This window comes from Gordonia sp. NPDC003376, assembly GCF_053589235.1.
Map to the genome: position 1 here is coordinate 1,442 of NZ_JBSFRM010000025.1, position 54,026 is coordinate 55,467.

Below are 54,026 nucleotides of genomic sequence, written 5' to 3' on the forward strand. Positions count from 1 at the left end.
GAGGACCCGTGTCGAAATCTCTGGAGCCGGCGGTGGGTGGTGACCGCCTCGGTGGTGGGCGCGTTGTGGAGCATGGCCGGCGGAGGTTTCGACACGTCTCGTCGCTGCGCTCCTCGTCGGTTCAACCAGCAATGGCCACACGATGATTGAGCCGGGACCGAGCATCGCGAGGACCCGTGTCGAAATCTCTGGAGCCGGCGGTGGGTGGTGACCGCCTCGGTGGTGGGCGCGTTGTGGAGCATGGCCGGCGGAGGTTTCGACACGACTTGTCGCTGCGCTCCTCGTCGGCTCAACCAGCAATGGAGAGTGGATGATTGATCTGGTATCGGGGCGCTTGGTCGCTCAACCATAAACGCGCAGTCTATGATTGAGCCGAAGTTATGATTGAGCCAGGGTGCCGTGGCTGAATCTGCCGTTCACTCGTGCTCGGCCAGCAGCTCCCGGACTCGTGGGATCACCTGGGTGCCGTAGAGCTCGATGCTGCGCATCATGGCCCGATGACCCAGGGTGCCGTGGGAGTACTTCATGTCGAAACGTGTCAGACCCAGCGCTCGGGCGGTGTGGGCGATCTTGCCTGCCACCGTCTCCGGCGACCCGACGTACAGGGAGCCGCCGGGACCGGTGGAACGGTCGAACTCGATCCGAGTCGGGGCCGGCCAGCCACGCTCTGCACCGATTCGGGCGACGTAGCCGCGATAGTGCGGCCACAGTTCCTCCCGCGCCTGCTCATCGGTCTCGGCGACGTGGCCGGGAGAGTGCACCCCGACCGGCAGATCCTCCGGCTTGCCGAGCTGGTTGAGGGCTCGCCGGTACAGGTCGACGTACGGGGCGAAGCGCAGTGGGTCCCCGCCGATGATCGCCAGCATCAGCGGCAGACCGTGGCGGGCGGCGCGTACCACCGATTCGGGGCTGCCGCCGACCGCGATCCACGTCGGCAACGGGGGAGTGGCGAGCTGCGGATAGACCACCTGCGCGGTCAGCGGGGGACGGGTGACGCCCTCCCAGGTGACCGGCCGACCGGTGCGCAGGTGTGCGAACAGCGAGAGTTTGTCGGAGAACAGCTCCTCGTACTCCTCAAGGTCGAACCCGAACAGCGGGAACGACTCGGTGAACGATCCACGACCCAGGATGACCTCGGCGCGGCCGGTCGACAGTGCATCCACCGTCGAGAACCGCTCGAACACGCGGATCGGGTCGTCCGAGCTCAGGACCGTGACCGCCGACCCCAACCGGATTCGGCTGGTGCGGGCGGCGATCGCACCGAGTACCACCTCGGGTGCCGACACCGAGTAGTCGTCGCGGTGATGCTCACCGACACCGATGAAGTCGACGCCCACCTCGTCGGCGAGGATCGCCTGGGCGAGCAGGTTGCGAATCGACTCCGCGGCGGTGCCGGGGGCACCGTCGTCGTCGACCGACACATCGCCGAAGGTGTCCAGGCCCAATTCGATTCCCACAGATAATCCTCCTGCATGGGTGATGTCCCCACGCCCCAGGTGTGCAATGCTTTGATCACGGTTTGTTCGCACCCCGCGTCATATCATCTAAAGGAGACCTCCCGTGTGGGACTCGTTCTGGAACTTCCTGTGGTCGATGGTCATCATCTTCGCCTTCGTGGCCTACCTGATCGTGCTGTGGTACATCATCGCCGATCTTTTCCGAGACCATAAGGCGTCCGGCTGGTCCAAGGCCGTGTGGGTGGTCTTCCTGATCATCTTCCCGTACCTGACGGCACTGGTGTATCTGCTCGTCAAGGGCAAGGGTATGTCCGAGCGCGCCCAGGCAGCGGCCGTCGAGTACAAGAAGGAATCCGACCAATACATCAAGACCGTTGCGGGAACTTCTCCGGCGCAGCAGATCTCGGAGGCAAAACAGCTCCTCGACTCGGGTGCGATCACTCCCGAGGAATTCGAGGCGCTCAAGGCCAAGGCCCTGGCACACTGATGCACCGATAGGTCGTTAGTCGCCCGAAAGATCGCGGACGCAACGGCTGTCGCATCTCGGCCAACGCACACCCGGCGGATCGAATCCGCCGGGTGTGTGCCTTTCTCTACCCGGCGGTAGGGGAGACAATTCTGGTGTCTGATCCGCAGACATCGCATGTCCACCTGCATGAGGGGTCCGTCGAACCGAGGAGGACGACATGCAGACCACCGAACACCAGAGCTTCGGCAAGCCCACCGAGGTGCGGGACTTCCCGCACGGAAAGGCCGAGATCCTCTCCGTCGGCGACAGTGACATCGGCCGATTGATCCTCCAGCCGGGGTGGCGCTGGTCCAACGACGTCAAACCCTTCGCCGGCACCGAGTCCTGCCAGGCGCCGCATTTCCAATACCACATCTCCGGATTGCTGCACATCAAGATGGACGACGGTACCGAATTCGACGCAGGCCCCGGCGACGTCACCAGCCTCCCGCAAGGCCACGATGCGTGGGTGGTCGGCGATGAGCCGGTGGTGATCGTCGACTGGTACGGCGCCACCGACTATGCACGTGCACCAGATGTGGAGCACATGGGCACCGCGTGACGGCCCCACTGCGGACTACGGTCCGGTGACCCGCCAGAGCGGATTGACCGGACCGTGCCCCGCGCCGAGCGGATAGGCGGCCTGCAGTCCGCAGGTGACCCATCGCTTGGCGAAGGCGATCGCATCCGGCACCGGATAGCCGTGCGCCAGGGCGCCCACCGTGGCCGAGGCCAGGGTGTCGCCGGCGCCGTGGTCGTGCCCGGTGTCGATGCGCTCGTGAGTGAACTCGCCGAACTCGGAGCCGTCGAACAGCAGATCCGGACTCTGTGCACTCGACCGCAGATGGCCGCCCTTCACCAGCACCCACTTCGGGCCCAGCTCGAACAGGGCGCGCGCGGCCTCGCGCTGCGACCCGGGATCGGTGACCTCGACATCGGTCAGCAACCGGACCTCGTCGAGATTCGGGGTCACCACGGTCGCGAGCGGGAACAGGCGCTGACGCAGCGTGTCGAGTGCCTCGAGGGCGAGTAGGCGATCGCCGTGCATCGATGCACACACCGGGTCGACGACCAGCGGGATCGGCCCGTCACCGCCGATGCCGAGTTCGGTGCACACCTGGGCGACCGCGGCGATGATCGGCGCCGACGCGAGCATGCCGGTCTTCACCGCGCTCACCCCGATGTCGGAGACCACCGACCGGACCTGCGCGGCCACCACCTCCGGCGGGATCTCGTGGAATCCGGTGACGCCCAGCGAGTTCTGGATGGTGGCCGCGGTGAGGGCGACGGTTCCGTGTAGACCGAGCAGCGCAAAGGTCCGCAGGTCGGCCTGGATGCCCGCGCCGCCACCGGAATCCGAGCCGGCGATGGTCATCACCCGGACCGGCGTCTGTCCGGGGGCGGCGGTGGGCAGGAGCCACGGATCGGTCACCGGGTACTCACGTCGAGGGGCAGCAGGGTGGCGTCGGACTCGGCCTGTGCGCGGATGTCGTGGGAGATCCGCATGGAGCAGAACTTGGGTCCGCACATCGAGCAGAAGTGCGCGGTCTTGGCCGGCTCGGCAGGCAGTGTCTCGTCGTGGAATTCGCGGGCGGTGTCCGGGTCGAGTGCCAGGTTGAACTGGTCGTGCCACCGGAACTCGAAGCGAGCCTTGGACAGTGCGTCGTCCCGTTCCTGAGCGCGCGGATGGCCCTTGGCGAGGTCGGCGGAGTGCGCGGCGATCTTGTAGGTGATCACGCCGACCTTCACGTCGTCGCGGTTGGGCAGTCCCAGGTGCTCCTTGGGCGTGACGTAGCAGAGCATCGCGGTGCCCGCCTGCGCGATCATCGCCGCACCGATCGCCGACGTGATGTGGTCGTACGCGGGCGCGATGTCGGTGGCCAGCGGGCCGAGGGTGTAGAACGGTGCCTCCTCGCACAGTTCCTCCTCGAGTCGTACGTTCTCGGCGATCTTGTGCATCGGCACGTGCCCCGGTCCCTCGATCATCACCTGCACGCCATGTGATTTCGCGATGGTGGTGAGCTCGCCGAGGGTGCGCAGCTCGGCGAACTGGGCGGCATCGTTGGCGTCGGCGATCGATCCCGGACGCAGTCCGTCGCCCAGTGAGAAGGTGATGTCGTAGCGCGCGAAGATCTCACAGAGCTCGGTGAAGTTGGTGTACAGGAACGATTCCTGCTGGTGGGCCAGGCACCAGGCGGCCATGATCGATCCGCCGCGCGAGACGATTCCGGTGACCCGCCTCGCGGTCAGCGGGACATGGCGCCACAGCACCCCGGCGTGCACCGTCATGTAGTCCACGCCCTGCTCGGCCTGCTCGATCACGGTGTCGCGGTAGAGCTCCCAGGTCAGCGCGGTGGGATCCCCCTTGACCTTCTCGAGTGCCTGGTAGATCGGCACCGTCCCCACCGGGACCGGCGAGTTCCGCAGGATCCACTCACGTGTCTGATGGATCTCGGCACCGGTGGACAGGTCCATGATGGTGTCGGCGCCCCAACGGGTGGCCCACACCATCTTCTCCACCTCCTCGGCGATCGAGCTGGTCACCGCCGAGTTGCCGATATTGGCATTCACCTTGACCGCGAACCGTTTTCCGATGATCATCGGTTCCGATTCGGGGTGGCGGTGGTTGACCGGGATCACCGCACGACCGGTGGCCACCTCGGTGCGGACCAGCTCCACGTCGACTCCCTCGCGAGCCGCGACGAACCGCATCTCATCTGTCACCAGACCTGCTCGCGCCCATGCCAATTGGGTGGAGGCGCCATCGACCGGGGTCGGCCGCCGCCAGCTGTCGCGGACGCGGGGCAGGCCCCGCTCGAGGTCGATGGTCGCGGCGTCGTCGGTGTATGGGCCCGACGTGTCGTAGACGTCGAGGTGCTCACCGTTGGTGAGCTCGATCCGACGCTGCGGAATGCTCAGACCATCGGCGTCGAGGTGGTGCTTGTGACTGCCCGAGATCGGTCCGGTCGTGACCGCATTGCATGCGACGGTCGTGGTGTCGGTGGATACACGTGTCCCCATGATTGCTCTCCCTACGCCGGCATTATCCGGACAGGTTCGGGCGGTCGACGGCCGTCCTGCCGTCATCTCAGCCCTCGGATCGTGAGAGCCCCCGCGTCGGTGAAGTTGTTGTGTGGTGCGGCCGACAGCCTACCCCCACCTCGCCCGGCCGTCACCGTGGGACCCGTGACGGGCGACACGCCCAGGCATTTCCGGCAACCTCTTGCACTCCCTACGGAAGCGTAAGGTAGCCTGTGACGCGGATCACAGAAGGTGATCTCCGTCCGGGGTGGGGCGCCGGACGGGATGACGTCGGGTGCCCACCGAACGGGCGTCGAAGGGGTGAGGACGGATGAATCGCAAGAACAGGCATCACCACCAGCCGCCACAGACGGCGCAGTCGATCCTGCAGCAGATCTCGCAGGTCGTCCACAACCGCGACCGTGAACGGTTCGAACTGTGGGTGGCCGGTGACCTGGTGGGAGTGCTCGGATACTCCGACGAGGAGATCGATGGGCAGCGCACGATCACGGTGCTGCACACGGTCCTCTACGACGAGTACACCGGACACGGCCTCGGCACGCGGCTGACGCGAGGGGCGCTCGCCTACTGCCGTGACCAGGGCGTCCGCGTCCGGCCGATCTGTTCGTTCACCAAGGACTTCCTCGACTCCCATCCCGGGATCGTGCCGTTGGCGCCGGTCTGAGCGGATCCGGGATTCGACGGTCTGGTTAGGCTACCCTTTCCTCGAGTGCATGTACCCGAGGAAAGGATCGGTATGGCCGACACCCGACAGAAGGCCCCGTCACGCGGATGGCAGGGCGCCGTCCTCAAACTCCTGCGAGCCGACGACTACGAGTTCACCGTCACGGGCAGCGAGAAGATCACCGACCACTACGTGCGTGTCACGTTCACCGGCGGTGGACTGCTCCGTGACCGGCCGGTGCATCCGACCATGTGGGTGCGCCTCTGGTTCGAGTCCGACGGCAAGGCCCACCAACGTGGATACACCCTCGCCGATCCCGACCCCGCGGCCGACACCTTCGCGATCGAATTCGCCCTCCACGACGGCGCCGCGGCCCGCTGGGCCCAGTCCGCGAAGCCCGGCGACATCCTCGGCGCGACGTTCATGGGGTCCAAGTTCGCCATTCCCGAACCCGCCCCGACCGGCTGGCTGATCGCCGGTGACCCGGCGGCGCTGCCGGCGATCAACTCGCTGCTCGACACGTTGCGGGCGTCGTCGCCGGACGTCCCGGCAACCATCTGGTTCGAGTACACCCACGACGACGACCGCGACCTCCCGCTCCGCACCCGCGACGTCGACACGGTGCACTGGATTCGACGCGACCGTGACGGCGCGGCGCTCGTCGACGAGGTACGATCCGCCGCCCATGTGGCCACCGGGCACTTCGGCTGGGTTGCCCTCGACACCGCGAGCACCCGGGCTGTTGCCGAACTGTTCCGCACCGACTTCGGTCTCGGCAAGAAGGGCGTCAAGGCGCAGGCGTACTGGCGACCCGGCGACGAGAAGTCCTGACCCCGGGTGGCCGGCGCGGATCGTCGACGCTACCGGTGGACCGATGCGCCGGGGGTGGTCACACCGTCACACGGACCGGCGGCATGCCCGCGGAGCGCCAGCGGGCAATGACCTCCGCGCGGGCCGTCTCCGGTGCCGCCAACAGCACCGCGAACGGTGCAGGCGGGGACGCGACGTCGCGGTAGTGGTCGCGATAGAAGGTGATCGATTGGGCGAACCAGGCGAATTCCGACGCCGATGTCAGCAGGCGCTGCGCGCCGGTGATCACCGTCAGATAGCCCGTCGGCGTGGGCTTTCCGGCGTCACGGGCGAACTCGTCGAGATCGCGCATGCACTCGTCGAAGGCATCGGCGTTGTGGCCGAAGTAGGCGGGGAAGGTCCAGATCCGGGCGAACTCGGTGAACAGTGCCTTCCTCGTGCGCAATCGGGCGCCGTCGGTGACCCGCAGTTCGACGCCGTCGGGCAACGTGGCCGGGAGCGTGGCGGTCGCGTCGTCGGTGGACATCCGCCGGTCGGCGAGCCCCGGCAGCGGACCGTCGGCGAGGAATTCGGCCAGGGAAAGCGTTTGTGCGGTCACGAGTTCGGCCCCCGGATCCGGTTGAAGGTCTGATAGTGGTCGGAGGTGTACCAGGCCGACCCGTCGCTGCCGGTCACGATCCGCTCGGCGTCGCGGGATCGTCCGTCCTGCTTGGGATTGACGTCCCACTCCTGGTAGGTGATCCGCACGCCTGCGGCGGTGCTCCGGGGGAGCCGTCCCTCGCTGTTGCGGAAGACCACCCCGCCCTTGGTGCCGGGTGCGTCGGCCGCCTCGGGCCATTGTCCGGCATCGATCAGCGCCAGCGTGCGCAGCACATGGACGGGTGCGGAAGCCGCCGTGGTGGCGCGGGTGCTCGCCGCACGGGTGGACCGGGGCGTGCCCGGCGTGGCGGCCGCCGACGCCGATCTCGACATCGTGGCGGTGCTGCGCGCTTGGGTGGAGCTCTGGTGGGCCGGATTCTGTTGCCCCGAGACCTGATCGGTGTCGTTCCCGTCGATCACCCAGGTGATCACCACGACGACGGCCACGACGACCAGGCAGATCGCGGTGATCAGCGCCTGGCGTCGACGCCGGGCCACGGTGGGTTCGGCCGCGCTCATCGGGCCGGTCCTGCCGGGTGGAGGTGCCTGCTGCGGTGATGCAGTGTGAAACCCCTTGCTCGACAGAGATCTCCGGCCGCGGCGTCATCGGCCGCGAGGCGGGAGTAGGCGTGTGCTGCGCCGTGTGCGGCGGCCCAGGCCATGCGGTCGGCGAGGGCGGCGTCGTCGATCGCCGAGATCCCCGCCCACCGCGCGCCGTCGACCGCGGTGGACACCACGGCGTCCCTGGCGTCGTGCCGAACCGGCGTCGTGTCGTCACCGACCTCCCGGACGTCGGTGAGATCACAGGTCAGGACGTGGATCTCCGGTCCCACCGGGGTGCCGTCGACCTGTCTCGGCAGGAGGCGTTCGGGAATCGACAGCAGCACCGGCAATCCGCGTGCGGTGTAGAACATCTCGATCGCCGTCAGGGTGACGGTGTCGGCATACGCGGTTCGTTCCAGGGGTACCGCCGACGGGTCGGGGCCGTCGGCGCGCACCAGCCAACCGCCGATCCACTCGTGATCGGATCCTGCCCCGGCGGTGGCCATCACCCGCTCGAGGGTGCGGATCTCGCTGTTGCGCACCGGAACCGCCGACAACAGGCGGATCGAGGAGATCGCCGCCCACGGGATCGACTCGATCACGCCGTCGCGCTCGAGGCGGACCGGATCGCCGCGGTCGACGAGGAGCCCGGTGACGTCGGAGCGGGTCGGTGCGCCGGCGGATGCGGGATCGGGCGTCGGGCGCCAATCGGCCGGAGTCGTGGCACCGAGCAGATACCGCACCACCACCCGGTCGCCCCGGAAGGCGGGCACGCCCCGAAAGGGGTCGGGTGACATGCGTTCTCCGGTTCTCGTCGTGACGGTACTCAGTCGTCGTCTTCGTCGTCGTCGTGACCGAACGGGTCGGCCTGCGCACCCGGAAGCCACGTCAGGCCGGGGGTACCCCAGCCGTTGCGCTTGACCGCCTTCTTGGCCGCACGGGCGTTGCGGCCGACGAGGACGTCGACGTAGAGGAAGCCGTCGAGATGGCCGACCTCGTGCTGCAGCATCCGCGCGAAGAACCCGTGGCCCTCGATCACCACTGCGTCGCCGTTACGGTCGACGCCGGAGACGCGGGCCCAGTCGGCACGACCGGTGGGGAACTGCTCGCCGGGGACCGACAGGCAGCCCTCGTCGTTGTCGTCGGGGTCGGGCATGGTCTCGGGGATCTCGGAGGTCTCGAGCACCGGGTTGATCACCTCGCCGCGCCGCCGCGCGGCCATCCGCGACTCACCGTCCGGGCAGTCGTAGACGAACATGCGCGCGCCGACGCCGACCTGGTTGGCCGCGAGCCCGACGCCGTTGGCCGCGTCCATCGTCTCGTACATGTCGTCGAGCAGGGCTGCCGTCTCGGCGGACGGACGGCCCTGCGCGTCGAGCGGCACGGGTTCGGTGGGACGGTGCAGCACCGGCTCGCCGATGATGCAGATCGGGAGAATCGCCATGACCGACAGATTACTTCGGTGCCCGAATACCGGGATACAGCGTCTGCTTCCAGGTGAAGCCGTCCACCGGATCGGTGACGAGCCGTCCGGGGCACCGCCCGCGCAGCGTCGCGCGAACCGGCTCGATGATCTGCCGGGTGGCCGGCTCGATGGTGTGGTCGAAGCCGGTGTTGGCCAGCGGTACCGGCACATATGTCCGGCACTGCGCGGTGCCGTCGAGGCGTCCGTCGACCCATTCGCCGTCGCTCTGGACCACCGAGTACCGCGTCGGACCGGGCGCGTCGACCCCGGCGTTCAACCGCTTGATCAGCGGCGAATCGGTGCAGGTGTCGTAGCCCTTGCCGACCGGCTGCGAACACCCCGACGGCGATCCGTACTGCGGGACACCGATCGCGACGTACTCGTCGACGAGGTCGGCGCCGCCGAGGAACTTCAGGAAGTACCGCCCGCCGAGTCCGCCGGCGGAGTGGGCCACGAGCCCGACGAAGGAGGCGGACCCCGCCACCGGGCGGACCTTTCGTGCGATCAGTTCGGCGTCGGCGGCGACGTCGAATCCCTGCACGTCGAGACGCTCGACGCGGTAGCCGTCACGGCGCAGGGCGTCCTCGAGCGGACCGTAGGTGGCGTCGACCAGGGCCGGTTCCGGCAGTAGCTGCTGGCCCGGTAGGACGAACACCACCCGCTCCCCGGCGGGTGGGCCATCCGGTGCGGCACCGGCCGGTGTGATGGCGAACACCGACGCCGTCAGCGCGGCGATCAGGCCTGCGATCAGTGCCACACCGTGTACCGCCCGTACCCCGACATTCCTGCGGATGATGGATGATCGATTCACTGCTGCCTCCCCCTGATGGGCTATTCCGCCCCTCGAATAAGGGGAGGCTAACAAACGGTCATCGGCGACCGGGGAGAGGTGCGCCGTCCGGACGGCCCCGAACATGCGATACGCAGGGCGAGTCACACCGGGGTACGGGGCCCGATGCGTGGTTAGATATTGACGAACCACACCACTGTGATTCGGGCGGGCAGTGGCCGGCGGACAGATCCCTGTCGGCGCCTATCCGCCGCCATGTTCCGTGGTGTGCGGGCTGCAGAGGCGATCTTGAGGGAGCGTGATGGACAGCGCAGCAGCGCGAAGCCAGAAGCAGGGTGATCTGCCGGCACCGGAGACCGCCGCGAACGACACCACCGCGAACGACACGACCGCGACCGCCGATCCACACGAGGTGGGGCCGGACGGTCTGTCGCGGCGTGAGCACGACATCCTGTCCTTCGAGCGTCAGTGGTGGAAGTACGCCGGCGCCAAGGAAGAGGCGATCAAGGAACTGTTCGGGTTGTCGGCGACCCGGTACTACCAGCTCCTGAACGCACTCGTCGACCGTCCGGAGGCGCTCGCCGCCGACCCCATGTTGGTCAAACGACTCCGGCGCCTGCGCGCCTCGCGTCAGAAGGCGCGCGCCGCGCGCCGACTGGGGTTCGAGATCACCTAGTCCGTCCGGGACCACCGCTGTCGAGACCGACGGGGCGCTCCCGCCCGGGAGGTCCCACCGATGTGGGCTAAGGTCATCGATGATGAATGCTGATCGCGACACGAATCGACTGCCACTGCGGGCCGGCGCCATGCTGCTGTTCGCCGTGGCCATCGTGTTCATCGGACTCGGCTGGCATTCCGCGGCCACCTCGGGCAACGACCCCGAGGCCGCCCTGCAGGCCGCACAGGCCAGCGCCCCGGCCACCACCAGCAGCGCGCCGGCGTCGTCCACCGCCGCCGCAAGTGACGTCAAGATCTGCGTGGTCAACGCCGGTCAGATCGCCGGTCTGGCCGGTGAGGTGGCCGACCAGCTGAAGGAGAAGGGTTTCACCACCCAGAAACCGTCCAACTACACCCGTGGCGGATTCTCCGAGAACACGATCGTCTACTCCGAGGCAGACCAGAAGGACGAGGCGCAGAAGATCGCCGACGCCCTCAGCGGTGACGCCAGTGTCGAGAGTCGTGACAACCTCGGCAGTTCGTTCGCCCCGTGTCAGGGCGGGATCGCCGTGGTCGTGGTGAGCCGATGAACCCCCCCGCAGATTCCCGCGCCGGATTCCGGCCGGATGAACACCAACCCATCACCTCGAGGAGCGAGATGACCGTCAGTTCGAAATCAGGCCGTCAGACCGTGCGCGCGCTGGCGGTGCTCGCATCGGCCGGTGCCATCGGATTGGCCCTGGCCGGCTGCACCCCGGATGAGCCCACCACCACCGAGAAGGGCACCACCCCGGCGGTCATCACCGGTAACCCGGCACCCTCCGTGGGCATCGACGACGCCGACGGCATCCCCCCGACCGGCCAGGGTGAGGTCGCCGTCGCCGCCGTCAAGACCGTCGCGGGCAAGCAGATCGGCGAGGTCACCTTCACCACCGGCGGTGACAAGGTGTCCGTCGCCGTCAAGATCGACTCGGGTAGCGGTCTGACCGCCGGTCAGCACGGCATCCACGTCCACACCGGCACCTCCTGTACCGCCGCCGACGAGTTCGCCTCGGCGGGCGGTCACCTGCAGGTCGACGGCCACACCGGCCAGCCGGAGTCGGGTGACCTGGGGACGATCACCGTCAGCTCCGACGGCGCCGTCACCACCACGATCACCACCACCACCTTCACCGTCGCCCAGGCCGACGGCCACGCGCTGGTCATCCACGACACCGGCGCCGACGCCGAGCGTCGCGTCGCCTGCGGCGTCGTCGAGACCGAGCACAGCTGATCCCGGCGACAGGACTCCGGGCACGATGAGGACGGGCCGATGCCGGTGATCACCCCCATCGAGTTCCGTGGATCGGCGGAACCGACCCTCGGCGTGGAGTGGGAACTCGCCCTCACCGACCGCACCACCGGGGATCTCTCGAATTCGGCGGCTGATCTCTTCGCGGAGTTCGGCCGCCGACACCCCGCCCTCGCCGGGCATGTGCACAAAGAGATGCTGCGCAACACCGTCGAGCTGGTGACCGGGATCTGCCCGGACACCCCGACGGCGATCGCCGATCTCGGGCGCACGCTCGATGCGGTCCGGTCGGTGAGCGGTGATCTCGGCGTCGACCTGTTCGGTGCCGGCACCCATCCGTTCGCGGAGTACTCCACACAGCTGCTCACCGAGGGCCACCGATACGCCGAGCTGATCGAACGCACCCAGTGGTGGGGTCGTCAGATGCTCATCTGGGGTGTGCACGTCCACGTCGGGATCGACGACCGGGCCAAGGTCTTCCCGATCCTGACCTCGCTGCTCAACCACTATCCGCATCTGCTCGCGTTGTCGGCGTCGTCGCCGATGTGGACCGGCGACGACACCGGCTACGCCAGCAACCGGGCGATGATGTTCCAGCAACTGCCCACCGCGGGGCTGCCGTTCCACTTCGCCGCCTGGGCCGAGTTCGAGGCCTTCGTCGCCGACCAGAAGACCACCGGGATCATCGACCACATCAACGAGATCCGGTGGGACATCCGGCCGTCACCGCACCTGGGCACCATCGAGGTGCGGGTGTGCGACGGCATGTCCAATCTGGCCGAGCTGTCGGCGATCGTCGCCCTCATCCACTGCCTCGTCGTCGACCTCGACCGTCGGCTGTCGGCGGGGGAGGAACTCCCGCAGATGGCGCCCTGGCTGGTCCAGGAGAACAAGTGGCGGGCCGCCCGGTACGGTCTCGACGCCATCGTGATCCTCGACGCGGAGTGCAACGAGCGCCTGGTCACCGACGACCTCGTCGACCTGCTGCGTCGACTCGAACCGATCGCCGCCGACCTCAACTGCCTCGACGAGCTCGGCCGGGTCGCCGACATCATCGCGCGCGGCGGCAGCTATCAGCGGCAACGCGCCGTCTACCAGCGCACCCGCGACCCGCGTGCGGTGGTCGCATCCGTGGTCGGCGAGCTGAACGGGACGCACTGACCCGAACCCGAACACGCGGGGGCCCACCCAGCCGGGCGGGGTGTCAGTCGCGGTCGCCGCGTTCCATCTGATCGCGGCTCATCAGCCCGTCGCGGGCGCGCTGCTCCTGATAGACCAGGCGGCCCAGGCGGTGCGCCACCACCGGGGCGGTGATCAGCGCGAAGATCCCGGCCAATACGAGCATGCCGATGTCGATGTGGCTGCCGCCGATGCTGAGCATGGCGCCGATCAACATGAGCAGCAGACCGAGGGTCTGGGGTTTGGTGGCGGCGTGCATCCGACTCAGGGTGTCCGGGAAGCGCAGGATGCCGATCGACGCGGTGAGCGCCATCAGGGCCCCGATCAGCAGGAACACCGCGCTGAGAATCTGGGTGATGCTCATGTCTGATCGTCCCTGACCCGGAATCGGGCGACCGCCACCGATCCGACGAAGCTGACCAACGACAGCGCGACGATCCCCGGCACCACCGTCGTGTCACCGCTGTAGGCGGCCCATGCGGCCAGACCGCACATGCAGATCGCGATCAGCGCGTCGAGGGCGACGAGGCGGTCCAGGGTGGTGGGGCCGAGCAGGATCCGGGCGGTCACCAGGATCGCGGCGATCAGCAGCAATGCACCCACGAGGTACCAGACGACGGTCATCGCTCACCCCGATGGCGTGTGCTGCGGTCGCCGGACACCGCGGCGGCGCGGTCGGCGGGCCGGACGTGGTGGTAGTCGTCGTCGATGCCGTGATATGGGCTCGGATGCCATTCGCTGTCGCGCTCGAAGGCCTTGATGAACATGCGCTCGACGAAGGCCACCTGCCGGTAGAACTGGCGCACCTTCTTGTCCGAGCGGACATCGAAGACGTGCACGTACAGCATCCGCCGACGGTGGTCGATCTCGAGCACCATGGTGCCCGGCACCAGGTTGAGGTAGTCGACGGCGAGGGTGAGCACCATGTCGGACTTGATCGCCACCCGCACTCGCATCACCGCCCCCAGCGGGGGACGCCCGGGCCGGACGGCGACCCACGCGACCTGGGCGCTGGAGATGAAGAAGTCCACCACCAGACGACCGACCAGGACCAGCAACGACAGCGGGTGGATGCGGCCCTCGACGGGTACCCGGGGCAGCGGCAGCAGGATCAGGATGGCCACCGCGAGCACCACCCCGGCGATCACGTTGGCCCACGAGAGGGTGCCCCACAGCAACACCCAGACGAAGGTCAGCCAACCGATCGTCCACAACCGGACGGCGGCCTCACGACCGTCCGAGCCGAGCCAGCTCGGGATGCGGATGCGCTCGTGCACCCACACCCAGGCGCTGACCGTCGTCCACGCGAACGTGATCACGGTCAGGCGCCAGGCGTTGACGATGCCCGACTTCACCGGACCCTTGCCGACCGGACGGACCGGCTCCCGCCGCGGGGGTCGTGCGTCGCTCATCGGTCACCTCCCAGGACCGCGCCGACATAGTGGTCACGGTCGATGATCGTGGTGGCCGCCCGGTCGGTGAACCCGAAGATGGGTCCCGCCCAGATGGTCAGGACGATGCCGGCGGCCACCATCAACGCGGTCGGCAGCACCATGGTGGCGGGCATCCGACCGACGTCCTCGCGGTCGTCGAAGGCGATGTCGGCGCTCTCGTCGATCAGGGCCGACGGTGCGCTGTCGGAGAGGTCGCCCTCGGGGGCGTCGGCGCGCGGACGCCAGAAGCCCTTGGTCCAGATCCGGGCGACGACGTACAGGGTGAGCAGGCTGGTGACCACCGAGCCGGCGACCAGGATCCACGCCAGGACCGAGCCGTTGTCGGTGCCGGCCTGGATCAGCGCGACCTTGCCGAGGAAGCCGGAGAACGGGGGGATGCCGCCCAGGTTGAGGGCGGGGAGCAAGAACAGCGTGGCCAGTACGGGACTGGCGATCAGTCCACCGAGGCGGCGGAGCGACGCGGACCCGGCCTGCCGTTCGATCAGTCCCACCACCAGGAACAACGTCGTCTGCACGAGGATGTGGTGGGCGACGTAGTAGATCGCCGCACTCATCCCGATCTCCGACGACAGCGCGATGCCGAACACCATGTAGCCGATGTGGCTGACCAGGGTGAACGACAGCAGACGCTTGATGTCGGATTGGGCGATGGCACCGAAGATGCCGACCAGCATGGTCAGCAGACCGGCGATCAACAGGATGCGGTCCATCGACCCGCCAGGGAACAGCAGGGTGTGGGTGCGCATGATCGCGTACACACCGACCTTGGTGAGCAGGCCGGCGAACACCGCGGTGACCGGTGCGGGGGCGGTGGGGTAGGAGTCGGGCAGCCACGTCGACAGCGGGAACACCGCCGCCTTGATGCCGAAGGCCACCAGTAGCACCGCATAGAGCGCATTGCGGGTGCCGTCGGGCACGTGGTCCAGCCGCAACGCCATCTCGGCCAGATTGAGCGTGCCGGTGGTGGCATAGGCGAAGGCGATGCCGGCCAGGAAGATCAGCGACGACAGCATCGACACCATCACGTACGAGGCGCCGGCACGCACGCGGTCGGCGCTGGCGCCGAGGGTCAGGAGCACGAAACTCGCGGCGAGCAGCACCTCGAACGAGACGAACAGGTTGAACAGGTCGCCCGCGACGAAGGAGTTGCAGACGCCGGCACACAGGATCAGATAGGTCGGCAGGAAGATCGACACCGGCTGGTCTTCGCTGCCGTCACGGATACCCTGACCGATTGCGTAGATGACCACGCAGAGCAGCACGAACGACGACACCACCAGCATCAGCGCGGCGAGCGGGTCGACCACCAGGGTGATACCGAGCGGGCCGTTCGGGAAGCCCCGGTCGCCCCATCCGCCGACGGCGAGCGAGTAGGTGCCGTGCTCGTTGGTCAGGTACAGCATCAGACACGACGCGACGAAGGCGACGAGGATGGCGCCGACGGTGACGACCCGTTGCAGCAGCGGACTGCGGCTGCGAACCAGGGCCAGTGCCGAACCGAGCATCGGCGCGAGCGTCGGCAGCGTGATCAGTATCGGCAACCACGAGGTCTGTGGGGTCATGATCGCACCCCCTCGGGATCCTCGGAGCCGCCGTGGCCGCCGTGACGGCCTCCATCTGTATCGCTGTCCCCATCGGCGAGCTCGTCGATGACGTCGACGTCCTCGGGCATGAGGTCGGTTTCGATCAGGTCCTGGTGCAGCTTGCTGTACTCCTCCGGGGTCAGCGGGTTGCCCTCGTCGTCGAACAGGTCGCCCGCGGACGTGTCGGCGCCGGTCAGCGGGTCGTCGCTGCGGTCGCGGTCGGGGGCGGTCTGCAGCGAGCCGGTGAGGATCTTGACGTCCTCCACGTCGTCCTCGACATCGTCGTCGTCGCGGTTGAGCACGAACAGGCGGTAGACCAGCGACAACACGAAGGCCGCGACACCCATCGTGATCACGATCGCGGTGAGCACCATCCCCTGGGCGAGGGGGTCGGCGTCGCCGGCGCGGCCTGCCGAGTCGCGGCCCTTGATCGGTGGGTTGCCCATCCCGCCGGAGATCACCAGGATCAGCAGGTTGATGCCGTTGCCGGCGACCAGCAGACCCAGCAGCATCCGCACCAGACTGCGTTCCATCAGCAGATAGGCGCCGGCCGCGATCAGCACGGCGATCACCACGAGCAGTCCGAGATTGATGGTCATCCGCGCTCACCTGCCCGTCGTGCGGCCACGGCCTCGGCGACGGTGCTGCCGGCCTCCGGCGCGTCGGGGCCCTCGACATCCAGGCGCGCGCCGAGGCTGCGCAGCACGTCGAGTACCAGACCGATCACGATCAGGTAGATGCCCAGGTCGAAGAACAGTGCGGTGACCAGCTTGACGTGACCCAGCACCGGCACGGTGATCTCGAAGACCGCCGACGAGAGCGCGGGGGCACCGAGGAACATCGAGGTCACCGCGGTGGATGCGGAGATCAGCAGACCGGCGCCGAGGAAGGTGCCCGGTTCCACCGGCAACGCCTCGCCGAGTTCGTAGCGGCCACCGGCCAGATACCGCAGCACCAGTGCCAGTCCCATCGTCAGGCCACCGGCGAAGCCGCCGCCCGGCGAGTTGTGACCGGCGTAGAAGAAGTACACCGACAACACCACCATGGTCGGGAAGATCAGTCGGGTGGTGGCCTCGAGCACCATCGACCGGTGCCGCGGGTCGCGGAACTCGCTGCCCAGCAGCCAGGTGGTGCGGTCCGGTGGGATCGGGTCGTCGTCCTCGTTGTGGTTGGCACCGAACAGCCGGGTGGCGTCGGCGACCCGCGGGGCGGCACCGAAGCGTCGATTGCGGAACACCATGGACGCGACGCCGGTGGCGGCGACGATCAGCACCGACACCTCGCCCAGGGTGTCCCAGGCGCGGATGTCGACGAGGAGCACGTTGACGGCGTTGGCGCCGTGACCGAAGTCGTAGGCCGCCGACGGCAGATCGACGCTGACCGGCTGGCCGGTGCGGGCGGCCGCCGCGAACAGCCCCACCAGCACGATCGAGACACCGAAGGCGAGGCCGATCAGGGCACGCAGCGGTTTGAACGCGGTCGCATGTCGGGGTTCGGGTTCGGCGGGCAGCTTGCGGAGCACGAGCACGAAGATCACCAGCGTCAGCGTCTCCACCAGGAACTGGGTGAGCGCGAGGTCGGGGGCGCCGTACAGCGCGAACAGGGCGCCACAGCCGTAGCCGGTGATGCCCACGGTGAGGGTGGCGGCCAGACGGTTGCGCAGCACCACCGTGGCCAGCGCGGCGGCGACCATGATGCCGCCGATCACGGCCTGGATGGCCGACTCGAAACCGCTCGCCTCCAGCCGGTCGCGGGAGCCGAGGAACAGCATCGTCGTCGGCAGGATGATCGCCGTGCTCAGGATGATGCCCTGCGTCACCGGCAGCGATCCACGCTGGGTGTTGCGGGTCATCATCAGCGACAGGGTGTCGGCGCCACGCAGCGTGGCGTCGTAGATCCGGTCGGCGTTGATCAGCGGCTTGAACGAGAAGATCCGCTCGCGCAGGGCCCGGACCACCAGGAACAGCACGGTACCGCCGACGATGACGATGATGGAGAAGTAGACCGGAAGTCCCCACCCATGCCACAGCGCGAGGTGCTCGAGCTCGTGCCCGTAGGCGGGCAGGGTCTCGGCGTAGGGCTCGAACCAGTGCCCGATCCACCCGCTGACGAAGCCGGACACCACGCCCAGGGCGGCCAGCAGAATCGGCGAGAACAGGAACATCGGGGTGGGCGGATGCATCTTGGCGACCGCCCGGCTCGGCAGGGTCCGGAGTTTGCGCCCGAACGCACCCCACAGGAAGCGGCAGGTGTAGGCGAAGGTGATGATCGAACCGATCAGCAGCACGATGTCGACGGTGTCGCGTTGCCACGGCTGCAACGACCCGGTCGCCCACACCGCCCCGAATGCGGTCTCCTTGCCGACGAAGCCGAGGGTGAACGGCAGTCCGGCCATGCTCGCACCGGCGACGGCCGCGGTGACCGCCAGCACCGGCAGACGATGGCCGAGGCGGGCCAGTTTACGGATGTCGCGGGTGCCGGTCGCGTGGTCGATGATGCCGACCACCATGAACAGCGACGCCTTGAACAGGGCGTGTGCGACCAGCATGGTCAGGCCGGCCATCGCCACATTGGCGTCGCCCATGCCGACCAGCACCGTCATGAAGCCGAGCTGCGACACCGTGCCGAATGCGAGGATCAGCTTCAGGTCGAGCTCACGCAGCGATCGCCAGCCGCCGAGCACCATCGTGACCGTACCCAGCGCGATCACCATGATCTGCCAGCTCAGCAGGGGGGCGAAGGCGGGGGCCATGCGGGCGACGAGGTACACGCCGGCCTTCACCATCGCCGCGGCGTGCAGGTAGGCGCTGACCGGGGTCGGGGCGGCCATGGCGCCCGGCAGCCAGAAGTGGAAGGGGACGATCGCCGACTTGCTGAGTGCACCGATCAGCAGCAGGACCACCGCGATGTCGACGTAGACACCGGCCGACGGTGGATCCGCGATCAGGTCGCTGAGCAGGTAGCTGCCGGTGCGTTCGCCCAGCATGATGATGCCCACGAGCATCGCCAGGCCGCCCAGGGTGGTGACCAGCAGGGCCTGGGTGGCCGAGCGGCGGGCGGTGGCACGAATCCGGTAGAAGCCGACGAGCATGAACGACAGGACCGTCGTCAGCTCCCAGAAGATGTAGAGGACCAGCATGTTGTCGCTGGTCACGAGGCCGAACATGGCGGCGGCGAAGGCCACCATCTCGCCGCCGAACACCTGTACGCGAGGGCGGGCGTCGTCGAAGTAGTGCGCGCAGTAGCAGAGCACCAGCGTGCCGACGCCGAGGATGAGCACCGACAGGATGGCCGAGAGGCTGTCCATCCGCATGACGATGTCCATGTGCAGGGACGGGACCCACGTGATGGTCTGCGTCGTGGGCGAACGGTCGGAACCCGGCCAGTGCGACAGGACCCAGATCAGCCCGCCGAGCGGCGCCAACGCGAGAACATAGAACCCCCGGGTCCCGAGGACCTTGATCACTCCCGGTGCGATCAGTGCGCACACTGCGAGTGCAGTCAGCACAGCGATCAACGGGGAGCACTCCGTCTCTACTCGGGTGGGCGGGGTGACGCGGACCGCTCCGTCACCCCGGTCGTGTCATCTCGGAGAGGCGACACGGTGGGGTGTCGTTGGTGAGGTCCGGCGCACTTACCTTACCGTTGCTGCCATGACTCGGTTCGTCAGGCTGGGAGCACTGCTCACCGCACTCGTCGTGGCGGTCGTGCTGGCCGGCTGTTCCTCGGGCGAGGCCGAGCGCCGGGCGGGCCTGCCCGCGGACTTCCCCGCCGATCAGGTTCCGCTGGTCGACGGGCAGATCATCGCGTCGGCGGGCAGCGGTGATCAGTGGACGCTCACCGTGCAGGCGCCGGCGAACGCCGGCAACCCCTTGGACGGTGCTGTGCGGAAGCTCACCGACGACGGCTACCAGGAGAACGGTCGCGACACCGCGGGCGGGCAGTCCGTGGTCCGGCTGTCGGCGAACAAGGACCAACGCACCTACTGGGTGACCGTCGGGGTGTCGCCGGTCGCCGCCGGTGGTGGCACGTCGCTGTTCTATCAGGTCAGCACCGGCTGATCGGGCGTTCACAGACGACTCACAGTGATCGGGCAGTCGGGGCCCAGTGGGGGTGGGCACCGTGGGCGGTGTTGATTCCCTCACCCGAAAGCGAGAGTGACATGTCGCTGTCCGACACCACGACGCCCGATCCGTCGAACCCGCCCGCCGGGGCGGCCGACGCCGCGACCGCGCCCCTGTCGGGCGTGCCCGGCAGCACGCCCCTGCCGGGTGCGCCCGGTCCCGCCCCGATGGCCGTGGGTGCCGCCGAGGTCCCTCCGGCCGGTGCACCCCGGCCGGGCACGCCGGACAAGACCAGGAACGCGATCATCGCCGGCGGCATCGGCCTCGCCGTCGGGTTCGGTCTGCTCGGCTTCGGTGCCGGCTATGTGGTCGGCGATTCCGGGTCGTCGCAGACCACCCAGCAGTCCCCGTTCGGTGGGGGTGGCCAGATGCCCGGCGGGAACATGAACGGTGGCACCAACGGCGGTGGCATGGGCCAGATGCCGGGCAACGGTCAGGTGCCCGGCGGGAACATGAACGGCGGGAACATGAACGGCGGGGGCATGAGCGGCGGGGGCATGGGGCAGATGCCCGGGATGGGCAACGGTCAGATGCCCGGCCAGGGCCAGAACGGGCAGACCCCGTCCACCACCACCCCGTCACAGTCCGACGGTCAGACCCAGACCAGCTGAGTTCGCCGAACCGGGGCCGGGGAGGCGCCCGCCGGACGGCTACTTGTCGAGGCGCCGTTCGGCATAGGCCCGCAGGTTCTCCACCTGGGCCGCTTCCAGTGACGGCCGGACCCGGGTGCGGGCGTCGGCGATGTCGTCGGCGGTGACCGTCGCGGCGTCGATGTTGCGGCGCATCGCGGCGAGCGCCGACTCACGCAGCAGCGCCGAGCAGTCGGCGGCCGAGTAGCCGTCGAGATCGGCGGCCAGGTCGTCGAGGTCGATGTCGTCGGCCAGCGGCACCGACTTGCCCGCCGTCCGCAGGATGTCGCCGCGCGCTGCCGCGTCCGGCGGCGGCACGAACACCAGACGTTCGAGCCGTCCCGGACGCAGCAGCGCCGGATCGATCAGATCGGGCCGGTTGGTGGCGCCGAGCACCACCACGTCCTGCAGGGGTTCCACACCGTCGAGCTCGGTCAGCAATGCCGCGACCACGCGGTCGGTGACGCCGGAATCTGTGGACTGCCCGCGCCGCGGCGCGAGGGCGTCCACCTCGTCGAGGAAGATCAACGACGGCGCGGATTCCCTTGCGCGAGAGAACAGGTCGCGGACCGCCCGCTCGGAGGCACCCACCCACTTGTCCATCAGCTCGGCACCCTTGACGGTGTGCACCGACAGCCGGCCCGACGCCGCGAGCGCCCGCACCACGAAGGTCTTCCCGCAGCCGGGCGGGCCGAACAGCAGCACCCCGCGCGGCGGGTCGACCCCGAGCCGGGCGAAGGTGTCGGGATGCTGCAACGGCCACAGCACCGCCTCGGTGAGTGCCTGTTTGGTCTCCACCATGTCGCCGACATCGTCGAGGGTGATCGAACCCAGTGCCACTTCGGGGGATTCGGCTCGTGACACCGGCCGGATCACCTCGAGCGCGCCCTGCAGGTCGGCGTCGGACAGGGTCGGCGCCGGCCGGTCGGGGGTGTCGGTGCGCGTGTACCGGGCCGCGGCCCGCAGCGCCGCCTCTCGGGCCAGTGCCGCGAGATCGCCGGCGACGAAGCCCGGGGTGCGCGCGGCAACCGTCGCCAGGTCGAGGCTGCCGTCGGTCGGCACGCCCTGGAGGATCGCCGCGAGCAGTTTGGCGCGGACCGCGGCATCCGGCAGGCCGATCGTCAGCTCGCGATCGCACAGATCCGGATCACGAAGGCGCGCATCGATGTTCGCCGGCTCGGAGCTCGTCGCGACCAGCGCGATCGTCGGCCGCTGGGCGTCGTGTGCGGCCAGTGCGGTACGCAGTGCGTCCAGGATCAGGGTGGACACCGGTTCGGGCTCGTCGGGCAGCAAGGCGTCGATGTCGGTGATCAGCAGGACGCCGCCGCCGGCGAGGGTGCCGATGGCGTCGGTGACTGCGCGCAACCGCGAATTCGCCTCGGTGGCACCGACTGTCGGTCCGTCGACGACGGCGAGGGGGCGACCTGCGACCACCGACCGCACCACCGTCGTCTTGCCGACCCCGGCCGGTCCGGTCAGGATCACGCCGAGATGGGGTGTGGCGCCGAGGGTTCGGAGTACCTCGGGCTCGTCGAGGGTGATGGTCAGCCACTCGGTGAGCCGGGCGACCTGTGCGTCGACGCCCACCAGTTCGGCCACCGGGCGCGGCGGCTCCGAGGGCTGCCGGGCGGCGACCGGTGTGGACGTGGGCGCGGGTGCCGCGGCCGCTGCGCTCACCGTTGCCCCGCCGGACCCGGTGCCGCCTGCCGTCGCCCACAACACCGCGGTGTTCGGTTGCACGCTCACCGGTCCGCCGGGCTCGGTGGCCGACACCGTCAGCAGCTCGTTGGTCCAGGTGATGCCCACCGACCGCGCCAGCGTGCGGGTGGCCTCGGCGGCGGTGAGCTCGGGCCCCAGATCCCGGGGGAGCAGCGAGACCGCGTCGCCCACCGACAACACCTTGCCCAGCAGTGCGCGCCGCAGCGTGGTGGGATCGGCGCCGTGGGTGGCCAGCGCCGAGCCGGTGACGATCACCCGATTCGCGCCGTGCACCGGCACCGGACCGATCACGACGGACGCGTTCTCCCGCACACCGGCATTGGAGAAGGTGATGTCGTCGAGCAGGATCGTGCCGGTCGGGGCGTCGTCGGCCGCTGCGGCGGCCACCGCCGCGGTCACCCGTGCACCGGTGATGCTGACCGCATCCCACTCGCGCAATCCCAGCGCGGTGAGCACCTCACGGTGGACACGGACGATCCCGCGGCGGCCGTCGGCGGCGGACGGATTGAGGCGGGCGGTGAGCGTCAGCTGCGCGGTCACGTCGTCGGATCTCCCGAATGGTCGGTGGGCGCGCCCGACGCCGCCGGGTGGCGGCGGCCTGCGGGCCGGTGCAATCCCAGCCGGCCGTCGGACTTCTTCATCGCCTGCCGACGGCCCGGGATGATCCGGCGACCGGGCTGGCTGCGGGCGAGTGCACGACGCTCGGCGCGGCGTTCGCGGGGCGGGGCATCCCAGTGTTCGGGGCGCGAGGCCACCCAGCGGCGGTTGCGCCACGCGAACGGGATGTGCGCGGCGTACAGCCCGATCAGGATCATCATCAGCACGTACGGGTAGGTCAGCAGCAGGGCCGCCCCGATCGCGACCAGGATCAGCAGCACCGGCAGCGCCCGCGGCGACACCTTGGATGCCTTGAACGAGTACGTCGGTACGCGGCTGACCGCGAGGAAGGCCACCAGCAACAACCACGCCCCGATCGCGGTGTCCGACGTCCACCAGCCGTCGCCGAACTGCTGATGGAGGCCGATGGGAAGGAGTGCACAGATCGCGGCGGCCGGTGCGGGCACCCCGACGAAGAAGTCCCGGGTGTAGCCGGGGGCGTCGTCATCGTCGAGCAGGGTGTTGAACCGGGCCAGCCGCAGCACGATGGCACAGCAGTAGATCAGCCCGATGCCCCAGCCGATGTCGGAACCGCCGAGCAGCGCGAAGTACACGATGCCCGCCGGCACCACACCGAAGTTGATCGCATCGGCGAGGGAGTCGATCTCGGCGCCCATCTTGGTGGTCGCGCCCATCATCCGGGCCACCCGCCCGTCGATGCCGTCGAGCAGTGCGGCGGCCACGAGCAGGCCCATGGCCGCGTTCACGTTGCCGTTGACGGCGAAGCGGATCGCGGTCATCCCGGCGCAGATGGCGAGGATGGTGAGTGCCGACGGGACGAACATCCGCGACGCCGACGCCTGCCGCCGGAGCAGTGACGACTGCTGGTCTGCGGTGGTGCGGCGGCCGGTGCGCGAGGCCACCCGGGAGGTGGGGGTGCGCGCCGCCCCGGGTTTGCGGTCCGGACGAGGGTTCATCTCAGGCCTGCGGTTCGAGGCGCGCGAGCAGGGTCTCGGCGCCGACGGTCCGTTGCCCGATCCGGACCTGGCGGGTGGTGCCGGGGGGCAGATAGACGTCGACGCGAGAACCGAACCGGATCAGGCCGTACGTCTCGCCGAGGGACAGATGGTCGCCGACTGCGGGATCGCAGACGATCCGGCGGGCGAGCAGCCCGGCGATCTGGACGACGGCGACGTCCGCACCTCCGTGGTCGGGTCGGATCGTCATGGTGGTGCGCTCGTTGACCTCGCTCGCATCCGGCAGGTCGGCGGAGACGAACCGGCCCGGGGTGTGGGTCACCGAGGTGACCGTCCCGGCCACCGGTACGCGCTGCACGTGCACGTCGAACAGGGACAGGAAGACCGAGACCCGGGGGCGGGGGTCGGGGCCGAGGCCCGACTCGGCGGGCGGTACGGCCTCGTCGACCAGACAGATCTGGCCGTCGGCGGCCGCCACCACGGCGTCGGTCTCGGTGGGGGGTACCCGGTCGGGATGCCGGAAGAACGCCGCACAGGCGCCGGCCGTGAGTGCCGCGGGAACCGAGATCCACCGATGACGACGCCCGGCGACGGCCACCGCCGACGCCGCGGCGACGAACGGGAGACCGGCCGGATGGACCGGTGGGACGGTCTCGCGGACCAGCTCGACCAGGTGTGCGGGTGACAGACCGTCTGGTGCGTCCGGTCGCGGGCGCCTCGCCACGGCTCATCCTCTCGCTGGTGTGACCGCGCCGAGCCCGGCGTGGTCACACCAGCTTAGAGCGCCCGACGCGGCGCGCTCCACCGGTCCGCGCGTGCCGCGCGGAGCGGGCACGCGCTGCGGATCCCGACGGTCGGATCCGCCGCCGCCGGACTCGGGCGAACGCCGACGGACCGCAGGCGATCACGGCGGGAACCCAGGCGAACACGGCGAGATCTCAGGCGAACACGGCGAGATCTCAGGCGAACACGTCCGCGACGTAGCGGCCGTCGCGTTCGTGGCGGTCGAGCAGGTCCCGTGCCGCGTCGGCGTCGACACCTGCGGCGTCGGCGTGGATTCGTGCGATGGTCTCGCGCACCGCCGGTGCCATCCGCTCACCGTCGCCGCACACGAACACCCGGGCGCCTGCGTCGAGGAGTCGCCGCACGTCGTCGCGGTCGGCCCAGACCCGCTCCTGGACGAAGCGCACCTCGTTCTCCGGCCGTTCGGAGAACGCCGGCCGCACGTCGACGATCCGGGTGTCGGCCCAGGCGGTGAGTTCGTCGCGATAGAGGAAATCGATGTCCGGCGCGTCGCAACCGAAGAACAGCAGTACGTCGCGGGGGGTCACACCCGACTCGGCGGCGAGCGCCGCCCGGTCCTGCAGGAAACCGCGGAAGGGCGCGAGGCCGCTGCCCGCGCAGATCAGCACGGCCGGTTCGTCGAGCGGGGGCGGGGTGAACGCGGCCGGCGACGGCCGGACCGCGACGGGCACACGGTCACCGGGCCGCCGGCGTTCGAGGAAGGTCGACGCCACTCCCTCGTACTGTCCCGATCCGCTGCGTGCCGGACCGCGGACGACGGCGGCGGTGATCGTGAGCCGTTGCGGGTCGATGCGGGGTGAGCTCGAGATGGAGTACTGGCGGGGTGCCAGCGCGGGTAGGTGGTCGAGGACCGCCGCCGGGTCGGGGAAGCGCGCGGGGAACCGCTCGAGCAGGTCGAACAGGGTGGTGCCGGTGTCGACGATCTCGGTGGGATATCGTTCCGGATCGGCCAATCCGCGCAGTGTGCGGGCGGTGTCGGGGCAGGGGCTGGACCCGGCCAGCATCTCCAGGCCGGCCCGGGACACGGGGCGGGCGAGCTCCACCCAGTCGGTCAGCAGCTCCCGCATCGGGGTCCGAACGCCGAGCGGCAACGAGGTCACACCCGGATCGCCGTCGAGCCTGACGACGGTGTCGTCGGTCAGGCCGAGGAGCCGAAGCGCCCGATCGACCGCCGCCGTCGGGTTCTGCGGCATGACGACGAGGTAGTCACCGGGGGCGTAGGTCGCGCCGTCGGGCAGGGACAGCTCGACGTGGTGTTTGGGACGTGCGCCGGTCACCGATGCGTCGACCAGCGGCCGGCTGTCGATGATGGTCGCGACGCTCAAGTCGTGCCGCGTGATCAGGGGCTCGCGGGTCGTCCCGACGATCTCTGCGGTCAGGGTGCGACGGTCACCGTCGTCGGTGGGAGCGGTCAGGCCGAGCGCGTCGTGGGCGTCTGTCCAGAATCCGGTGTACCAGTCGCCGAAGTCCCCGAAGAAGTCGGTCCGGGCGTTGGCCTCGCCGCGTGGGCGGATTCGCTTCCCGCCCAGTCGTTCCAGGTGCTCGTCGATGGTGCGGGGGATGGCCTGGTAGGTGCGCGCCCAGTCGGTGTTGCCGCAGCCGAACACCGTATACCGCACACCGCGGGCGGCGTCGGAGGGTGCGTTCTCGAGCCACGACACGAACTCCTTCGCGCCCGCCGGTGGCTGTCCCTCATAGGAACAGGTGACGATCACGGTGAGCCCGGTACCGGGATCGTCGGTGGTGAGGTCGGCGACGGCGGAGTCGAGGGGCATCAGACTGCCGGTGAATCCGCGTGCGGTGGTGTCGTCGGCGATCCGTTCGGCGAATGCCTTGGTGGTACCGCCCTCGGAGCCGTAGAGCACGCGGATTCCGATGCCGGTGGCACCCGGGGTGACCGGCAGTCGCTTCGATTGCGGCCGTGTGGGTCCCGGTTCGGTGATGGTGGGGGTGGGCACGGGGAGGGCATCGCTGCGGGGACTGACCCGCATGAACAGGCCGCCGGGCTTGATGGTGAGTGTCTGGACGATCTCCAGTTCGTGGTCGGGATCCTCGAGGAGCAGGTCGAACTTCTGCAGCAGGCGCGCGAGAAACAGGATGGATTCCTGAATGGCGAAGCCACGTCCGATACAGGCGCGTTGCCCGTTGCCGAAAGGCTTCCAGGCATTCGACGGAATCTGCTGTGCGCGTTCGAATCCGAATCGGTCGGGGTCGAATGTCTCGGGATTCTCCCACACCTCGGGATCCCGGTGGAGTTTCATCAGGGGGATCAGGATCACCTCGCCCGCGCGGACCTCGTAGCCGGCCACGATGGTGTCGGCCTTGGGGGTGACGGCGAATCCGGTTGCGGTGGGCCACAACCGCAGCGACTCCTTGAGGATCGCATCGAGATAGGGCAGGCGTCCGACGTCGGCGAAGGTCGGGGCCCGGCCACCGAGTACGGCGTCTACCTCGTCGCGGGCCCTGGCGAGCACAAGAGGGTTGCGCAACAGGGCGTGCAGGGTGAAACTCAGCATCCCGCTGGTGGTCTCGTGGCCGGCGACGAGGAAGGTGATCAGTTGCCTGCGGACGTTGTCGGGGGACAGGCGGCGCCCGGTCAGCGGGTCGACAGCGGTGAGCATACGATCGAGGACATCCTGCTGTCCGTCTGCCGTCGGATGTTCGCGGCGGGCACGGATCAGGCCGTCGGCGAGTTCGTTGACATAGGCCATGTCGCGATCCCACTGTCGAGTCTTGTGCACCAGAACGGAATTCACAGGTCCAGGGCGTCGGAATCGGGCCTGCGCCTCGACGAGTAGCCGCATCAGGCTCTCGATGAACGGATGGACCGCATCGGTGTACATGCTGTTGAACCGGTACCCGAAGGAGCACAGCGCGATGGTGTCCAGGGTGAGGCGGGTCAGCGCGTCGGTCACGTCGATGCGGTGATCAGGGCCGAGGCGCTCCCACTTGAGTAACACTTGGTCGGCGATGTCGGTCATGCCGCCGAACATCGCCGCCAGGCCCGCAGGACCGAAGGTGGGCATCAGGATGCGGTGTGCGGTACCCCAGTTCGGTTCGTCGGTCTCGGCGGTGAACAGGCCGTCGCCGCCGATCCGCCGCAGCTCCTGGAGGGTGGAGAAGATCGACTTGTCGAAACGGGACTCGTCGCAGAGCTCGTCGACGACCTCCCGGCTGGTGGCGACGAGCATCTCGTAACCGAGGATGTTCATCCAGAACATGTCGCCGTACTCGTCGGCGAGGTCGCCGATCGAGGCGACCGGCGCATTCGCGTCGAGCTCGAGTACGTTGCCGATCAACGGCTTCGGCGTGGGCTGCCGGATCGGCCGACCGGGTCGATCGGTGCGGGGGCTGTCGGGGGAGGTGGTGGTCATGGCACACTCCTGTCGGTCTCGTCGTGCCTCATCCCCAACCATCATCGAGATCCACGTCACATAGCATCAGGTACGAAGTGGCCCAGATTTCGTGAGAACCAGGTGGATCCGTACATGACCGATGCGTGTGGGCGGCCGTGGCCGACGACGTCCGACGATGCGGTCGAGCTCATCAGGCGCTCGGCGCGTATCGCCATGGACGGTCTGTCCGCGCTGCTCGAGGCCGTCGACGCCGCGATGCTCTCGGCGGTGGACATGGAGCTCGTCGCCACCGACCCGGTGATGCGCGCCGCGGCCATCCGGAGCAACCGGAGCCTGGTGACCCAGTGGCTGGTCGAGACGATCGCCGATCCGCGCCGCCCCGTCGAACCGCATCTGGGAAACGAGAGCCTGGTGGTCGCAAGGGAACTCGTGCGGCGCGGGATGAATGCCACCGTGCTCGACTCGTACCGTTCCGCACAGAGCGCCGCCTGGCTGCACTGGATGGGGCAGGTGTTCACGCAGAGCTCGGACCCGGCACTCATCCGCGCCGCGCTCGAACTCTCCGCCCGCTCCATCGACGACTACCTCGAGGCCACCATCAGTTCCATCCAGGCGCGAATGGAGGTGGAACGGCAGTGGCTGACGCACGGCAGCCAGGCCGAACGCCGCGAGGTCGTCGCACTGGTCCTCGAGGGGGCGCCGATCGACCGGGCGCGTGCATCCCACCGGCTCGGCTACGGACTCGACCGCAGACACGTCGCCGCCGTGATCTGGAGCGAGGACGACGAGGTGGAGGCCGCGGCACTCGATCATGCCGCCACGAGCCTGGCCGCCGCGCTCGGCGGCGACCGTCCGCTGACCGTGATCGGGGGCTCGGCGACCCTGTGGGTCTGGGTGCCGGTCGGTCGGCCCGAGCCGGTACGACGCGCGCCGTCGGAGCTCATCCGATCTCCGGGTGTGCGGACGGCAATCGGGCGGAATCTGCCGGGGATGGACGGATTCCGACGCAGTCACCTCGATGCGCTCGCCGTGCAGCGGATGATGACGCGACTGCGGACGCCGCAGCCGGCGGCGACATTCGACGACGCGGAGCTGAGCAACCTGATGAGTCAGGATCTCGAGCGTGCCACGCAGTTCGTCCGGGTGACCCTCGGTGATCTCGCGACCGCGAACGAGGCGGTCCAGTCGTCGGTGCTCGCCTACATCGAGTCGAAGTGCAACGCCGTTCGCGCCGCCGAACGCCTCCACGTCCATCGGAACACGTTGGTGCGTAACCTCGCCCGTGCCGAGGAGCTCTTGCCGGTGCCGCTCGACGACAACGTCGTGCGGATCGCGGCCGCGCTCGACCTCATCCGGTGGCAGCGACGGATCGGGGCGGCCGACTGACGGGTGGTGGCACCCTGCTCGCGGGTGGGTACATGTGCACCAGCGCGTCCTGATCCGGGTGCAGGTTGTGGCTGCCGTCGGGACACCGTCCCCGTCCACACTCTGTCCATGATCAGATCAGGCCCTGGCCATCGAACTCGGCGCCCGCGGCGCTCATGTGGCCCGCGCTGACATCGACCGGCACGTCGTCACCATGTCCAGCCTCACCGGGTTCTCGCGCAGCCCGGGATGTCGCACCATTGCGCCACCGAGTTCGGGGTACGCGGATTCACCGAGGTCCTGCGCACCGAGATGCTGCTCGACCGCAGGCGGGTCGCGGTCGCACTCGAACGCCGACTGCGCGCGGACGGCTGAGCGATGACCGAGATCGATGTGCCGCCACGCACCCACGACGTCGACCGGTCCCGGGGTGCGGTCGCCGCCATCTCGCTCGGGGCGTTCTCGCTGGTGATCGGCGAATTCATGCCGGTGGGCATGCTGGGGCCGATGGCCGCCTCGCTCGGTGTGAGCGAGGGAACCGCAGGTGTTGCGCTGACCGCGACGGCAATGACCGCGGCCGTGGTCGGTCCGGTGTCGATGACGCTGTTCGGTTCCCTGGACCGGCGGACCGTGCTGCTCGTGTTGAGCGCGCTGACCCTGGCCTCGAACATCGTCACCGTCTGCGCCACCGGGGGACCTTCCGCCGCCTCGGGGCACTTCCACGCCGCGGCCGCACGCGCGGTGTCCTGGTGCTCATCCTGCTCACTGTGACCGCGCACGTCACCGCGTACACCTACATCACCCCGATGCTCACCGACGTCGTCGGATTCGGGTCGACCACCGTCGCCGCCGCGCTGCTGGCCTATGGCGTGATGGGGATCATCGGCAATGTGGCAGGTGGCGAGGTATCGGCCCGGCGGGCACAGCTCACCATGACCGTTCTGGTGGTCACGGTGTGTGCATCCGTGCTCGTGATTCCCGAGGCCAGAGCCGTATCGCCGGCGGTCATCGCGGTCCTGGTGGTCTGGGCCCTCGTCTGGGGTGCTGTGCCGGTGGGTGTGCAGATGCTCCTGGTTCCCGCCGCCGAGTACGACGGCCATCCGGTCGAGGCCGCGCAGACCGCGAGTTCGAGCCTGTTCCAGCTGTCGATCGGGCTCGGTGCGCTGTTCGGTGGTATCGCCACCAACGTCTCCGGTGCGCGCGGCGCGTTCCTGGTCTCCGCCGTGCTCGCCGTCCTGGCGGTGACGGTCGTCGTGGGACTGGGCCGGCTCAACCGGCGCATGCCGGTCTGGACCTGACGGCGCGGCGAGCGCGACTTCGGCTCAGAGCACGATCACCTCGACGGACTCACCCGCGGCCACCGCGCCTACCTCCACCGGGACGTCGATCAGTGCGTTGGCCTCGGCGAGGAACCGCAGGTGATGGCTACCGGGCGGGCCGATCGGCACCACCTGGGCGCCATCGGTGGTCTCGGTGATCACCCCGCGCAGGAACTGTCGTTTGTTCGCCGGGGAGCGCAGGTCGGCGGTGAGTCGTGCGGTGACACGCCGTCGGCCGGCGGGCAACGCCATCGCGGCCCGCAGCGCGGGGCGGATGAACACCTCGAACGACACCAGAGAGCTGACCGGATTGCCTGGCAACGTGATGATCGGGACCGGCCGGCCATCTGGCGCGGCCACCACTCCGGCGCCCTGCGGCATGCCCGGTTGCATCGCGACCTTGACGAACTCGACGGCGTGGTCGGAGTCGGTCGGGGTGCCGAGAGCCTCCTTGACCACCTCGAATGCGCCGGCACTGACCCCGCCGGAGGTGATGATCAGATCGGCGTCGCCCGCGATGGCGTCGAGCTCTGCCAGGAACTGAGGCACGTCGTCGGGCACGAAATGCTCGTGGCGTGCGTGGGCCCCGGCCTCGCGAGCGGCCGCGGCCAGCATCGCCCCGTTGGACTCATAGATCTGACCGTGCTGCAGCGGGGTGCCGGCCTCGACGAGTTCGGAACCGGTGGACAGCACCACCACCCGTAGCCGGCGGGCGACGCCGACCTCGGCGATCCCGAGTGCGGCGAGCAGACCGATCTGTGGGGCACCGAGCGTGGCACCCGCGGCGAGCGCCACCGCGCCCGCGGTGATGTCGGAGCCGGCCCGGCGGATGTGTTTGCCCTCGGTGGCGGGCGAGCGGAACGCGACCGTCCCCGACGACACGGTGTCGGCGCGGGGCGCGAACGAGGCGTCGGTGTCCTCCACCGGGACCACCGCGTCGGCGCCGTCGGGCAGCGGGGCACCGGTCATGATCCGGTGTGCGGTACCCGGGGCGAGGGCCACGGTGTCGGTCCGGCCGGCCGGGATGTCGGCGGCCACCGGCAGGCGCACCGGGGCATCGGGGGTGGCACCGGTGAGGTCGGCGGCATGCACCGCGAACCCGTCCATCGCCGAATTGTCGAAGCCCGGCAACGAGATCGGCGCGACGACGTCGTCGAGTAGTCCCGACCCGTGGGCGTCGACCACCGGAAGGCGGACGGGGTCGGGCGCGGCGAACAATGCCGCGATGGTCTGCTGATGCTCGGCCACGGAACGCATGACGCCCAGCATGCCATTGCGGTTGGGACTAGATTCGCCCTATGAGCCTGGGACTGCTGCTGGACATCGATGGGGTGATGGTCACCTCGTGGACGGCACTGCCGGGTGCGGTCGAGGCGGTGACGACCCTCGCCGAGCGGGGATATCCACGGATGTTCCTCACCAACACCACATCCCGGTCACGTGGCGAGATCGCCTCCGCACTCGTCGAGTGCGGCTTCGACGTCGCCCCCGACGAGATCCTCACCGCCGCCAAACTCACCGCCGAATACCTCGCCCGCTACCACGCGGGCAAACGGGCGTGGGTGCTCAACGAGGGGCCGATCGCCGAGGACATGACCGGGGTACCGCTCACCGACGACCCGTCGCAGGCGCAGGTGGTGGTGCTCGGCGGCGCCGGTCCGGTGTTCACCCACAAGGCGCTGTCGACGGTGCTGGAGCTGATGCTGGCCGGGGTGCCGGTGATCGCCATGCACCGGTCGATGACGTGGTCGACGGCGCGGGGATTGTCGATCGACACCGGCGTCTACCTCGAGGGTCTGGAAAAGGCCACGGGACGCAAGATCCGCGCCATCGGCAAACCGTCGCCGCTGGGGTTCCGGGCCGCCGTGGACCTGATGAACGTCGACCCGACGCAGGTCGTGATGGTCGGTGACGACATGTACAACGACGTGCTCGGTGCGCAGGCGGCGGCGCTGACCGGGGTGCTGGTGCGGACCGGTAAGTTCCGGGAGGAGGCGCTGGCCGCCTTGCAGCGCGACGAGTTCGGGCCGGTACCCGACCACGTCATCGACTCGATCGCGGATCTGCCCGCACTGCTGGAGAAGATCGACGGGTGATGCGCTGCGGCGTGGTGGTCATCGCCGGGCGCTGCGCCAGGCGAGGATCTCCAACGCGGCCGCCACGTGAACGATGTTGTCGCGCAACGGCCGCGGGAGAAGACCGTCGACCTGCGCGAGTCGCCGCACGACGGTGTTGCGGTGGGTGTACAAGCGCGTCGCGGTCTCCGCGGCGTTACACCCCGACGCGATGTAGGTGAGTGTCAGCTCGCGCAGGTCGCGGTCGGCGGAGGCCAGTGCACCGACGGTGTCGTGGATGAACTCGTCGACGTTCGACGGGTCGTCGGTGACCAGTTGCACCAGTTCGACATCGGCGAAGGTGGCCAGTTGTCGGCCCGACGGGCTGCCGTCGAGGAAGCGCTGCACGGTCGCCGCGTCGAGGTGACTGCGCCGAAAGCCCACCATCCCGTCACGGGTACGACCCACCGCGATCCGGACCTCGGGCTGTGCGGTGACCGCGGCCGTCAGGTCCGAGGTCGGCCCCGACCAGGCCACCGGTAGCCAGACCCACAGGGCGCCGGCACCGGCCACGACGGTGAGCCGTCGGCCCGCCCCGCAGGCACGCATGATGGCCTCGGCCGCCGCCTCGAGGTCGGCGGCACCCGTGGCGGCCGGCGACCACAGGATCACCGCCGTGTGCGGGCCGGTGAAGCGATAACCCAGTTGACGCTCGCTGCGTCCCTGGTCCACGGGCGCACCCTCCAACAGCAGCATCACCGTCGCCCGACGTTCCGCGTGGCTGCCGCGGGTCAGCTCGGCACGCTCGGCGTCCATCCGTTCCCCGACGGCCCGGATGGAATCGTCGATGAAGCACGAGATCGACAGACCGACCAGGTCGACCAGCTCGCGGAGTTCGTCGGGGTCGGAGGTCAGGTCGAAGCAGATCCCGAGGAACCGGCGCCAGGCGACCGCCTGCGAGGTCCGATAGGACTCCAAGGCGTCCTTGTCGAGACCGCGCCGGACCAGGTCACGCGCGGTGGACAGCATGTCGTGGTCGAGCTCGGGCCGGACCCGGACGCCGGGATGCTCGACGTTGGCCGTCAGCCAGCGGGTCATGTTGGTCCGGGTGGTCCGGCGTGCGCCGTCGGCGAGGATCGGGTCGTTGGCGATGGGCCGCATGGACTCGGTGCTCAGCGCGGCCGAGTAGAGATCCTCGAGCAGCCCCGAGCCCGGATCCAGCGCGCGGAGTGCGGCCTCCCGGATCAGCTCCTGTCCGCGAACGGACGGCGACGGCCACGTCGGCGGGTCGGTGTGCGCCATCGGTCCATGATCGTGGTGGTGTCCCGGTCCGGCAAGTACCTCACGACGGCGGTCGGTTGATCAGCCGCCACAGGGCATGCTTGATCTTCCACACCAGCCCGTGCACGGCATGGGTCGGACCACCGATGCCCTGCATCGTGATGACGGAGATGCACGGTTCGTCAAAAGGGTTGCGCCAGGCGTGCATTGCCGCATTGTTGACCCAGGTGTCGCCGGGGGAGAGCAGCTTCTTCTCGCCACCGTCGACCTCGAGATACACCTGACCGGACAGGACGTAGCCGTACTCGATGGTGTTGGTGCGGTGCATCCCGAGCCGGCTGAGGTCGAAGGCCTGGCCGAACTCGGGGACCTGACCGATGAAGTTCATGAAGTTCGTCTCGACCTCCTTCGGGTCGAGTGCGTCGAGCACGGCGTCGGGCATCGTCACATTGACGAAGAACACCGTGTCGCCCGGCCGTGGGATGAACGGCATCTCGCGGGTGACATCAACTGCGGCAAAGGGAATGTCCCTTGAACCCGTTGTACCCCAGATGATGTCGAGGGCGGGAAGCCGGGGATAGGCGTCGAATCCGACCTGTCGGGTACTGGTGCTGTCGTCGGCGAACACCGAGGAACCGCCCGGGTCGGTCTGGGTGATCACCCGACGCGTGCCCCGGTGGCGCGGCGTGCTGGGGGTGGTGCGGGATTCGGCTGACATCGTGGCTCTCCGATCGGGCGGACCTGCGGTGCTGGTGTTGTGTGCATCACAGATCGTGGCGGACGTCCGCTACCCCTGTCGTGGACGATCTGCACCAGAATTGCCGAAGTTCGGTGCGAAGTGTGCTCGCATGCGTGATGGCGCTCACTGCAGACTGTGACCCAGGGAACACGCGGGTGTCACACGGCACCCCCGGGCCGGACGGCACGACCCGAAGACCTATCGGAACTCACGGAGGCGACCATGGCGAGCAAGGCGGAAACGAAGGCGGAGCATCTCGATGTGCTCGTGGTGGGAGCAGGGATCTCGGGAATCGGCGCCGGCTGCTACCTCAAAGACCGGCTCCCGGACAAGAGCTTCGCGATCCTCGAGGGCCGCGAGTCGCTGGGCGGGACGTGGGACCTGTTCCGGTACCCGGGAATCCGCTCCGACTCCGATCTCAACACCTTCGGTTACGAGTTCGAGCCGTGGCGTGACAAGCAGTCCATCGCCGACGCGCCGCTGATCCTGTCGTACCTGCGTGAGACATCGGTGAAATACGGTGTGGCCGAGCATATTCGCTACAGCCATCGGGTGATCGCGATGAACCGGTCGGCGGCCGACGGGCACTGGGTGGTGCAGGTGGAGCGCGGAGCCGACGCCGAGCGCATCACCCTCACGGCGAACTGGGTGTTCGCCGCCACCGCTACTACCGGTACGACGAGGGCTTCACCCCGCAGATTCCCGGTCGAGAACGCTTCGGCGGCAGCGTCATCCACCCGCAGCACTGGCCGGAGGATCTCGACTACACCGGCAAGCGGGTCGTCGTGATCGGCTCCGGTGCCACCGCCGTCACGCTGGTGCCGGCGATGGCCGACGACGTCGAGCACATCACCATGCTGCAGCGCACCCCGTCCTATGTGCTGCCGGCACCGCGGATCGATCCGATCGCGCTGTTGTTGCGCAGGCTGTTCGGCGACCGGCGCGGCTACGCCCTCACCCGCCGCAAGAACATCGAGCAGCAGCGGATGATCTGGGGCTTCTGTCAACGATTCCCCCGGGCGGCACGCCGCGTGATCCGCGCGATCAATGCCAAGCAGCTCCCCGACGGCTATCCCGTCGACGAGCACTTCAACCCGCCGTACGACCCGTGGGACCAGCGTCTGTGTGCGGTGCCCGACGGTGACCTGTACACCGCGCTCGGATCCGGGAAGGCCTCGATCGTCACCGACCGGATCGAGACCATCACCGAGACCGGGATCAGGCTGCAGTCCGGTGAGGAACTGCCGGCCGACATCATCGTCACCGCAACCGGCCTCACTCTTCGACTGCTGGGCGGGATCGACGTCTCCGTCGACGGTGAGCCCCTGGTACTCCCGGACAAGGTCGTCTACCGGGGCACCATGCTGACCGGGGTGCCCAACCTCGCGATGTCCATCGGCTACACCAACTCGTCGTGGACGCTCAAGGTCGGTCTGCTCTGCGAGTACTTCTGCGCGCTGCTCGGATACATGGATCAGCACGGGTACGACACCGCCTGGGCAGAGGCCGATCCCGACATCCCGACCCGACCGCTCCTGGACTTCGACGCCGGCTACGTCACACGCTCGCTGCACGAACTCCCCAAGCAGGGTCCGGCCGCCCCGTGGCTGATGTCGATGAACTTCCACGACGACCGGCGACTGGTTCGTGGAGGTGGAGTGGTCGACGAGCATCTCCACCTCGAGGGGCCCGACGCCCGCGCAGGCCGCCGGCCGGTGGCGGCACCGAGCGCCCCACGCACGTCCCGGGCGAGGCGATCGGGCGCCGAGGCCGTCGCGCCGGCGGGTGTGGAGGTCGGCGCATGACCGCCGTCGACGCACGTCCGGACAGCTTCGTGACACTGAACAGCGGTGTGCGCCTGTGCTTCCGCGACGAGGGCCCGGCCGACGGCGAGCCCCTGCTGCTCGTCACCGGTCTCGGTCTCGACCTCGCCGCCTGGCCGCAGCCGATGCTCGAGGGGTTGTCGGCGGAAGGATTCCGGGTGATCCGCCTCGACAATCGCGACATCGGCCGCTCGGCCAAGATCCTGACACCGCCACCGAATGCGCTGCGGGTGATGACCGCACGTCCCCGGGCAGATGCCTACCGCCTGCAGGACATGGCCGCCGACACCGTAGGCCTGCTCGACCATCTGGGCATCGACCGCGCACACCTGGTGGGAATGTCCATGGGCGGCATGATCGTCCAGACCGTCGCCGCGTTGTGGCCTCGTCGTGTCGCGACCCTGACCTCGATGATCTCCACCACCGGTGACCCCAGGGTCGGCCAACCGACCCTGGCCACCAAGTTGCGATTGATCCGGCCGACGGCCACCGGGCGCGCGCAGTTCGTACGCGATCACGTCGCGATGGCCGATCATCTCGCCGGACCCGGATATCCGATCGACGAGGCGGTCGAGACCCGGTACGCGGAGGCCTTCTGGGACCGTGCCCGCGGCGATGCCGCGATGATCGGGGCGGGTACCGCGCGACAGATCCAGGCCATCCAGGCATCCGGCGACCGCACCGATCTGCTCCACACGATCATGGCGCCGACCCTGGTGATCCACGGAAGCCACGACCCGATCGTCGCCCCGAGCGGCGGAAAGGCCACGGCTGCCGCCATCGAGGGTGCACAGCTGAGCATCGTCCCCGGGATGGGGCATCACTTCGGCCCCGGGTTGCACAAGCGGCTCGTCGCCGACATCACCGCACAGACACGTAAGGGAGTCATCGCATGAGCAAGTACCCCGTGGCGGGCAAGGTCGCCGTCGTCACCGGCGCCGGGTCCGGGATCGGCCGGGCCCTGGCGATCGAGTTGAGCCGTCGCGGCGCCCGGGTCGCCGGTTGCGACGTCCACGAGGCGGCGGTCAAGGAGACCGCGACCCTGTGCGCCGGCGAGATGCACACCGCCACCGTCGATGTCGGCGACCACGCTGCCGTCGACGACTACGTCGCACAGGTCGCCGGGAACTTCGGGGTGGTCAACCAGGTCTACAACAACGCCGGAATCGGCTTCAACTCCACAGTGCGCGAGAGCAACTGGGGTGACTACCAACGCATCCTGCGGATCAACCTCGACGGCGTCATCTACGGCACCCTCGCGTTTCTCCCACACCTGATCGCCTCGGGCGACGGCCATGTCGTCAACATCTCGAGTCTGAACGGGATTCTCGCACAGCCTGGGTTGTCGCATTACTGCACGGCCAAGTTCGGGGTTCGGGGCTTCACCGAGACCCTGCGTACCGAGATGTTGCTCGACAAGGTGCCGGTGAAGGTCTCGGTGGTCCATCCCGGTGGCGTGGCCACCAACATCTCCCAGAACACCCTCGAGTTCTCCCGGGAGGCGGGGATGGAGCCGACCGCGGCGCAGCTCGCGCGAACCACGACCTACACCGACAAGTTGCTGAAGCTCGCGCCGGCCGACGCCGCCCGGATCATCGCCGACGGTGTGGAGAAGGGGCGGCCGCGGATCATGGTCGGGCGCGATGCGAGGGCGCTCGACATCCTGACCCGGTTCTCGCCCACGGCGGCCGGTCGGGTGGCAGTGGCCTTGGAACGGATCCTGTTGCGGCAGGAGAAGAAGTGACCCCGCCACCCACCGATCACCGAGGAGAACGATGAGTTTCCGAAGCCCCTACCCCGACGTCGGGATCCCTGACGTCAGCGTCTACGACTTCCTGTTCGGCGGCATCGGCCCGTCCGAGCTCGACACCACGGCGCTGATCGACGGCCCCAGCGGCCGGGAGACGTCGTACCGAGAGCTGATCGCGCAGATCGACACCATCGCAGCGGCTTTGGCCCAGCGTGGGCTCGCCGTCGGCGACGTGGTGGGTCTGCACGCCCCCAACATCCCCGCCTTTGCCGCCGTCTTCCACGGTGTGCTGCGCGCCGGCGGCGTGGTGACCACGATCAATGCGCTCTACACCGCCGCCGACATCGCGAAACAACTCGAGGATTCGCATGCGGCGTTCCTCGTCACGGTGTCGGCACTGGCGCCGCAGGCGGCGGTTGCGGCCGAGCAGGTCGGGATACCCGCCGACCGCGTGATCGTGCTCGACGGGGCCGCCGGTCATCCGTCGTTGCGAGACCTGCTCGTCCACGAGGGACCCGCACCGGTCGTCGCGATCGATCCGGCCACCCAGATCGCGGTGCTGCCGTACTCGTCGGGGACCACCGGACGGCCCAAGGGAGTGATGCTCACCCACCGCAACCTGGTGGCCAATGTCTGCCAGATCCGCCCGGCGATGGGGCTCACCGCCGATGATCGGCTCCTCGCGGTGCTGCCCTTCTTCCACATCTACGGGATGACGGTGCTGCTCAACGCGGCGCTCGCACACCGTGCTGCGCTGGTGACGATGCCGCGGTTCGACCTGGCCGAGTTCCTGCGCATCGTCGAGACCTTCCGCTGCACCTATGTGTTCGTCGCACCCCCGATCGCGGTGGCGCTGGCCAAACATCCGAGCGTCGAGGGCGCCGATCTCTCGTCGGTGCACACGATCTTCTCCGGGGCGGCCCCGCTCGATGCCGATCTCGGTGCGGCCGTCGCCGCACGACTCGGATGTCGTGTGCGGCAGGGTTACGGCATGTCGGAGATGAGTCCGGTCTCGCACGTGATCCCGTTCGACCGGGACGACATCGCGCTCGGATCGGTGGGGGTGACCGTCGCGAACATGGAGTGCAGACTCGTCGACCCGGAGACCGGTGCCGAGGTCGAGATCCCGGCCGATGGCGTGTCGGCTCCCGGCGAATTGTGGTGCAAGGGACCGAATATCATGGCCGGTTACCTGCAGAACCCGACCGGTACGGCCGAGATCCTCGACGCCGAGGGCTATCTGCACACCGGTGACATCGCCGTCGTCGATGCCGCCGGCGTGGTGACGATCGTCGACCGGATGAAGGAGCTGATCAAGTACAAGGGCTATCAGGTCCCGCCGGCCGAGCTCGAGGCGGTGCTGCTGACCCATCCCGCGATCGCGGATGCCGCGGTGATCGGGGTGCGCGACGACACCGGCGAGGAGGTTCCCAAGGCCTTCGTCGTCACCCAGCCGGATCGGCATCTCGGTGCCGACGAGGTGATGTCCTTCGTCGCCGAGCGGGTCTCGCCGCACAAGAAGGTGCGCCTCGTCGAGTTCATCGACACGGTACCGAAATCCGCGGCCGGGAAGATCCTGCGCAAGGATCTCCGGGCTGCGCATCAGGGGTGACGCGGATGGAGATCAGCATCTACTGGTCACTCGCCGACGCCGGTCCGGTGGTGGCGATCGATGCCTACATCGACGAGCTGAACAACCGCCGGGAGGAGGGATTCCGGCGGACCTGGACCACTCAGATGCCCGACGAGCCGGATCTGTTGACGGTGCTCGCGGTGGCCGCACGCGAGGTTCCCGACATCGAGGTCGCCACCGGAGTGCTGCCGGTGCAGCCGCAGCATCCCGCGAGTCTGGCCCAACGCGCCTTGACCGTCAATGCGATCCTCGGCGGACGGCTCGTGCTGGGTCTCGGTCTGAGTCACCGTGTGGTGACCGAGCGGATGTGGGGCATTCCCTATGACCGGCCGATCACGCGGATGGGTGAGTACCTCGACGGTCTGCTTCCTTTGCTCCGCGGTGAGAAGGCCGCCGTGGACGGTGACATCATCACCACGCGAGGCAGACTCGCGATCACCGCGCCGCAACCGCCGGTGTATCTCGCGGCGCTCGGTCCCCGCATGCTCGACCTCGCCGGCACCCGGACCGCGGGCACGGTGACATGGATGACCGGCCCCGTCACGGTGCGCGACCACATCGTGCCGGGGTTGCGTGGTGCGGCCCGGGCTGCGGGTCGTGCCCGTGGCGACGTGCGGGTGGTGACGGTGCTGCCGGTGTGCGTCACCGACGATGTCGACGCGGCGCGCGCGGTGGCAGCCGAGAAGTACGCCATGTACGGCTATCTGCCGTCCTACCGTGCGATGCTCGACCGAGAAGGTGCCGAGGGGCCCGCAGACGTGGCGATCATCGGCGACGAGGCGTCCGTGGCCGCCGAGCTCGACCGGCTCGGTGAAGCCGGGGTGGACGAGTTCGTCGGCATCACCTTCGACCCCGATCCCGAGGGACGTGCCCGCACCAGGATGCTGCTGCGCAGCCGCGACATCGCGACCCCGACGAGCGAGGACCCGCCGGTGGGTGACGTCCTATGAGTAACGGATTCCTGGTCGCTGCAGAGGAATTCGATGATCGCGGTGGATGGGTCCTCGACTCGCAGTTCCTGGCCGAGATGGGGGCTCCGTATCTGCTCGCGCATGGACTCGGACGTCCCGTCGTCGATGCGACGACCACTGTGACCGTTCCGGTCGCGGGTGTCCACCGGGTGTGGGTGCGCACCAAGGACTGGGTTCCCGACCATCATCCGGGCCGGTTCTCGGTGTCCGTCGACGGAACCCGGCTCGACGCGGTGTTCGGCACGCACGGAGCGGACTGGTCGTGGCAGTACGGCGGCACCGTCGACCTGTCCGCCGGTCCGATCACAGTGGTCCTGCACGATCTGACGGGATTCGATGGTCGTTGTGATGCACTGTATTTCACCCGGGACCATACGCCGCCGCCCGCCGGATCGGGGTCGGATCACCGGGAGTGGCGCACCCGTATCCGCGGTCTGCCCACCGAGCCCGAGCCGGCGGGGCGATTCGACGTGGTGGTGGTCGGTGGCGGCGTGACCGGCTGCGCGGCCGCCCTGACCGCGGCGCGGCTGGGACTGTCGGTGGCGCTGCTCGGGGATCGGCCGGTCCTCGGCGGCAACGCCAGTGTGGAGGTGGGACTGGGACCCCGCGGCGAGATCGGGCCCCTGGTGGGGGAACTGACCGAACGCACCGAGGGCGGTGACCTCTGCGCCGGGGCGCTGCTCGACGACGAACCGACCGCCACGGTATTCCTCGAACACAGCGTGTTCGACGTCGTCGTGGACGGCGCCACGATCGCCGCCGTCGATGCGCGGGAGAGCGGAACCGGACGTGACCGGCGATTTGTCGCCCGGTGCGTGATCGACTGTTCGGGAACCGCGATCGTCGGGATCCGCGCAGGGGCCTCGATGATGTTCGGTCGGGAGTCCCGCGCCGAGTTCGGGGAGGGCCTGGCCCCCGAGCGTGGTGACGACCTGCATCACGGCAACACACTGTTCTTCCGGACCCGGATGGCATCGGAACCGGTCGCGTTCCCGGATGTCCCGTGGGCCACCGAGACAGCCGGTGACTACGCGGATCTCGGTGGGCAGCTCACCGAGCCCGGTGTGGAGAACGGCCCGGGCCCCGCCGCCGGGAGACATCGGTTCCACGATCCGAGCGTGCGCCGCCGGATGACCTACCCGATGACGCACTTCTGGGAGTACGGCCAGACACTCGACCCGTACACGAACGGTGAACGGATTCGTGATCACCTGCTGCGAGCGGTCTACGGGACGTTGGCGAATATCAAAGCCGTCGAACCGGATTCCTTTGCTCATCTCGAATTCGACTGGGTGGCACATGTCTCGGCGAAAGGGGAGTATCGGCGCTACCTCGGCGACCACGTCCTCACCGAGACCGAGATCCGGGAGCATGCCGTGTTCCCGGATGCGGTGGTCGCCAATTCCGGCGCCTTCTGCCTGCACTACTCCGGGGATGAGAACCACGACTTCCGGTTGAAGGACTGGAAGTGGGACGAGCGTGACGGTCTGCCGTACTCGATTCCGTTCCGCTGCCTCTACTCCGCCGATGTCGACAACCTGATGATGGCCGGGAAGCACATCAGCGTCACGCACATCGCCGGCTCCAGCACCAAGTTCATGGGTAACGGAGGTCAGCACGGCATCGCGACGGCGGCCGCCGCGGCACTGTGCGTTCGATACGGGATCACGCCCCGCGAGATGGGGCAGCGGCACCTCGACGAGCTGCGCACGCTCGTGGGTCCGTTCGCCGCGCAGTAGCCACGGCCGCCGGGGTTCGCCACGGCGTGACATCCCGGGACACCCGGTGCCGAGCCGAAGGGCGAACGGGGCGGGGCGGCGACCGGTTGCCCCGCCCCGCGCGCGGGGAGATCAGTTGCTCTCGGCGGCCTTCTTGATCTTGCCGAGGGTCTCGGCCATCCCCAGTTCGAGCTCGGCCTCGAAGTTCTCGGTGCCACCCATCATCTTGTCGACCAGCAGGGTCGAGATCTTCGTGGTGGACCCACCCGGCACCTCGCGGCGCTCGGTCACGGTGACGCCCGAGTCGGTGGGGGTGATGGTGTAGCTCCACACCGTGCGGTTCTCCGCGACCCGGAAGCCGATCTCCTCGTTGGGGGTGAAGCGCACCACCCTGGAGGTGGTCGGCCACACCAGCGGTCCGCGTTGGTTGATGTTGATCGTCTTGGTGCCCAAGGCGATCGGGCCACGGATGATCATCTTCTTGCACTGCGGGCTCCACTCGCCCATGCGCTTGAGATCGGAGATCACCGCCCAGACCTGTGCCGGTGTTGCGTCGATGTCGATGGATGCCTCGATGAGCGGCGCGGCCACGTCGTTCCCCCTCCGGGTAGGTGCACATACACAGCAGGGCCGACTGTGTCGCCGGCCACAGATGAACCCTAAAGGCTTATTGTCTGTCCGTCAATAAGGTGTCTCGATCGCTCAGGCGACGACCGAGACCGCGATGATCGCCCCGATGCCGACGAACACCGTCGCGGTGATCCACCCGGCCGGGTGGGCGTCGTCGTTCTCCTCGAGCAGCAGCGTGCCGAGCTTGCCCGGGGTGAGCCAGTCGATCAGCACGAACGACCACATCATCACCGCGACCGCGACGACGGCATAGACGATCGTGTAGACCAGGCCGCGCCAGAGTTCCAGTCCCGCAGCGTCGATGACCCCCGCCGTCATCACCAGCACCAGACCGATCACCATCGACGCGGTGAGCAGCACGGCGTTGCGGTTCTGCTCGACCCACACCAGCTGCCGCAGCCGGCCCGGCGTCACCAGGTCCAGTGCCACGAAACCGATCACCAGCAAGGCGATTCCGACGAGCGAGTACGACGCGCCGGCCGCCAGATTGTCGCGCACGATCTCCACTCGAGCCTCCTGAGGTGGTTCGGGCCGGTCGTGCTGTTGACGGCACGCACCGGTCGTTCGGACAAACCCTAGCGAACGAGCCCCCCGACGCGGCTCGCGAAACGCGAGGACGTCGAGGGGCTCGTCACCGATCGGTGCCGGCCGGACCGGTGGCCGGCCGGGTGGGTTCGCAGACTAGGTGAGGTTCACCAGGTCGTAGGTGTCCACATTCGCCGACAGCCTGCCCAGGTGATCGTTGCCGTCACCGAGGGTGTGGCTGATCGCGGTGAGCCGGCTTGTGTAGTGGCCCACCGGGTACTCGGCGGTCATGCCGATGCCGCCGTGCATCTGGATGGCCTCCTGGCCGACGACACGTCCGGAGCGACAGATCTGCAGCTTGGCGCGCGAGGCGATGATCGGGTCGGTGATGCCGTCGGCCAGTGCGGTGGTGGCGTACTGGCTCATCGAGCGGGCGAGCTCCACCTGCACGTACACGTCGGCGGCACGGTGGGTGAGAGCCTGGAACACCGACAGTGTGACGCCGAACTGCTTGCGCGTCTTGAGGTAGTCGACGGTGAGGTCCAGGGCCCGCTCCATCGCACCGACGGCCTCCGCGCACAGCGCGGTCTGGATGCCCACCTCGGCGTCGGCGATGACGCCGGTCGCGTCACCGGAGCCCAGGCGGGTGGCCGGGGCGTCGGCGAATTCGATCTGCGCGCCGCGACGACGATCGTGGGTGCGGTAGGCGGTGCGCGTGACACCCTCGGCGTCGGCGTCCACCAGGTACAGGCCCAGCTCGCCGTTCTCGCGGGCGGAGACCACCAGCTTGTCGGCGATGTTGCCCTGCGGCACCAGCGACTTGGTTCCGGTCAGCGTGCCGTCGGACACGGTGGCCTGCACCGCGGCCACCGGCCAGCGGTCGCCGGCCTCGTGGTGGGCGAAGGCCATCAGGAGCTCGCCGGAGGCGAGCCCGCCGAGCAGCTCGGCGCGGGTGGCGTCGTCGGCGGTGGCGGCGATCAGCGACCCGGGCACCAGCACCGCGTCGAGGTAGGGCTCGGGGGCCAGGGCGCGACCGATCTCGGTCATCACGCTGGCGAACTCCACCGGGCCGGCACCCATGCCGCCGTCTTCCTCGGCGAAGGTCAGGCCCAGGATGCCGATCTCGGCGAGCGATCGCCACACGTCGGTGCTCCAGCCGCGCTCGGTCTCGGAGACCGCGCGCAGCTTCTCGACGTCGTAGGCCTTGTTGAGCACGTCACGCACGGTGTCGCGCAACATCGTCTGTTCTTCGGACAGTTCGAAATCCATGTTGGTTCCTCGGGTTGGGAGGTCGGAGGGCAGTGGGGTCGAGGCGCGCGGCCTACAGACCCAGCACGGCCTTGTCGATGATCTGACGCTGAACCTCCGACGAACCGCCGTAGATCGTCACCTTCCGGTAGTTCAGGTAGGTGGGTGCGGCGAGTTGCGCCCACTCCGGTGCGGCGATCTCGGCCGACCCGTTGGGGGCGGCCGGGTCGAGGCCGGCGACCGGAAGTGAGTCGGGGCCGGCGATGTCGGTGAGCAGTTCCATGGCCTCCTGCTGCAGCTGGCTACCGCGCAGCTTGAGCAGCGACGACGCCGGGTTCGGCTTGCCGTCGGCCGACGACGCGACGACCCGCAGCTGGGTGAGTTCGAGGGCCAGCAGCTCGTTCTCGAGCTCGGCCAGGCGCGCCGACAGCAGCGGATCGGAGATCAGGGGCGTGCCGTCGGCGCCGGTGATCTCGCGGGCGAGTTCCTTGGCGCGGGCCAGCTTGGTCTTGGTGTAGCCGACGCGGGCGATGCCGTTGCGCTCGTTGCCGAGCAGGAACTTGGCCTGCGTCCAGCCCTCGTTCTCGTTGCCGACCATGTTCTCGGCGGGGACGCGCACGTCCTTGAAGAAGACTTCGTTGACCTCGTAGCCGCCGTCGATCAGTTGGATCGGGCGCAGTTCCACACCGGGGGTGTCCATCGGGAACAGGAACATCGAGATGCCGGCCTGCTTCTTGACATCCGGGTTGGTCCGGGCGAGGCAGAAGATCCAGTCGGCGAACTGGCCCAGGGTGGTCCAGGTCTTCTGGCCGTTGATGACGTAGTGGTCACCGTCGCGTACCGCGCGGGTCTTCAGCGACGCGAGGTCGGAGCCCGCCTCGGGCTCGGAGAATCCCTGGCACCACCAGATGTCGAGGTTCGCGGTCTTCGGCAGGAACCGTTCCTTCATCTCCTGCGACCCGAACTGGGCGATCACCGGACCGATCATGCCGGCGTTGAACGGCAGCAGATCGGGCACGAAGTTCAGCGCCATCTCTTCGCGGTAGATGTGGTGCTGAATGGGGGTCCAGTCCTGGCCGCCCCACTCGAGGGGCCAGTGCGGCACCGCGTAGCCGGCCTCGTTCAGGATGCGGGTGGTGGTGACGATGTCGTCGGGGTAGTTGAGGTTGCCTGCGGCGCAGCGCTCACGCAGATCCTTGGGAACCTGGGTGGTGAAGAAAGTCCGCAGCTCGTCCCGGAAGGCTTCCTCACTTGAACTGAATTTCAGGTGCATGGTTCCCTTCCTACACTCTGGCGTCCTCGGCCGACACCTGGACCCCTGAATCGGGCCGAATCGAGGCCAATCGTCTCATCCGAGCCGTGATCAGGGCCCCGATCACGGCCAGGGTCAGCACATATGTCACGTACCCGACGACGGTCTCCCGTAGTCCCACATGACTCACCAGGAGTCCGGCGATCACCGCGGGCACACTGAACGCCACATAGCTGACGATGAACACGGTGGAGAACACCTGACCTCGCTGACCGGCCGGCGTGCGGTTGCTGACCGAGTCGAGCGCGCCGATGTAGGTGCCCGCGAAACCGGAACCGGCGATCAACGATCCGACGACGTAGGTGGGCAGGTTGGTGGCGAGGACCCCGAGGAGCGAGATCACCGCACCGCCGGCGAGGGCGGGGTAGCCGAAGGCCAGTTTGCTCGCGGGCTCACGGCCGGTGATCAGCAGCGAGGTGATCGCCGCGGAGCAGAAGAAGCCGAACAGCAGCAGGCCGGTCTGGGCATGGTTGTCCACCGCGAAGACCTTGGCCACCACCGACGATCCGAGTGACAGGAACAGCCCACCGAGCGACCACGTCGCGATGAAGGCGGGCAGCGCGATCCAGAACTCGCGGCGCACCGCGACGGGTACAGACACCCGCGGGGCCAGGGTGGAGGCCACATGCCAGCGCGACGAGAAACCCACGCGTGCAGAGGTTTCCGGGACGATCAGCAGGGCGATCAGCAGGACGGCGTAGAGCGCGAGGGTGATCTCGTAGATCAGGAACCGTGGGGCCGGGGCGTACTGCACCAGGATTCCGGCCACCGCGACCCCGCCGGCCAGGCCGATCGCCGGGGCCGCGCCGCTGATCGCCGATCCGGTCTTCGCCGACGGCTGCATGTCGACGACGGTCGCGGTGAGGGTGCCGATCGCGGCGCCGGTGGCGAGGCCCTGCAGGGCGCGCGCGGCCATGAGGGTCCCCACGCCGTCGGCGACGAGAAACAGCACCATGCTGATGATCAGCAACGCGAGCGCGCCGGCGAGCACGGGGCGGCGCCCGATGTGATCGGACAGTGATCCCACCGACAGCAGGCTGATCAGCATCGTCACCACGTAGATCGCGAACACCAGGGTCAGGGTGAACGACGAGAATCCCCACAACTCCTGGTAGACGGGGTACAGCGGGGATGGTGCGGCCGAGGCGAACAGCACCATCACGAGCGTCGTCGTGACCACCCAGAACGCGCGGTGGGGGTGCAGCCGTGACATCTGTCCTCCAAAAGCAAAGGTATTTGCGTTAGTGATGACGCTATCCGGAGACGAACCCTTAAAGCAACGCAGTTTGCAATAATTGATTCCATGCGCGCAGCGGCATGGTCGGCAGACACCGACGACGTGACCGATCCCACCGGGGCGGACCCCGTAGATGGGGCAGGCGACACCGACGGGACGGGATCGCACGGTGCCCGCCGTCCCGGTGGGCGCAGCGCCCGCGTCCAGCAGGCCGTGTACTCGGCGGTCGGTGAACTCGTCGGCCGTGGGCACCGCGACACCATGACGATCCCGCAGGTCGCCGAGATCGCCGGGGTCAATCCCACCAGCATCTACCGCCGCTGGGGATCGATCACCGCCCTGCTGGAAGAGGTCGCCGTCGCCGTGCTCAGCCGCGGCGAGGACATCCCCGACACCGGAACCCTCCGCGGCGACCTCGATGCCTGGGCGTCGATCATCGGCGCCGACATCACCCGGCCCCGGCGCCGGGCGTACCTGCGTGCGCTGGTCAACTCGCGTGACGAACCCGTCGAGGTCTGCCCGTGCTGGGAGATCCGCCGCGAGCAGGCCTCGACCATGGTCGAGCGGGCCCGTGCCCGTGGCGAGTCCACCCCGACGGTGATGGCGATCCTGTGCCACATCATCGCGCCGCTGTATCACCACGTGGTGTTCGGGATGCCGATCGACGACGAATTCGCGGTCGGACTCGCCGAGGACACCATGCGGATGGCCGTCGGCGGCTAGGCTCGGCCCGCATGAAGCATGTGCACTCGTTCACCGAGGATGTGCTGTCCGATCTGGACGCCGTGGGGGTGGCCGCGGCCATCGCCGCCGGTGACATCTCGGCCACCGAGGCGGTCGACGCCGCCCTCGCCCGGATCGACCTGGTCAACCCGCACCTCGACGCGGTCGCCGTCGACGACCGGGAACGCGCTCGCAAACGTGCCGCCGACGAGACCTATGCGCCGGGGGTGTTCGCCGGGGTGCCCTCGATCATCAAGAACAACACCCTGTTCGCCGGACTCCCGACGCGACACGGCTCCGCGGCCGTCCCCGAGCGTGCGGCCACCGCGAACGAACCGTTCACCGAGCAGCTGCTCGCCACGGGGGTCAACCTGGTGGGCGCGTCGACGCTGCCCGCGTTCGGGTTGACCGCCACCACCGAGTTCGTCGACCGCGACCCCACCCGCAACCCGTGGGACACCGACTTCTCGTGCGGGGCGTCCTCGGGCGGGTCGGCGGCACTGGTCGCGGCCGGAGCGCTGCCGATCGCACACGCCAACGACGGCGGCGGATCGATCCGCATCCCGGCAGCGGCCTGCGGACTCGTCGGGCTCAAACCCAGCCGCAATCGGGTGGTGCCGTCCCCGGAGGGGGAGTCGATGCCGATCGACCTGATCTCCAACGGTGTGCTGACCCGCAGTGTGCGAGACACCGCCCACTTTCTCGCCGACGCCGAACGCTTCCGGCCCGCACCGGATCTGCCGCCGGTGGGGTTGGTGGAGGGGCCGTCGCAGCGGCGATTGCGGATCGCGATGCTCACCGAACCGCTCACCGGGCAACTCCTCGACCCGGACACCCAGCTCGGTCTGACCGAGGCCGCCGAGTTGCTCGAAAGCCTGGGACATCGAACCGAATTCGTCCCCGTCCCGGTGGAACGCGACTACGTCGACCAGTTCACCGCCTACTGGGCGATGCTGGCGTTCGCGCTCGACCGGTTCGGGAAACGCATGATCGACAAGGACTTCGACCGTTCTCGGCTCGACCCGTTCACCCGGGGACTGTCACGGCGTTTTCTGCGATCGTTCTGGCGGACACCGTCGGTGCTACGCGCTCTCAAGAAGTCGACGGCGCACTTGCGGGAGACCTTCACCCAGTTCGACGCCGTGTTGTCGCCGACCCTGGCCCACACCACCCCAGAGATCGGATATCTCGATCCCGGTGGGGATTTCGACGAGATCTTCTCCCGGCTCATCCGCTACGTCGCGTTCACCCCGGCCAACAACACCTCCGGCACACCGGCGATCAGCCTGCCATTGGCCCGCACGTCGACGGGATTGCCGCTGGGAATCCACTTCTCGACCGATCTCGGAGACGAGCGCACCCTGCTCGAGCTGGCCTACGAGCTCGAGGCGGCGGCTCCCTTCGCGCGGATTCAGGACGCGGTGTAGAACCGAACGCCGCGAACACCGGAGGGTGACGGCGGTCGCCGGCGTGTGTCGCTGCCCGCCACAGGACGCACCGGGGCCGCAACACCTCGAGAGGTCTTGCGGCCCGGGGACTTTGGTATCGACCTGGGTCGGCCGGTCAGTGGTGCGCGACCTCCTGCTCGGCGCCCACGCCGGTGATCGAACGGACCTCCATCTCCGCATTGCGTTCGGGCGTGCCGCGATCCGACGGCGCGGTCAGGGTGCCGATGATGCCGAGCGCGAAGGCCAGCGGGATCGACACGATGCCGGGGTTCTCCAGCGGGAACCAGGCGAAGTCGGAACCGGGGATCATCGAGGTGGCCTTGCCGGAGACGGCAGGGGAGAAGACGATCAGAAGGAGCGTCGATCCCAGACCGCCGTAGATGCTCCACAGGGCACCACGGGTGTTGAAGCGCTTCCAGTACAGCGAGTAGATGATGGTCGGCAGGTTCGCCGCGGCGGCGATGGCGAAGGCCAGCGCCACCAGGAAGGCGACGTTCTGACCGTTGGCCAGGATGCCCAGGACGATGCCTACGACACCGAGAGTGATTGCTGCGTAACGTGATACACGAACCTGGTCGTCTTCGGAGCACTTGCCGCGTTTGATCACGCTTGCGTAGATGTCGTGGGCGAACGATGCCGAAGCGGTGATCGTCAGGCCGGCGACGACGGCGAGGATGGTGGCGAAGGCGACGGCGGCGATGATGCCGAGCAGCACCGTGCCGCCGAGTTCGAAGGCCAGCAGCGGGGCCGCTGCGTTCTCCTTGCCGGCCGCGGCGAGGATGCGGTCCGGGCCCACGATCGCTGCGGCGCCGTAGCCCAGGATCAGGGTGAACAGGTAGAACGCACCGATCAGGGCGATGGCCCAGACCACCGAGCGGCGGGCCTCCTTCGCGGTGGGAACGGTGTAGAAGCGCATCAGCACGTGCGGCAGACCAGCGGTGCCGAGCACCAGTGCGATGGCCAGGGAGATGAAGTTGATCTGCGATTGCAGCGACCCGCCGTACTTGGCGCCGGGGGCGAGAACGTCACGGGCGGCGACCTTCTCGCTGCTCGATCCGCTGATGGCCTGCTGCGCGCTGCCGAGGATGTCGGAGACGTTGAGACCGAACTTGGCGAGCACCATCAGGGTCATCGCGGCGGCACCGGCGATGAGCAGGACCGCCTTGATGATCTGCACCCAGGTGGTGCCCTTCATACCACCGACGAGCACGTAGACGATCATCAGCGCGCCGACCACGGCGATCACGATGGACTGTCCGGTGCGCGACTCCACGTCGAGCAGCAGGGCGACCAGTCCGCCGGCGCCGGCCATCTGGGCGAGCAGGTAGAACACGCTCACGGCGAGGGTCGAGATCGCCGCGGCGAGCCGCACCGGGCGCTGCTTGAGCCGGAAGCTGAGCACGTCGGCCATGGTGAACTTGCCGGTGTTGCGCAACAGCTCGGCCACCAGCAGCAGGGCCACCAGCCAGGCGACGAGGAAGCCGATCGAGTAGAGGAAGCCGTCGTATCCGTAGACGGCGATGGCGCCGGCGATGCCGAGGAAGCTGGCCGCCGAGAGGTAGTCGCCGGCGATGGCGATCCCGTTCTGGGGACCGGAGAAGCCGCGACCCCCGGTGAAGTAGTCGGCGGCGGAGGAGTTGTTGCGGCTGGCCCGGATCACCACGAACATCGTGAACGCCACGAAGGCGACGAAGATCGCGATGTTGGCGACGGGGTTGCCGACGGCGCCGGCGGCGAGTGCGGTCATCGGGTTGCCTCACTTTCCATCTCGGCGCGGATCGCGGCGGCCTGCGGGTCGAGGTCGCGGTTGGCGAAGCGCACGTAGGCGAAGGTGATCGCGAAGGTCGTCACGAACTGCAGCAGACCCAGGATCAGACCGAGGTTGATGTTGCCCCAGACCGGTGTCGCCATGAAGTCGTGGGCGAAGGCGCCCAGCAGGACGTAGACGGCGTACCACAGCAGGAAGAACGCGGTCATCGGGATCACGAAGCGCAGCAGTGAACGCTTGAGATTCCGGAACTGCGGACTCGCCTGCATGGCGATGAACTGTTCGCCTGTCGGCGTCGGCGGTGGCGGCGTCACCGTCGCGTCTTGTTCTGCAGTGGACACGAGTTCCTCCAAAGCTGTGATGGTTGTTGGACACAGATTCCACTGAGTCACAGATCACACACAATGGGGTGTCGTGGGTCACACGACGAAGCCGGTGATCTGTGCGCCGGACGGTCGGTGCCGACCGACGAACGGTCGGTGGCGGGCGGTGATAGAACTGGGCGATGCGCCTGCTCTGGGATCAGCACGCCTGCCTGCCGTTGCAGCCCGACGCCGACGTCGAGCCGCTGACCCGATTCGCCCGGCCCGGCCCCACCTATGTCTCGGTCAACGTCGGGTACTCGCCGCAGACCTTCGCCGACTCCGCACTGCTGCTCGACCGGTTCCGCGCAGGTGTCACCGCCCATCCGGGGCTGCGCCTGATCACCGACGCGGCCGATGTCGATACCGGCAGCGAACAGATCGCGATCGGGTTCGACCTCGAGGACTTTAACCCGCTCGACGGCGACCTCGACAACGTCGCGATGTTCGTCGACCTCGGGGTGCGCACCCTGCTTCCGTCGTACAACCACGGCAACCGCGCCGGCTGCGGCTGCCTCGACACCGACGACACCGGCCTGACCGCGTGGGGACGCGACCTGGTGGCGGAGATGAACCGGTCCGGGATGGTGCCCGACGGCTCCCATTGCAGTGCCCGTACCGGCCTGGACATGTGCGAGGTCTCCACCAGGCCGGTCATCTACAGCCATTCCTGCATGCGGTCGGTCTGGGAGCATCCCCGCAACATCACCGACGACCAGGCCCGCGCCTGCGCGGACACCGGCGGCGTCGTGGGGATCACCGGCGTCGGGATCTTTCTGGGACCCAACACCCCCGACCTCGACGCGATGGTCCGCCATCTCGAGTACGCCGTCGAGCTGATCGGCATCGACCACGTCGGCGTCAGCACCGACCACTCCTTCGACGCCGCCGACTTCCTCGACGAGATCCGCAACCACCCGGATTCCTTCGACGAGTCCTACACCCGCTGGGGCGACATCCGATGGATGCAGCCCGAGACCTTCATCGGCCTCGATGCCCACCTGGCCGATCGGGGCTGGTCCGACGCCGACATCACCGCCGTCCTCGGCGGCAACTTCCGCAGGGTCGCCGAGCAGTCCTGGTGAGACATCGGAGCTGGTTGCGGACAGTTGCCTCCCGCCTGACGGCTCGGTGACCGTTACGGTGATTGAGCCGGTACCGAGCGTAGCGAGGCACCGTGTCGAAATCTTCGCGGGCCGATGTCGGTTCTGGTTGCGGACATTGTTGTCTCGCTGGGTTTCGACTCGGGTCCTCGCGGTGCTCGGTCCCGGCTCAACCATCGAAAATGGTGGTTGTGCAGGATGGTGGGTTCGATGGAGGGTAGATCAGTGAGCTTCTCGGCTCTCGAAAAGTGTGGTGGTAGTTTGTGGTTGGGATTCCGTTGGTGATTGAGCCGGTACCGAGCGTAGCGAGGCACCGTGTCGAAATCTCTGCTACTCGACGTCGGATGCTCGGTCCTGGCCCTACCGTCGAAGAATGTGGGGCAGGGTTGTTTACGGTGATTGAGCCGGTACCGAGCGTAGCGAGGCGCCGTGTCGAGATCTTCGCGGGCCGATGTCGGTTCTGGTTGCGGACATTGTTGTCTCACTGGGTTTCGACTCGGGTCCTCGCCTGGCGGCTCGGTCCCGGCTCAACCATCCAAAGATGTTGTGGTAGTGAGATATTTAGCTCGCCACGTTGATCTATCTGCTTCTGGGGTATCCAAAGTGATTGTGGTAGTGCGGTGTTGAGTTGGTTACGGTGATTGAGCCGGTACCGAGCGTAGCGAGGCGCCGTGTCGAGATCTTCGCGGGCCGATGTCGGTTCTGGTTGCGGACATTGTTGTCTCACTG

51 protein-coding genes and 1 pseudogene are annotated in these 54,026 nt (G+C 68.4%); 24 read left to right on the plus strand and 28 right to left on the minus strand.

Annotated elements, in window-relative coordinates; translation table 11 throughout:
- Nucleotides 1-416 precede the first annotated feature (416 nt).
- Nucleotides 417-1,457: an LLM class flavin-dependent oxidoreductase gene (locus tag ACWDUA_RS20480; protein WP_449752844.1), complete on the minus strand. Its 1,041-nt coding sequence runs from the start codon at nucleotides 1,455-1,457 to the stop codon at nucleotides 417-419.
- A gap of 103 nt (nucleotides 1,458-1,560) precedes the next feature.
- On the opposite strand from ACWDUA_RS20480, the gene ACWDUA_RS20485 reads away from it, so the two are divergent.
- Both ACWDUA_RS20485 and ACWDUA_RS20490 read left to right on the plus strand, forming a co-directional pair.
- The gene (locus tag ACWDUA_RS20485; protein WP_449752845.1) at nucleotides 1,561-1,944 is read left to right on the plus strand and encodes an SHOCT domain-containing protein; all 384 of its coding nucleotides are present in this window, start codon (nucleotides 1,561-1,563) and stop codon (nucleotides 1,942-1,944) included.
- A 199-nt stretch (nucleotides 1,945-2,143) separates the two neighbouring features.
- Nucleotides 2,144-2,527: a cupin domain-containing protein gene (locus tag ACWDUA_RS20490; RefSeq protein WP_449752846.1), complete on the plus strand. Its 384-nt coding sequence runs from the start codon at nucleotides 2,144-2,146 to the stop codon at nucleotides 2,525-2,527.
- 15 nt (nucleotides 2,528-2,542) lie between these two features.
- On the opposite strand, the gene thiD is transcribed toward ACWDUA_RS20490, so the two are convergent.
- Nucleotides 2,543-3,397, minus strand: coding sequence for a bifunctional hydroxymethylpyrimidine kinase/phosphomethylpyrimidine kinase (gene thiD / locus ACWDUA_RS20495; protein ID WP_449752847.1), 855 nt, complete (start codon nucleotides 3,395-3,397; stop codon nucleotides 2,543-2,545).
- Complete coding sequence (gene thiC / locus ACWDUA_RS20500) at nucleotides 3,394-4,986, minus strand: phosphomethylpyrimidine synthase ThiC (RefSeq protein ID WP_449752848.1); 1,593 nt, start codon at nucleotides 4,984-4,986, stop codon at nucleotides 3,394-3,396. The genes thiD and thiC overlap by 4 nt, the downstream gene beginning before the upstream one ends.
- A 331-nt stretch (nucleotides 4,987-5,317) precedes the next feature.
- Here thiC and ACWDUA_RS20505 point away from each other — a divergent pair, with 331 nt between their 5' ends.
- A complete protein-coding gene (locus ACWDUA_RS20505; protein WP_449752849.1) occupies nucleotides 5,318-5,671 on the plus strand; it encodes a GNAT family N-acetyltransferase in 354 nt (117 codons plus the stop codon).
- 72 nt (nucleotides 5,672-5,743) lie between these two features.
- On the plus strand, nucleotides 5,744-6,502 hold the full coding sequence (locus ACWDUA_RS20510; RefSeq protein ID WP_449752850.1) for a siderophore-interacting protein: 759 nt from the start codon (nucleotides 5,744-5,746) through the stop codon (nucleotides 6,500-6,502).
- A gap of 58 nt (nucleotides 6,503-6,560) precedes the next feature.
- On the opposite strand, the gene ACWDUA_RS20515 is transcribed toward ACWDUA_RS20510, so the two are convergent.
- Genes ACWDUA_RS20515 through ACWDUA_RS20535 form a run of 5 tightly spaced genes read right to left on the minus strand, consistent with a single transcriptional unit; the run spans nucleotide 6,561 to nucleotide 9,939 of the window.
- Nucleotides 6,561-7,079, minus strand: coding sequence for a barstar family protein (locus tag ACWDUA_RS20515; protein ID WP_449752851.1), 519 nt, complete (start codon nucleotides 7,077-7,079; stop codon nucleotides 6,561-6,563).
- Nucleotides 7,076-7,639, minus strand: a complete 564-nt coding sequence (locus ACWDUA_RS20520) for a ribonuclease domain-containing protein (protein WP_449752852.1) — start codon at nucleotides 7,637-7,639, stop codon at nucleotides 7,076-7,078. Before ACWDUA_RS20520 ends, ACWDUA_RS20515 begins: the two co-directional genes overlap by 4 nt.
- Nucleotides 7,636-8,460 carry a GNAT family N-acetyltransferase, cg3035/Rv0428c family gene (locus ACWDUA_RS20525; protein ID WP_449752853.1) on the minus strand — a complete coding sequence of 275 codons (825 nt, stop codon included), beginning with the start codon at nucleotides 8,458-8,460 and terminating at the stop codon, nucleotides 7,636-7,638. Before ACWDUA_RS20525 ends, ACWDUA_RS20520 begins: the two co-directional genes overlap by 4 nt.
- Before the next feature lie 29 nt (nucleotides 8,461-8,489).
- Nucleotides 8,490-9,107, minus strand: a complete 618-nt coding sequence (locus ACWDUA_RS20530; RefSeq protein ID WP_449752854.1) for a peptide deformylase — start codon at nucleotides 9,105-9,107, stop codon at nucleotides 8,490-8,492.
- A 10-nt stretch (nucleotides 9,108-9,117) separates the two neighbouring features.
- Nucleotides 9,118-9,939: an esterase/lipase family protein gene (locus ACWDUA_RS20535; RefSeq protein WP_449752855.1), complete on the minus strand. Its 822-nt coding sequence runs from the start codon at nucleotides 9,937-9,939 to the stop codon at nucleotides 9,118-9,120.
- Between the two features lie 280 nt (nucleotides 9,940-10,219).
- Here ACWDUA_RS20535 and ACWDUA_RS20540 point away from each other — a divergent pair, with 280 nt between their 5' ends.
- The 4 genes from ACWDUA_RS20540 to ACWDUA_RS20555 all read left to right on the plus strand — a co-directional run bounded on the left by ACWDUA_RS20540 (nucleotide 10,220) and on the right by ACWDUA_RS20555 (nucleotide 13,027).
- Complete coding sequence (locus tag ACWDUA_RS20540) at nucleotides 10,220-10,594, plus strand: DUF3263 domain-containing protein (RefSeq protein ID WP_449752856.1); 375 nt, start codon at nucleotides 10,220-10,222, stop codon at nucleotides 10,592-10,594.
- Between the two features lie 82 nt (nucleotides 10,595-10,676).
- Complete coding sequence (locus tag ACWDUA_RS20545) at nucleotides 10,677-11,165, plus strand: LytR C-terminal domain-containing protein (RefSeq protein ID WP_449752857.1); 489 nt, start codon at nucleotides 10,677-10,679, stop codon at nucleotides 11,163-11,165.
- Between the two features lie 68 nt (nucleotides 11,166-11,233).
- Nucleotides 11,234-11,848: a superoxide dismutase family protein gene (locus ACWDUA_RS20550; RefSeq protein ID WP_449752858.1), complete on the plus strand. Its 615-nt coding sequence runs from the start codon at nucleotides 11,234-11,236 to the stop codon at nucleotides 11,846-11,848.
- A gap of 39 nt (nucleotides 11,849-11,887) precedes the next feature.
- Nucleotides 11,888-13,027 (plus strand): glutamate--cysteine ligase, encoded by a 1,140-nt coding sequence (locus ACWDUA_RS20555; protein WP_449752859.1) that lies wholly within the window; start codon nucleotides 11,888-11,890, stop codon nucleotides 13,025-13,027.
- Nucleotides 13,028-13,070: 43 nt separating this feature from the next.
- Here the strand turns inward: ACWDUA_RS20555 and mnhG are convergent, their stop codons facing one another.
- The 6 genes from mnhG to ACWDUA_RS20585 are packed head-to-tail and all read right to left on the minus strand — an operon-like array spanning nucleotide 13,071 to nucleotide 19,599.
- Nucleotides 13,071-13,409, minus strand: coding sequence for a monovalent cation/H(+) antiporter subunit G (gene mnhG, locus ACWDUA_RS20560; protein WP_449752860.1), 339 nt, complete (start codon nucleotides 13,407-13,409; stop codon nucleotides 13,071-13,073).
- Entirely contained in the window at nucleotides 13,406-13,669 is a 264-nt protein-coding gene (locus ACWDUA_RS20565; RefSeq protein ID WP_449752861.1) for a monovalent cation/H+ antiporter complex subunit F, read from the minus strand. Before ACWDUA_RS20565 ends, mnhG begins: the two co-directional genes overlap by 4 nt.
- Complete coding sequence (locus tag ACWDUA_RS20570; RefSeq protein WP_449752862.1) at nucleotides 13,666-14,457, minus strand: Na+/H+ antiporter subunit E; 792 nt, start codon at nucleotides 14,455-14,457, stop codon at nucleotides 13,666-13,668. Before ACWDUA_RS20570 ends, ACWDUA_RS20565 begins: the two co-directional genes overlap by 4 nt.
- Nucleotides 14,454-16,061: a Na+/H+ antiporter subunit D gene (locus ACWDUA_RS20575; protein ID WP_449752863.1), complete on the minus strand. Its 1,608-nt coding sequence runs from the start codon at nucleotides 16,059-16,061 to the stop codon at nucleotides 14,454-14,456. Before ACWDUA_RS20575 ends, ACWDUA_RS20570 begins: the two co-directional genes overlap by 4 nt.
- Nucleotides 16,058-16,681, minus strand: a complete 624-nt coding sequence (locus ACWDUA_RS20580) for a Na(+)/H(+) antiporter subunit C (protein WP_449752864.1) — start codon at nucleotides 16,679-16,681, stop codon at nucleotides 16,058-16,060. Before ACWDUA_RS20580 ends, ACWDUA_RS20575 begins: the two co-directional genes overlap by 4 nt.
- Nucleotides 16,678-19,599, minus strand: a complete 2,922-nt coding sequence (locus ACWDUA_RS20585; protein WP_449752865.1) for a Na+/H+ antiporter subunit A — start codon at nucleotides 19,597-19,599, stop codon at nucleotides 16,678-16,680. The genes ACWDUA_RS20580 and ACWDUA_RS20585 overlap by 4 nt, the downstream gene beginning before the upstream one ends.
- 136 nt (nucleotides 19,600-19,735) lie before the next feature.
- Here ACWDUA_RS20585 and ACWDUA_RS20590 point away from each other — a divergent pair, with 136 nt between their 5' ends.
- Complete coding sequence (locus ACWDUA_RS20590; protein ID WP_449752866.1) at nucleotides 19,736-20,143, plus strand: hypothetical protein; 408 nt, start codon at nucleotides 19,736-19,738, stop codon at nucleotides 20,141-20,143.
- Nucleotides 20,144-20,244: 101 nt separating this feature from the next.
- Entirely contained in the window at nucleotides 20,245-20,817 is a 573-nt protein-coding gene (locus tag ACWDUA_RS20595; RefSeq protein ID WP_449752867.1) for a hypothetical protein, read from the plus strand.
- A 39-nt stretch (nucleotides 20,818-20,856) separates the two neighbouring features.
- Here the strand turns inward: ACWDUA_RS20595 and ACWDUA_RS20600 are convergent, their stop codons facing one another.
- The 4 genes from ACWDUA_RS20600 to ACWDUA_RS20615 form a co-directional block, all read right to left on the minus strand.
- Complete coding sequence (locus tag ACWDUA_RS20600; RefSeq protein WP_449752868.1) at nucleotides 20,857-23,094, minus strand: AAA family ATPase; 2,238 nt, start codon at nucleotides 23,092-23,094, stop codon at nucleotides 20,857-20,859.
- Nucleotides 23,091-24,128, minus strand: a complete 1,038-nt coding sequence (locus tag ACWDUA_RS20605) for a CDP-alcohol phosphatidyltransferase family protein (RefSeq protein WP_449752869.1) — start codon at nucleotides 24,126-24,128, stop codon at nucleotides 23,091-23,093. Before ACWDUA_RS20605 ends, ACWDUA_RS20600 begins: the two co-directional genes overlap by 4 nt.
- A 1-nt stretch (nucleotide 24,129) precedes the next feature.
- The gene (locus tag ACWDUA_RS20610; protein ID WP_449752870.1) at nucleotides 24,130-24,852 is read right to left on the minus strand and encodes a phosphatidylserine decarboxylase; all 723 of its coding nucleotides are present in this window, start codon (nucleotides 24,850-24,852) and stop codon (nucleotides 24,130-24,132) included.
- Nucleotides 24,853-25,087: 235 nt separating this feature from the next.
- The gene (locus ACWDUA_RS20615; RefSeq protein ID WP_449752871.1) at nucleotides 25,088-28,306 is read right to left on the minus strand and encodes a bifunctional cytochrome P450/NADPH--P450 reductase; all 3,219 of its coding nucleotides are present in this window, start codon (nucleotides 28,304-28,306) and stop codon (nucleotides 25,088-25,090) included.
- A gap of 114 nt (nucleotides 28,307-28,420) precedes the next feature.
- Here ACWDUA_RS20615 and ACWDUA_RS20620 point away from each other — a divergent pair, with 114 nt between their 5' ends.
- From ACWDUA_RS20620 to ACWDUA_RS20635, 4 genes are all read left to right on the plus strand, one after another.
- Entirely contained in the window at nucleotides 28,421-29,674 is a 1,254-nt protein-coding gene (locus tag ACWDUA_RS20620; protein WP_449752872.1) for a PucR family transcriptional regulator, read from the plus strand.
- A gap of 228 nt (nucleotides 29,675-29,902) precedes the next feature.
- Complete coding sequence (locus ACWDUA_RS20625) at nucleotides 29,903-30,028, plus strand: hypothetical protein (RefSeq protein ID WP_449752873.1); 126 nt, start codon at nucleotides 29,903-29,905, stop codon at nucleotides 30,026-30,028.
- A 3-nt stretch (nucleotides 30,029-30,031) separates the two neighbouring features.
- The gene (locus tag ACWDUA_RS20630) at nucleotides 30,032-30,424 is read left to right on the plus strand and encodes a hypothetical protein (protein ID WP_449752874.1); all 393 of its coding nucleotides are present in this window, start codon (nucleotides 30,032-30,034) and stop codon (nucleotides 30,422-30,424) included.
- The gene (locus ACWDUA_RS20635; RefSeq protein ID WP_449752875.1) at nucleotides 30,421-30,951 is read left to right on the plus strand and encodes a hypothetical protein; all 531 of its coding nucleotides are present in this window, start codon (nucleotides 30,421-30,423) and stop codon (nucleotides 30,949-30,951) included. The genes ACWDUA_RS20630 and ACWDUA_RS20635 overlap by 4 nt, the downstream gene beginning before the upstream one ends.
- 24 nt (nucleotides 30,952-30,975) lie before the next feature.
- Here the strand turns inward: ACWDUA_RS20635 and moeA are convergent, their stop codons facing one another.
- Entirely contained in the window at nucleotides 30,976-32,229 is a 1,254-nt protein-coding gene (gene moeA / locus ACWDUA_RS20640; protein WP_449752876.1) for a molybdopterin molybdotransferase MoeA, read from the minus strand.
- Between the two features lie 41 nt (nucleotides 32,230-32,270).
- On the opposite strand from moeA, the gene ACWDUA_RS20645 reads away from it, so the two are divergent.
- The gene (locus ACWDUA_RS20645) at nucleotides 32,271-33,068 is read left to right on the plus strand and encodes an HAD-IIA family hydrolase (RefSeq protein WP_449752877.1); all 798 of its coding nucleotides are present in this window, start codon (nucleotides 32,271-32,273) and stop codon (nucleotides 33,066-33,068) included.
- 18 nt (nucleotides 33,069-33,086) lie between these two features.
- Here ACWDUA_RS20645 and ACWDUA_RS20650 read toward each other — a convergent pair whose 3' ends face one another.
- Together ACWDUA_RS20650 and ACWDUA_RS20655 are read right to left on the minus strand one after the other, a co-directional pair.
- A complete protein-coding gene (locus tag ACWDUA_RS20650; protein WP_449752878.1) occupies nucleotides 33,087-34,328 on the minus strand; it encodes a PucR family transcriptional regulator in 1,242 nt (413 codons plus the stop codon).
- A 40-nt stretch (nucleotides 34,329-34,368) separates the two neighbouring features.
- Complete coding sequence (locus ACWDUA_RS20655; RefSeq protein ID WP_449752879.1) at nucleotides 34,369-35,025, minus strand: cupin domain-containing protein; 657 nt, start codon at nucleotides 35,023-35,025, stop codon at nucleotides 34,369-34,371.
- A gap of 243 nt (nucleotides 35,026-35,268) precedes the next feature.
- Between ACWDUA_RS20655 and ACWDUA_RS20660 the strand changes: the two are divergent.
- The 6 genes and pseudogenes from ACWDUA_RS20660 to ACWDUA_RS20685 all read left to right on the plus strand — a co-directional run bounded on the left by ACWDUA_RS20660 (nucleotide 35,269) and on the right by ACWDUA_RS20685 (nucleotide 42,962).
- A pseudogene (locus ACWDUA_RS20660) lies at nucleotides 35,269-36,851 on the plus strand (flavin-containing monooxygenase).
- On the plus strand, nucleotides 36,848-37,765 hold the full coding sequence (locus ACWDUA_RS20665) for an alpha/beta fold hydrolase (protein ID WP_449752880.1): 918 nt from the start codon (nucleotides 36,848-36,850) through the stop codon (nucleotides 37,763-37,765). The pseudogene ACWDUA_RS20660 and the gene ACWDUA_RS20665 overlap by 4 nt, the downstream one beginning before the upstream one ends.
- A complete protein-coding gene (locus ACWDUA_RS20670; RefSeq protein WP_449752881.1) occupies nucleotides 37,762-38,613 on the plus strand; it encodes an SDR family NAD(P)-dependent oxidoreductase in 852 nt (283 codons plus the stop codon). Before ACWDUA_RS20665 ends, ACWDUA_RS20670 begins: the two co-directional genes overlap by 4 nt.
- A 31-nt stretch (nucleotides 38,614-38,644) precedes the next feature.
- Nucleotides 38,645-40,231 carry an AMP-binding protein gene (locus ACWDUA_RS20675; RefSeq protein WP_449752882.1) on the plus strand — a complete coding sequence of 529 codons (1,587 nt, stop codon included), beginning with the start codon at nucleotides 38,645-38,647 and terminating at the stop codon, nucleotides 40,229-40,231.
- Nucleotides 40,232-40,236: 5 nt separating this feature from the next.
- Nucleotides 40,237-41,202: a TIGR03564 family F420-dependent LLM class oxidoreductase gene (locus ACWDUA_RS20680; RefSeq protein WP_449752883.1), complete on the plus strand. Its 966-nt coding sequence runs from the start codon at nucleotides 40,237-40,239 to the stop codon at nucleotides 41,200-41,202.
- Nucleotides 41,199-42,962 (plus strand): FAD-dependent oxidoreductase, encoded by a 1,764-nt coding sequence (locus tag ACWDUA_RS20685; protein WP_449752884.1) that lies wholly within the window; start codon nucleotides 41,199-41,201, stop codon nucleotides 42,960-42,962. Before ACWDUA_RS20680 ends, ACWDUA_RS20685 begins: the two co-directional genes overlap by 4 nt.
- A 111-nt stretch (nucleotides 42,963-43,073) precedes the next feature.
- Here ACWDUA_RS20685 and ACWDUA_RS20690 read toward each other — a convergent pair whose 3' ends face one another.
- The 5 genes from ACWDUA_RS20690 to ACWDUA_RS20710 form a co-directional block, all read right to left on the minus strand.
- Nucleotides 43,074-43,532: an SRPBCC family protein gene (locus ACWDUA_RS20690; RefSeq protein ID WP_449752885.1), complete on the minus strand. Its 459-nt coding sequence runs from the start codon at nucleotides 43,530-43,532 to the stop codon at nucleotides 43,074-43,076.
- 111 nt (nucleotides 43,533-43,643) lie between these two features.
- Nucleotides 43,644-44,078, minus strand: a complete 435-nt coding sequence (locus ACWDUA_RS20695) for a DUF350 domain-containing protein (protein WP_449752886.1) — start codon at nucleotides 44,076-44,078, stop codon at nucleotides 43,644-43,646.
- 174 nt (nucleotides 44,079-44,252) lie between these two features.
- Entirely contained in the window at nucleotides 44,253-45,365 is a 1,113-nt protein-coding gene (locus tag ACWDUA_RS20700; protein WP_449752887.1) for an acyl-CoA dehydrogenase family protein, read from the minus strand.
- Between the two features lie 52 nt (nucleotides 45,366-45,417).
- Nucleotides 45,418-46,617: an acyl-CoA dehydrogenase family protein gene (locus tag ACWDUA_RS20705; RefSeq protein WP_449752888.1), complete on the minus strand. Its 1,200-nt coding sequence runs from the start codon at nucleotides 46,615-46,617 to the stop codon at nucleotides 45,418-45,420.
- Between the two features lie 10 nt (nucleotides 46,618-46,627).
- Entirely contained in the window at nucleotides 46,628-47,869 is a 1,242-nt protein-coding gene (locus ACWDUA_RS20710; protein ID WP_449752889.1) for an MFS transporter, read from the minus strand.
- A gap of 90 nt (nucleotides 47,870-47,959) precedes the next feature.
- On the opposite strand from ACWDUA_RS20710, the gene ACWDUA_RS20715 reads away from it, so the two are divergent.
- Nucleotides 47,960-48,616, plus strand: a complete 657-nt coding sequence (locus ACWDUA_RS20715; protein WP_449752890.1) for a TetR/AcrR family transcriptional regulator C-terminal ligand-binding domain-containing protein — start codon at nucleotides 47,960-47,962, stop codon at nucleotides 48,614-48,616.
- Nucleotides 48,617-48,627: 11 nt separating this feature from the next.
- Nucleotides 48,628-50,043: an amidase gene (locus tag ACWDUA_RS20720; protein ID WP_449752891.1), complete on the plus strand. Its 1,416-nt coding sequence runs from the start codon at nucleotides 48,628-48,630 to the stop codon at nucleotides 50,041-50,043.
- Nucleotides 50,044-50,179: 136 nt separating this feature from the next.
- Here the strand turns inward: ACWDUA_RS20720 and ACWDUA_RS20725 are convergent, their stop codons facing one another.
- Together ACWDUA_RS20725 and ACWDUA_RS20730 are read right to left on the minus strand one after the other, a co-directional pair.
- Nucleotides 50,180-51,811, minus strand: a complete 1,632-nt coding sequence (locus ACWDUA_RS20725; protein ID WP_449752892.1) for a solute symporter family protein — start codon at nucleotides 51,809-51,811, stop codon at nucleotides 50,180-50,182.
- A complete protein-coding gene (locus ACWDUA_RS20730; protein ID WP_449752908.1) occupies nucleotides 51,808-52,101 on the minus strand; it encodes a DUF485 domain-containing protein in 294 nt (97 codons plus the stop codon). Before ACWDUA_RS20730 ends, ACWDUA_RS20725 begins: the two co-directional genes overlap by 4 nt.
- A gap of 236 nt (nucleotides 52,102-52,337) precedes the next feature.
- Here ACWDUA_RS20730 and ACWDUA_RS20735 point away from each other — a divergent pair, with 236 nt between their 5' ends.
- Nucleotides 52,338-53,279, plus strand: a complete 942-nt coding sequence (locus ACWDUA_RS20735) for a dipeptidase (RefSeq protein WP_449752893.1) — start codon at nucleotides 52,338-52,340, stop codon at nucleotides 53,277-53,279.
- Nucleotides 53,280-54,026 lie beyond the last annotated feature (747 nt).

Coding starts and splice junctions, on each gene's coding strand:
- ACWDUA_RS20490 (WP_449752846.1), top strand. CDS start 2,144: ATGCAGACCACCGAACACCAGAGCTTCGGCAAGCCCACCGAGGTGCGG.
- thiC (WP_449752848.1), bottom strand. CDS start 4,986: ATGGGGACACGTGTATCCACCGACACCACGACCGTCGCATGCAATGCG.
- ACWDUA_RS20505 (WP_449752849.1), top strand. CDS start 5,318: ATGAATCGCAAGAACAGGCATCACCACCAGCCGCCACAGACGGCGCAG.
- ACWDUA_RS20510 (WP_449752850.1), top strand. CDS start 5,744: ATGGCCGACACCCGACAGAAGGCCCCGTCACGCGGATGGCAGGGCGCC.
- ACWDUA_RS20520 (WP_449752852.1), bottom strand. CDS start 7,639: ATGAGCGCGGCCGAACCCACCGTGGCCCGGCGTCGACGCCAGGCGCTG.
- ACWDUA_RS20525 (WP_449752853.1), bottom strand. CDS start 8,460: ATGTCACCCGACCCCTTTCGGGGCGTGCCCGCCTTCCGGGGCGACCGG.
- ACWDUA_RS20530 (WP_449752854.1), bottom strand. CDS start 9,107: ATGGCGATTCTCCCGATCTGCATCATCGGCGAGCCGGTGCTGCACCGT.
- ACWDUA_RS20540 (WP_449752856.1), top strand. CDS start 10,220: ATGGACAGCGCAGCAGCGCGAAGCCAGAAGCAGGGTGATCTGCCGGCA.
- ACWDUA_RS20545 (WP_449752857.1), top strand. CDS start 10,677: ATGAATGCTGATCGCGACACGAATCGACTGCCACTGCGGGCCGGCGCC.
- ACWDUA_RS20550 (WP_449752858.1), top strand. CDS start 11,234: ATGACCGTCAGTTCGAAATCAGGCCGTCAGACCGTGCGCGCGCTGGCG.
- ACWDUA_RS20555 (WP_449752859.1), top strand. CDS start 11,888: ATGCCGGTGATCACCCCCATCGAGTTCCGTGGATCGGCGGAACCGACC.
- mnhG (WP_449752860.1), bottom strand. CDS start 13,409: ATGAGCATCACCCAGATTCTCAGCGCGGTGTTCCTGCTGATCGGGGCC.
- ACWDUA_RS20565 (WP_449752861.1), bottom strand. CDS start 13,669: ATGACCGTCGTCTGGTACCTCGTGGGTGCATTGCTGCTGATCGCCGCG.
- ACWDUA_RS20570 (WP_449752862.1), bottom strand. CDS start 14,457: ATGAGCGACGCACGACCCCCGCGGCGGGAGCCGGTCCGTCCGGTCGGC.
- ACWDUA_RS20575 (WP_449752863.1), bottom strand. CDS start 16,061: ATGACCCCACAGACCTCGTGGTTGCCGATACTGATCACGCTGCCGACG.
- ACWDUA_RS20580 (WP_449752864.1), bottom strand. CDS start 16,681: ATGACCATCAATCTCGGACTGCTCGTGGTGATCGCCGTGCTGATCGCG.
- ACWDUA_RS20590 (WP_449752866.1), top strand. CDS start 19,736: ATGACTCGGTTCGTCAGGCTGGGAGCACTGCTCACCGCACTCGTCGTG.
- ACWDUA_RS20595 (WP_449752867.1), top strand. CDS start 20,245: ATGTCGCTGTCCGACACCACGACGCCCGATCCGTCGAACCCGCCCGCC.
- ACWDUA_RS20605 (WP_449752869.1), bottom strand. CDS start 24,128: ATGAACCCTCGTCCGGACCGCAAACCCGGGGCGGCGCGCACCCCCACC.
- ACWDUA_RS20615 (WP_449752871.1), bottom strand. CDS start 28,306: ATGACCACCACCTCCCCCGACAGCCCCCGCACCGATCGACCCGGTCGG.
- ACWDUA_RS20620 (WP_449752872.1), top strand. CDS start 28,421: ATGACCGATGCGTGTGGGCGGCCGTGGCCGACGACGTCCGACGATGCG.
- ACWDUA_RS20625 (WP_449752873.1), top strand. CDS start 29,903: ATGTCGCACCATTGCGCCACCGAGTTCGGGGTACGCGGATTCACCGAG.
- ACWDUA_RS20630 (WP_449752874.1), top strand. CDS start 30,032: ATGACCGAGATCGATGTGCCGCCACGCACCCACGACGTCGACCGGTCC.
- moeA (WP_449752876.1), bottom strand. CDS start 32,229: ATGCGTTCCGTGGCCGAGCATCAGCAGACCATCGCGGCATTGTTCGCC.
- ACWDUA_RS20645 (WP_449752877.1), top strand. CDS start 32,271: ATGAGCCTGGGACTGCTGCTGGACATCGATGGGGTGATGGTCACCTCG.
- ACWDUA_RS20650 (WP_449752878.1), bottom strand. CDS start 34,328: ATGGCGCACACCGACCCGCCGACGTGGCCGTCGCCGTCCGTTCGCGGA.
- ACWDUA_RS20655 (WP_449752879.1), bottom strand. CDS start 35,025: ATGTCAGCCGAATCCCGCACCACCCCCAGCACGCCGCGCCACCGGGGC.
- ACWDUA_RS20665 (WP_449752880.1), top strand. CDS start 36,848: ATGACCGCCGTCGACGCACGTCCGGACAGCTTCGTGACACTGAACAGC.
- ACWDUA_RS20670 (WP_449752881.1), top strand. CDS start 37,762: ATGAGCAAGTACCCCGTGGCGGGCAAGGTCGCCGTCGTCACCGGCGCC.
- ACWDUA_RS20675 (WP_449752882.1), top strand. CDS start 38,645: ATGAGTTTCCGAAGCCCCTACCCCGACGTCGGGATCCCTGACGTCAGC.
- ACWDUA_RS20680 (WP_449752883.1), top strand. CDS start 40,237: ATGGAGATCAGCATCTACTGGTCACTCGCCGACGCCGGTCCGGTGGTG.
- ACWDUA_RS20685 (WP_449752884.1), top strand. CDS start 41,199: ATGAGTAACGGATTCCTGGTCGCTGCAGAGGAATTCGATGATCGCGGT.
- ACWDUA_RS20700 (WP_449752887.1), bottom strand. CDS start 45,365: ATGGATTTCGAACTGTCCGAAGAACAGACGATGTTGCGCGACACCGTG.
- ACWDUA_RS20705 (WP_449752888.1), bottom strand. CDS start 46,617: ATGCACCTGAAATTCAGTTCAAGTGAGGAAGCCTTCCGGGACGAGCTG.
- ACWDUA_RS20710 (WP_449752889.1), bottom strand. CDS start 47,869: ATGTCACGGCTGCACCCCCACCGCGCGTTCTGGGTGGTCACGACGACG.
- ACWDUA_RS20715 (WP_449752890.1), top strand. CDS start 47,960: ATGCGCGCAGCGGCATGGTCGGCAGACACCGACGACGTGACCGATCCC.
- ACWDUA_RS20720 (WP_449752891.1), top strand. CDS start 48,628: ATGAAGCATGTGCACTCGTTCACCGAGGATGTGCTGTCCGATCTGGAC.
- ACWDUA_RS20725 (WP_449752892.1), bottom strand. CDS start 51,811: ATGACCGCACTCGCCGCCGGCGCCGTCGGCAACCCCGTCGCCAACATC.
- ACWDUA_RS20730 (WP_449752908.1), bottom strand. CDS start 52,101: ATGCAGGCGAGTCCGCAGTTCCGGAATCTCAAGCGTTCACTGCTGCGC.
- ACWDUA_RS20735 (WP_449752893.1), top strand. CDS start 52,338: ATGCGCCTGCTCTGGGATCAGCACGCCTGCCTGCCGTTGCAGCCCGAC.